At 71.5% G+C, this 57,015-nt stretch carries 52 protein-coding genes and 2 tRNA genes (2 of these 54 running past the window's edge); 24 read left to right on the forward strand and 30 right to left on the reverse strand.

The window, feature by feature from the left end:
- Positions 1-927, reverse strand: the 5' portion of a protein-coding gene (locus JD276_RS11080) for a substrate-binding domain-containing protein (RefSeq protein ID WP_200115720.1). 63 nt of this gene lie to the left of the window's left edge; only the first 927 of its 990 coding nucleotides appear in the window; it begins with the start codon at positions 925-927; the stop codon falls past the left edge of the window.
- Between the two features lie 129 nt (positions 928-1,056).
- Positions 1,057-1,857, reverse strand: a complete 801-nt coding sequence (locus tag JD276_RS11085) for a nitrilase-related carbon-nitrogen hydrolase (protein ID WP_200115721.1) — start codon at positions 1,855-1,857, stop codon at positions 1,057-1,059.
- A 44-nt stretch (positions 1,858-1,901) separates the two neighbouring features.
- On the opposite strand from JD276_RS11085, the gene JD276_RS11090 reads away from it, so the two are divergent.
- Complete coding sequence (locus tag JD276_RS11090) at positions 1,902-2,555, forward strand: GntR family transcriptional regulator (protein ID WP_200115722.1); 654 nt, start codon at positions 1,902-1,904, stop codon at positions 2,553-2,555.
- A 34-nt stretch (positions 2,556-2,589) separates the two neighbouring features.
- On the opposite strand, the gene JD276_RS11095 is transcribed toward JD276_RS11090, so the two are convergent.
- Positions 2,590-3,963, reverse strand: coding sequence for an MFS transporter (locus tag JD276_RS11095; RefSeq protein WP_200115723.1), 1,374 nt, complete (start codon positions 3,961-3,963; stop codon positions 2,590-2,592).
- A gap of 110 nt (positions 3,964-4,073) precedes the next feature.
- Here JD276_RS11095 and JD276_RS11100 point away from each other — a divergent pair, with 110 nt between their 5' ends.
- Both JD276_RS11100 and JD276_RS11105 read left to right on the forward strand, forming a co-directional pair.
- Complete coding sequence (locus JD276_RS11100; RefSeq protein ID WP_200115724.1) at positions 4,074-4,769, forward strand: DUF2848 domain-containing protein; 696 nt, start codon at positions 4,074-4,076, stop codon at positions 4,767-4,769.
- A gap of 64 nt (positions 4,770-4,833) precedes the next feature.
- The gene (locus JD276_RS11105; protein WP_200115725.1) at positions 4,834-5,571 is read left to right on the forward strand and encodes a GntR family transcriptional regulator; all 738 of its coding nucleotides are present in this window, start codon (positions 4,834-4,836) and stop codon (positions 5,569-5,571) included.
- On the opposite strand, the gene JD276_RS11110 is transcribed toward JD276_RS11105, so the two are convergent.
- Together JD276_RS11110 and JD276_RS11115 are read right to left on the reverse strand one after the other, a co-directional pair.
- A complete protein-coding gene (locus tag JD276_RS11110; RefSeq protein ID WP_200115726.1) occupies positions 5,556-7,184 on the reverse strand; it encodes an amidohydrolase in 1,629 nt (542 codons plus the stop codon). The genes JD276_RS11105 and JD276_RS11110 overlap by 16 nt on opposite strands.
- Positions 7,185-7,275: 91 nt before the next feature.
- Positions 7,276-7,974, reverse strand: coding sequence for a FadR/GntR family transcriptional regulator (locus JD276_RS11115; RefSeq protein ID WP_443673897.1), 699 nt, complete (start codon positions 7,972-7,974; stop codon positions 7,276-7,278).
- A 156-nt stretch (positions 7,975-8,130) separates the two neighbouring features.
- Between JD276_RS11115 and JD276_RS11120 the strand changes: the two genes are divergently transcribed.
- From JD276_RS11120 to JD276_RS16175, 4 genes are all read left to right on the forward strand, one after another.
- The gene (locus JD276_RS11120) at positions 8,131-9,981 is read left to right on the forward strand and encodes a 2-isopropylmalate synthase (RefSeq protein ID WP_200115727.1); all 1,851 of its coding nucleotides are present in this window, start codon (positions 8,131-8,133) and stop codon (positions 9,979-9,981) included.
- 144 nt (positions 9,982-10,125) lie between these two features.
- Complete coding sequence (locus JD276_RS11125) at positions 10,126-10,539, forward strand: DUF4383 domain-containing protein (RefSeq protein WP_200115728.1); 414 nt, start codon at positions 10,126-10,128, stop codon at positions 10,537-10,539.
- Positions 10,539-11,012, forward strand: a complete 474-nt coding sequence (locus JD276_RS11130) for a hypothetical protein (protein ID WP_200115729.1) — start codon at positions 10,539-10,541, stop codon at positions 11,010-11,012. The genes JD276_RS11125 and JD276_RS11130 overlap by 1 nt, the downstream gene beginning before the upstream one ends.
- 273 nt (positions 11,013-11,285) lie before the next feature.
- Positions 11,286-11,411: a hypothetical protein gene (locus tag JD276_RS16175; protein ID WP_267906420.1), complete on the forward strand. Its 126-nt coding sequence runs from the start codon at positions 11,286-11,288 to the stop codon at positions 11,409-11,411.
- A 302-nt stretch (positions 11,412-11,713) separates the two neighbouring features.
- On the opposite strand, the gene JD276_RS11135 is transcribed toward JD276_RS16175, so the two are convergent.
- Together JD276_RS11135 and JD276_RS11140 are read right to left on the reverse strand one after the other, a co-directional pair.
- Entirely contained in the window at positions 11,714-12,001 is a 288-nt protein-coding gene (locus tag JD276_RS11135) for a hypothetical protein (protein WP_200115730.1), read from the reverse strand.
- Positions 12,002-12,357: 356 nt separating this feature from the next.
- Positions 12,358-12,434: transfer RNA gene (locus tag JD276_RS11140), tRNA-Pro, on the reverse strand.
- Between the two features lie 163 nt (positions 12,435-12,597).
- Between JD276_RS11140 and JD276_RS11145 the strand changes: the two genes are divergently transcribed.
- Positions 12,598-13,359, forward strand: coding sequence for an HAD-IIB family hydrolase (locus JD276_RS11145; protein ID WP_200115731.1), 762 nt, complete (start codon positions 12,598-12,600; stop codon positions 13,357-13,359).
- Between the two features lie 72 nt (positions 13,360-13,431).
- On the opposite strand, the gene JD276_RS11150 is transcribed toward JD276_RS11145, so the two are convergent.
- A complete protein-coding gene (locus JD276_RS11150; RefSeq protein ID WP_200115794.1) occupies positions 13,432-14,997 on the reverse strand; it encodes a malate:quinone oxidoreductase in 1,566 nt (521 codons plus the stop codon).
- On the reverse strand, positions 14,994-16,340 hold the full coding sequence (radA, locus tag JD276_RS11155; RefSeq protein WP_200115732.1) for a DNA repair protein RadA: 1,347 nt from the start codon (positions 16,338-16,340) through the stop codon (positions 14,994-14,996). Before radA ends, JD276_RS11150 begins: the two co-directional genes overlap by 4 nt.
- 231 nt (positions 16,341-16,571) lie before the next feature.
- Here radA and JD276_RS11160 point away from each other — a divergent pair.
- The 3 genes from JD276_RS11160 (at position 16,572) to JD276_RS11170 (ending at position 18,659) form a co-directional block, all read left to right on the forward strand.
- A tRNA-Ser gene (locus JD276_RS11160) sits at positions 16,572-16,662 on the forward strand.
- Between the two features lie 401 nt (positions 16,663-17,063).
- Entirely contained in the window at positions 17,064-17,981 is a 918-nt protein-coding gene (locus tag JD276_RS11165; protein ID WP_200115733.1) for a DUF808 domain-containing protein, read from the forward strand.
- Between the two features lie 42 nt (positions 17,982-18,023).
- Complete coding sequence (locus tag JD276_RS11170) at positions 18,024-18,659, forward strand: hypothetical protein (RefSeq protein WP_200115734.1); 636 nt, start codon at positions 18,024-18,026, stop codon at positions 18,657-18,659.
- Between the two features lie 35 nt (positions 18,660-18,694).
- Here JD276_RS11170 and JD276_RS11175 read toward each other — a convergent pair whose 3' ends face one another.
- A complete protein-coding gene (locus JD276_RS11175) occupies positions 18,695-20,467 on the reverse strand; it encodes a bifunctional 3'-5' exonuclease/DNA polymerase (RefSeq protein WP_200115735.1) in 1,773 nt (590 codons plus the stop codon).
- Positions 20,468-20,602: 135 nt separating this feature from the next.
- On the opposite strand from JD276_RS11175, the gene JD276_RS11180 reads away from it, so the two are divergent.
- Positions 20,603-25,426, forward strand: coding sequence for an NAD-glutamate dehydrogenase (locus JD276_RS11180; protein ID WP_200115736.1), 4,824 nt, complete (start codon positions 20,603-20,605; stop codon positions 25,424-25,426).
- A gap of 88 nt (positions 25,427-25,514) precedes the next feature.
- The gene (locus JD276_RS11185; protein ID WP_200115737.1) at positions 25,515-26,459 is read left to right on the forward strand and encodes a carbon-nitrogen hydrolase family protein; all 945 of its coding nucleotides are present in this window, start codon (positions 25,515-25,517) and stop codon (positions 26,457-26,459) included.
- 42 nt (positions 26,460-26,501) lie between these two features.
- Here the strand turns inward: JD276_RS11185 and JD276_RS11190 are convergent, their stop codons facing one another.
- Both JD276_RS11190 and ykgO read right to left on the reverse strand, forming a co-directional pair.
- Positions 26,502-26,777 carry a DUF2277 domain-containing protein gene (locus JD276_RS11190; RefSeq protein WP_200115738.1) on the reverse strand — a complete coding sequence of 92 codons (276 nt, stop codon included), beginning with the start codon at positions 26,775-26,777 and terminating at the stop codon, positions 26,502-26,504.
- Between the two features lie 47 nt (positions 26,778-26,824).
- Complete coding sequence (gene ykgO, locus JD276_RS11195) at positions 26,825-26,947, reverse strand: type B 50S ribosomal protein L36 (protein ID WP_200115739.1); 123 nt, start codon at positions 26,945-26,947, stop codon at positions 26,825-26,827.
- Between the two features lie 126 nt (positions 26,948-27,073).
- Between ykgO and JD276_RS11200 the strand changes: the two genes are divergently transcribed.
- Positions 27,074-28,105, forward strand: coding sequence for a GTP-binding protein (locus JD276_RS11200; RefSeq protein ID WP_200115740.1), 1,032 nt, complete (start codon positions 27,074-27,076; stop codon positions 28,103-28,105).
- A gap of 30 nt (positions 28,106-28,135) precedes the next feature.
- On the opposite strand, the gene JD276_RS11205 is transcribed toward JD276_RS11200, so the two are convergent.
- The 5 genes from JD276_RS11205 to JD276_RS11225 are packed head-to-tail and all read right to left on the reverse strand — an operon-like array spanning position 28,136 to position 33,068.
- Positions 28,136-29,143 carry a siderophore-interacting protein gene (locus JD276_RS11205; protein ID WP_200115741.1) on the reverse strand — a complete coding sequence of 336 codons (1,008 nt, stop codon included), beginning with the start codon at positions 29,141-29,143 and terminating at the stop codon, positions 28,136-28,138.
- Positions 29,133-29,933 carry an ABC transporter ATP-binding protein gene (locus JD276_RS11210; protein WP_200115742.1) on the reverse strand — a complete coding sequence of 267 codons (801 nt, stop codon included), beginning with the start codon at positions 29,931-29,933 and terminating at the stop codon, positions 29,133-29,135. Before JD276_RS11210 ends, JD276_RS11205 begins: the two co-directional genes overlap by 11 nt.
- Positions 29,930-30,976, reverse strand: coding sequence for a FecCD family ABC transporter permease (locus tag JD276_RS11215; protein WP_200115743.1), 1,047 nt, complete (start codon positions 30,974-30,976; stop codon positions 29,930-29,932). Before JD276_RS11215 ends, JD276_RS11210 begins: the two co-directional genes overlap by 4 nt.
- Positions 30,973-32,019, reverse strand: a complete 1,047-nt coding sequence (locus JD276_RS11220) for a FecCD family ABC transporter permease (RefSeq protein ID WP_200115744.1) — start codon at positions 32,017-32,019, stop codon at positions 30,973-30,975. Before JD276_RS11220 ends, JD276_RS11215 begins: the two co-directional genes overlap by 4 nt.
- Positions 32,019-33,068, reverse strand: a complete 1,050-nt coding sequence (locus JD276_RS11225; RefSeq protein WP_200115745.1) for an iron-siderophore ABC transporter substrate-binding protein — start codon at positions 33,066-33,068, stop codon at positions 32,019-32,021. The genes JD276_RS11220 and JD276_RS11225 overlap by 1 nt, the downstream gene beginning before the upstream one ends.
- A 201-nt stretch (positions 33,069-33,269) precedes the next feature.
- Here JD276_RS11225 and JD276_RS16345 point away from each other — a divergent pair, with 201 nt between their 5' ends.
- Positions 33,270-34,223: a TIGR00730 family Rossman fold protein gene (locus JD276_RS16345; protein WP_307866545.1), complete on the forward strand. Its 954-nt coding sequence runs from the start codon at positions 33,270-33,272 to the stop codon at positions 34,221-34,223.
- Positions 34,224-34,254: 31 nt separating this feature from the next.
- Here the strand turns inward: JD276_RS16345 and JD276_RS11240 are convergent, their stop codons facing one another.
- Positions 34,255-35,274 (reverse strand): LacI family DNA-binding transcriptional regulator, encoded by a 1,020-nt coding sequence (locus tag JD276_RS11240; RefSeq protein WP_200115746.1) that lies wholly within the window; start codon positions 35,272-35,274, stop codon positions 34,255-34,257.
- A gap of 194 nt (positions 35,275-35,468) precedes the next feature.
- On the opposite strand from JD276_RS11240, the gene JD276_RS11245 reads away from it, so the two are divergent.
- The 9 genes from JD276_RS11245 to JD276_RS11275 all read left to right on the forward strand — a co-directional run bounded on the left by JD276_RS11245 (position 35,469) and on the right by JD276_RS11275 (position 43,184).
- Positions 35,469-36,302: a nitrilase-related carbon-nitrogen hydrolase gene (locus tag JD276_RS11245; RefSeq protein ID WP_200115747.1), complete on the forward strand. Its 834-nt coding sequence runs from the start codon at positions 35,469-35,471 to the stop codon at positions 36,300-36,302.
- 33 nt (positions 36,303-36,335) lie between these two features.
- The gene (locus JD276_RS16180; RefSeq protein WP_267906421.1) at positions 36,336-36,470 is read left to right on the forward strand and encodes a hypothetical protein; all 135 of its coding nucleotides are present in this window, start codon (positions 36,336-36,338) and stop codon (positions 36,468-36,470) included.
- Positions 36,470-37,966 (forward strand): sodium:solute symporter family transporter, encoded by a 1,497-nt coding sequence (locus JD276_RS11250; RefSeq protein ID WP_200115748.1) that lies wholly within the window; start codon positions 36,470-36,472, stop codon positions 37,964-37,966. Before JD276_RS16180 ends, JD276_RS11250 begins: the two co-directional genes overlap by 1 nt.
- 2 nt (positions 37,967-37,968) lie before the next feature.
- Positions 37,969-38,091 carry a hypothetical protein gene (locus tag JD276_RS16185; protein ID WP_267906422.1) on the forward strand — a complete coding sequence of 41 codons (123 nt, stop codon included), beginning with the start codon at positions 37,969-37,971 and terminating at the stop codon, positions 38,089-38,091.
- 79 nt (positions 38,092-38,170) lie between these two features.
- Positions 38,171-39,418, forward strand: a complete 1,248-nt coding sequence (locus tag JD276_RS11255; RefSeq protein ID WP_200115749.1) for a M20 family metallo-hydrolase — start codon at positions 38,171-38,173, stop codon at positions 39,416-39,418.
- 73 nt (positions 39,419-39,491) lie between these two features.
- On the forward strand, positions 39,492-40,706 hold the full coding sequence (locus tag JD276_RS11260; RefSeq protein WP_200115750.1) for a PrpF domain-containing protein: 1,215 nt from the start codon (positions 39,492-39,494) through the stop codon (positions 40,704-40,706).
- 53 nt (positions 40,707-40,759) lie between these two features.
- A complete protein-coding gene (locus JD276_RS11265) occupies positions 40,760-41,131 on the forward strand; it encodes a DUF488 domain-containing protein (protein ID WP_200115751.1) in 372 nt (123 codons plus the stop codon).
- 68 nt (positions 41,132-41,199) lie between these two features.
- Complete coding sequence (locus JD276_RS11270; protein ID WP_200115752.1) at positions 41,200-42,387, forward strand: Dyp-type peroxidase; 1,188 nt, start codon at positions 41,200-41,202, stop codon at positions 42,385-42,387.
- The gene (locus JD276_RS11275; protein ID WP_200115753.1) at positions 42,384-43,184 is read left to right on the forward strand and encodes a family 1 encapsulin nanocompartment shell protein; all 801 of its coding nucleotides are present in this window, start codon (positions 42,384-42,386) and stop codon (positions 43,182-43,184) included. The genes JD276_RS11270 and JD276_RS11275 overlap by 4 nt, the downstream gene beginning before the upstream one ends.
- On the opposite strand, the gene JD276_RS11280 is transcribed toward JD276_RS11275, so the two are convergent.
- From JD276_RS11280 to JD276_RS11335, 12 genes are all read right to left on the reverse strand, one after another.
- Positions 43,153-43,749 carry a dihydrofolate reductase family protein gene (locus JD276_RS11280; RefSeq protein WP_200115754.1) on the reverse strand — a complete coding sequence of 199 codons (597 nt, stop codon included), beginning with the start codon at positions 43,747-43,749 and terminating at the stop codon, positions 43,153-43,155. The genes JD276_RS11275 and JD276_RS11280 overlap by 32 nt on opposite strands.
- Positions 43,750-43,798: 49 nt before the next feature.
- Entirely contained in the window at positions 43,799-46,039 is a 2,241-nt protein-coding gene (locus JD276_RS11285) for an acyltransferase family protein (protein ID WP_200115755.1), read from the reverse strand.
- Between the two features lie 145 nt (positions 46,040-46,184).
- A complete protein-coding gene (locus JD276_RS11290) occupies positions 46,185-46,850 on the reverse strand; it encodes a DUF6320 domain-containing protein (RefSeq protein ID WP_200115756.1) in 666 nt (221 codons plus the stop codon).
- Complete coding sequence (locus JD276_RS11295) at positions 46,847-48,310, reverse strand: alcohol acetyltransferase (RefSeq protein ID WP_200115757.1); 1,464 nt, start codon at positions 48,308-48,310, stop codon at positions 46,847-46,849. The genes JD276_RS11290 and JD276_RS11295 overlap by 4 nt, the downstream gene beginning before the upstream one ends.
- Positions 48,307-49,272, reverse strand: a complete 966-nt coding sequence (locus JD276_RS11300) for an alpha/beta hydrolase (protein WP_200115758.1) — start codon at positions 49,270-49,272, stop codon at positions 48,307-48,309. The genes JD276_RS11295 and JD276_RS11300 overlap by 4 nt, the downstream gene beginning before the upstream one ends.
- 58 nt (positions 49,273-49,330) lie before the next feature.
- Entirely contained in the window at positions 49,331-50,815 is a 1,485-nt protein-coding gene (locus JD276_RS11305; protein ID WP_200115796.1) for a protein adenylyltransferase SelO, read from the reverse strand.
- Between the two features lie 131 nt (positions 50,816-50,946).
- Positions 50,947-51,471: a VOC family protein gene (locus JD276_RS11310; protein WP_200115759.1), complete on the reverse strand. Its 525-nt coding sequence runs from the start codon at positions 51,469-51,471 to the stop codon at positions 50,947-50,949.
- A gap of 102 nt (positions 51,472-51,573) precedes the next feature.
- A complete protein-coding gene (locus JD276_RS11315) occupies positions 51,574-52,770 on the reverse strand; it encodes an acyl-CoA dehydrogenase family protein (protein WP_200115760.1) in 1,197 nt (398 codons plus the stop codon).
- 195 nt (positions 52,771-52,965) lie between these two features.
- Positions 52,966-54,246, reverse strand: a complete 1,281-nt coding sequence (locus tag JD276_RS11320; protein ID WP_307866546.1) for a beta-ketoacyl-[acyl-carrier-protein] synthase family protein — start codon at positions 54,244-54,246, stop codon at positions 52,966-52,968.
- Positions 54,243-55,784 (reverse strand): class I adenylate-forming enzyme family protein, encoded by a 1,542-nt coding sequence (locus JD276_RS11325; protein ID WP_200115761.1) that lies wholly within the window; start codon positions 55,782-55,784, stop codon positions 54,243-54,245. Before JD276_RS11325 ends, JD276_RS11320 begins: the two co-directional genes overlap by 4 nt.
- A 65-nt stretch (positions 55,785-55,849) precedes the next feature.
- Positions 55,850-56,059 carry a DUF6458 family protein gene (locus JD276_RS11330; protein WP_200115762.1) on the reverse strand — a complete coding sequence of 70 codons (210 nt, stop codon included), beginning with the start codon at positions 56,057-56,059 and terminating at the stop codon, positions 55,850-55,852.
- 113 nt (positions 56,060-56,172) lie between these two features.
- A protein-coding gene (locus JD276_RS11335) for an RNA polymerase sigma factor (protein ID WP_200115763.1) crosses the window boundary here: on the reverse strand, positions 56,173-57,015 show its 3' portion. 483 nt of this gene lie beyond the right edge of the window; 843 of the gene's 1,326 nt are visible here — the last part of the coding sequence; its start codon lies off the right edge, out of view — the gene reads right to left on this strand; the stop codon is at positions 56,173-56,175.

Consider the following 57,015-nt stretch of genomic DNA (forward strand, 5'->3'; position numbering starts at 1 on the left):
CGGGCCGGTGAGCACCGGCATGCCGCCGCCGACGGTGTTGAGGTTGTCGTGGTAGAGCACCAGGAACGCGACCCCGAGATAGCCCTGCAGGTACTGCTGCTGATCGACCGTGAACAGCACCCGGCCCTCGGCGATGGCGTCGAGCACGTCCGAGTTGATGTCGAATGAGGCGAGGGCGGCGTCGCTGCCCGCCTCGTCCATGCCCGCGAGGGTCGCCGTCGTGACCGCGGGGTCGAGCGAGAGGACGGCGTCGAATCCCGGATCCGCCAGCAGCTTCGACTTCACGGAGGCCTGGATTCCCTGCGGGTTCGCCACATCGACCTGCAGGTTCTCGACCTCGCCTCCGAAGGCGTCGGCCGCACCGTCGCAGCGCTGCTCGAGGCCGATGTTGCCCGCCTCGTGGATGATGCAGAGCATCTTCGTCGCGCCCGACTCCGCGAGCCGGCGCCCCGCGCCCTCGCCCGCCACCGCCTCGCTCTGCCCCAGGTGGCCGATGGCGCCGAGCGCCGCGGAGTCCTCGGCGCCCGAGTTGATCGTCACGAACGGCACGTCGGCCTCGCCGGCCGCCGCGAGCGCGGAGCGAAGGGCGTCGGGGTTCGCCGCCGAGACGACGAGCCCGTCGGGCTGCTTCGCGAGCTCCGCCTCGATGAGCGTCGCCTGCTTCGCGCCCTCCCCGTCGCCGACCACGTGCACGTCCACGCCGTACTGCTCCCCGGCGTCGAGCGCTCCCTGCTTGACGACGCGCCAGAACGCGTTGTCGGGCTGCGCGTGCACCACGACCGAGACGCTGAGATCCCGCTTCGCCCCGGCCGAGGCCCCGCCGCCGTCGCCCGACCCGGGGCCGGGGTTGCCGCCCGTGCCGCAGGCGCTGAGTGCGAACGCGGCGGCGACCGCCCCTGAGACCATCAGCAGTCGGAGGCTCTTCATCGAGTGTCTTCTTCCCATGTCGGCGAAGCGCCCGCCGCCCCCGCGCTCCACGCGGTTCTGGCGGACACCGCGGTGAAACCTACCGTTCAGGATAGCGAGGGCGGCACCGCATTCCCAGCGGCGCGGGGCTCAGTACCCGAGCTTCGCGTTCTGCAGCACCGGCAGCGCCTCCTTCGCCCGTTCGACGACCGCGAGGTCGAGATCCACGATCTCCAGCCCCTCCTCGCGTCCGAGCTCGGCGACGACCGCGCCGAAGGGGTCGGCCACGAGGCTGCCCCCCACGCCCGTCGGCGCCCCGGGCACGGCGTCGACTCCTGCGGCCTCGGGATCGGCCTGGTCGACGGCGACGACGTAGGCGTTGCTGTCGAGCGCCCGCGCCCGCGCGAGGATGCGCCACTGCTCGGCCTTCCCCTCCCCCGCTCCCCACGAGGCGGAGACGATCATGACCTCGGCGCCGGCCCGCGAGTGCTCGGCGAACAGCTTCGGGAAGCGCACGTCGTAGCAGATCGCGAGGCCCACCGGGCGGCCGCCGATCTCGATCACCAGGGGCTCGGCGCCGGGCTCGACGCCCGTGGACTCGCGGAAGCCGAACGCGTCGTAGAGGTGGATCTTCGCGTACTCGCGGCGCTCGCCGTCGGCGGTGTAGACGGCGAGCAGGTTGCGGACCTTCCCGCCCTCGGTCGCCTCGAACTCCCCGGCGAGGATCGCGATCCCGGAGCGGCGCGCCAGATCGCGCAGCTCGGCCTGCCACCGCTCCAGGTGCTCGGCCGCGGCCGCGGCCAGGTCGTTGCCGAAGGCGACCATCGTCGCCTCGGGGAACACGACCGCCTCGGCGCCGAGCGCCGCCGCCTCCGCGGTGCGCTCCCGGACCTTCGCGAGGTTCCCGTCGACGTCGCCGGTCGTGCAGATCTGTGCCAGTGCGAGCTTCATCTTCTCAAATCCTTTCGTCAATTCATTATGGATACAGTTGAATCATGCATTCGCCCCGCCGGGTGAGCAGCCACCAGCTCGCCTACGACTACCTGCGCTCGGAGGTCCTCGTCGACCCCTCCGTGCAGGGGACCTTCCTCAGCGAGCAGGAGATCGCCGAGGGGGCCGGCGTGTCCCGCACCCCCGTGCGCGAGGCGTTCCGCGTGCTCGCCTCCGAGGGGCTCGTCGAGCTGATCCCGCACCGCGGGGCGTTCGTCCCGCGCGTGACGACGAAGCAGGTCGGCGATCTCTTCGAGTTCCGCCGCGTGCTCGAGTGCTACGCCGCCGAGGTGATCCTCGCGAAGGGGATCGACCCGACGCCCGACATGGTGAGCGCCCTGGAGCGGCAGCAGGAGCTCGTCGGCTCCTCGGACGGCGACGCGACGATCCGCTTCATCGCCCTGGACCGGGAGTTCCACTTCCACCTCATGAAGGCCGCCGACAACGCCGAGATCGAGCAGACCTACGAGCGCATCTCCACCCGCCAGCGCGTGATCGGAGCCCGCGCCCTCAACCACCCCTCCCGGCGCAGCGACGTGTGCGCCGAGCACCGGGCGATCGTCGACGCGATCCGCAGCGGCGATCTCCAGGCGGCGCGCGAGGCGATCAGCGCCCACCTCGCGATCACGGAGAGCGTGCTGCGGAGCGGGCCGAGGTAGCGCCCGGCTCGCTCCGGCGGCCCGCTTCAGCGGCTCACTCCGCGCGATCCGCCGCGTGCTCCTGGGCGAAGCCCTCGAGGTACTCCATGTCCTCCGCCGGAGCCGAGTCGCGCCCGAGCAGCAGCCCGCCGAGGGTCACCGCGCAGGCGACCGTCACGTAGATCGAGACGGGCACCCAGTTGGCCTCCTCGCCGGAGAGCAGCGTGAACATCAGCGGCGCGATGGCGCCGCCGAAGACCCCGGCGATCGTGTAGGCGAGCGAGGCGCCGGTGTACCGCAGCCGGGGCTGGAACTGCTCGATCACGAAGGCGGCCTGCGGGCCGTACATGAAGGAGTGGCAGGTGCCCGCGACGACCATGGCGAGGATGATCGTGCCGAAGTCGGAGGGCTGCAGGATCGCGAACATCACGTAGGACCAGACGGCCGCGGCGGCGGCCGCGCCCCCGTAGAGCACCCGCCGGTTCACGAAGTCGGAGAGCCATCCCGCGAGCGGGATCGTGACGAGCTGCGTGGCGGAGCCGATGAGCACCCCGGCGAGGATCGTGCTGCGCTCCATGTCGAGGTTGTAGACGCCGTAGGTCAGGATGAACACGGTGAACAGGGCGTAGAAGACGTCGGGGCCGATGCGCGACATCGTCGCGGCGAGCAGCTGCCTGCGCTGGGTCCGGAAGACCTCGGTCACCGGCTTCTCGGCGCGGTCGCCGCGCTCCTGCAGCATCTGGAAGATCGGGGTGTCCTCGAGCTTCAGGCGGATCCAGAGGCCGAAGGCCACGAGCACGATCGAGAGCAGGAAGGCGACGCGCCAGCCCCAGTCGAGGAAGGACTGCTCCGTCATCGCGAAGGTCAGGAGCGCGAGGGTGCCGTTGGCGAGCAGGTTGCCGGCGGGAGGCCCGACCTGGGCCGCGGAGGCCCAGAACCCGCGCCGGTGGGGATCGCCGAACTCGCTCGAGAGCAGCACTGCGCCGCCCCACTCGCCGCCCACCGCGACGCCCTGGGCGAACCGCAGCAGCACCAGCAGGATCGGGGCCGTGATCCCGATCGTCTGGTAGGTCGGCAGCAGGCCGATCACGAAGGTCGCGATGCCGATCATCAGCAGCGTGATGACGAGCACCTTCTTACGGCCGATGATGTCGCCCAGGCGCCCGAACACGATGCCGCCGATCGGGCGCGAGACGTAGCCCACCGCGTAGGTCGAGAATGCCGCGATGGTCGCGGTGTGGGGGTTCTCGGCGGGGAAGAAGAGCTCTCCGAGCACGAGCGCCGAGGCCGCCGAGTAGACGGCGAAGTCGTACCACTCGAGCGACGTGCCCGAGAGCGACGCCGCGAACGCCTTGTACAGGTCCTTCTTCTTCACACCCTCGGGTGCGTGCATGCCCGATCGGTGATGTTCTGCGTGCGAATCGTCCATAGCGACCTCCTTGTCAAGCGAGCAGTTCCCCCATACTATATGTATACAACTCGCATACAAAGAGGTTTCTCGCGAGTTGCCGCTAGCGGGACGCCCGAGGAGGAGCAACCTTGTCACACCACCACAGCAATCCGACGCTGACCTTCGAACTCCCCGACGGGAGCGTGTCCACCGTCACCGTCGAGCGGCTGCTCAACGCGGGCTACGCAGGCAAGAACCAGGAGGAGGTGCGCGCGCACATCGACGAGCTCGCCGAACTCGGCGTCCCCGCCCCCGCCACCACCCCGACGCTGTACCCCGTCTCCCCCTACCTCGCGCAGCAGACCGACCGCGTCTCCGTGCAGCACGGCAGAACCTCGGGCGAGGCCGAGTGGGCGCTCGTCATCGACGACGAGGGCCGCGAGCTGCTCACGGCCGCCTGCGATCACACCGATCGGCAGCTCGAGACCCACGGCGTCGCGTGGTCGAAGAACGCCTCCCCCGACGTGCTCGCGAGGAAGGCCTGGCTGTACTCGGACGTCGCGGACCGCATGGACCGCGTGATCCTCAGCGGCTGGGTCGGCGCCGAGCGCACCCCGATCCAGAGCGCCCCGGCCGCGGCGCTGCTGGAGCCCTCCTACTGGCTCGACGTGCTCGAGCAGCGGGGCGAGCGCAGGCCCGGCACGGTGCTCATCTCGGGCACCATCACGATGGACGGCTCCGTCGACCAGTTCGCCGACCGGTGGGGCGTCGCTCTCGAGGATCCCGAGCTCGGGCGCATCGAGCTCGAGTACGACGTCGTGCGGATGGCCGACCCCATCCACTGACGCTGCCGCTCCGAACCCGCGCAAGTAGCGGGCGGTGGCCCGGTCATGCCATGCTGGCAAGGCTATGTGCCCCGAACCCGAGAAGCCCCGCGACAAGACGCGGCGCGTCTACGACTTCGTCATGGAGCGCATCGTCGAGGGCGAGTACCGGGCGGGCGACTCCCTGAACATCGGCAGCATCGCCGAGGCCACCGGGGTCAGCCTGATCCCGACCCGCGAGGCCCTGCGACGCCTCGAGTCGGAGGGCCTCGTCGAGTTCCTCTACCACCGCGGCGTCAGGGTCGCGCAGCTCGAGATCGCGGACTACCGCGACATCATGCAGACGCAGGCGGTGCTCGAGGCGCTCGCCGTCTCGATGTCGGCGCCGCTGCTCACGGCCGAGGAGCTCGACGCCGCCCGCGAGTTCAACCGGCGCATGGACGAGGCGCACCTCGCGGGCGACTTCCACGGCTACAACGAGAACAGCCTCGCCTTCCACGGCGTCCTCAGCTCCCGCTGCCCCAACCGATACCTGCGGGACACGCTCGAGCGCGGACAGCTGCGCGTCGCCGCCGTGCGCGCGGCCGTCGTGGGGTACCGCGGGGAGATCGCTCCCCGGCTCTCGGGAGAGCACGTGGAACTCGTCGACCGGATCGCCGCCGGCGCGCCGGCGTCCGAGATCGAGCGGCTCATGCGGGCCCACCGCGAGGGCACTCTCGCGCAGGACACCGAGGGGCTGCAACGCGAGCGGGGCCGAGCGCCTCGGCGGGAGGGAGCGGTCCCCGGCGAGGGCGCCGACCCGGAGCGCTACCGCGCCTCGTAGGCCGACTCGCCCGCCACGAAGGTCTGCTGCACCCGGGCGGTCAGCAGTCGATCCGCCTCGGCCTCGAGCGGGTTGACGTCGAGCAGTGCGAAGTCGGCGCGGAGGCCCGCCGCGATCCTGCCGTTGACCCCGTCCGTCTCGCCCGCGTAGGCCGCGCCGGCCGTGAGCGCCGAGAGCGCCTCGGCCGGCCGGAACACCCGCTCCGGGTGGTAGGGCGGCAGCGAGGGGTCGATCGCCGAGCCGCCCGTGAGCGCGATGTAGAGGTTCGGCAGCGCCTCGTACGGGGCCGTGGGCGCGTCGGTGCCCAGCGCGAGCCGCACCCCGGCCGACCGGAACTTCTGCCACGGGAACCCCGTCTCGGCCCGCTCGTCGCCGAGCACGCTCTTCCAGTTGTCGAGCACCGCGGGATCGCAGTGCACGGGCTGCATCGACGCGGTCACGCCGAGCCGCGCCATGCGCTCGATCGTGGTGTCGGCGACCGACTCCAGGTGCTCGATGCGGTGCCGGCGCTCGCGCTCGCCGTTCACGGCGATGCAGTGCTCGATCGCATCGAGCGCGATCTCGCTCGTGCGGTCGCCGATCGCGTGCATCGCGATCTGCAGGCCCGCCGCGTCGGCGGCCGCGGCGACCGGGAACACCCGCTCCTCGTTCCAGATCGGGTCGCAGTTGCTGCCGTTCGCGTAGGGTGCGCGCATGGTGGCGGTGCAGGCGTCGATCACACCGTCCATGATGAACTTCACCCCGACGATCCGGAACCACTCCGCCCCGGGCGCGGCCGCCACCTCGTCCCGCAGGCCCACCACGCGCTCGACCGCCGCGAGGTCCTCCGCCGTGTCGCCCGAGGGCTGCAGCAGCCAGTGGCCGGTGATCGCGAAGGGCAGACGGCCGTCGCGAGCCAGGATGCGCCGAATCGCCGCGACGTCGGCCGCGTTCAGCGACATGTCGGTGGCGCCGGTCACGCCCGCGGCGAGGTAGGCGGCGAAGGCGCTGTCGAGGAACTCGACGCGCTTCTCGTCGGTGACCGTCGAGTCGAGGAAGTCCCAGACGTAGCTCATCGCGGCGGTCTCGTAGAGCAGGCCGGTCGCCTCTCCGTGCTCGTCGCGGGCGATCTCGCCGCCCACGGGGTCGGGTGTCTCGCGCGTGATGCCCAGCTCCGCGAGCGCGGCGGAGTTGACCCACGCCGAGTGCAGATCGTTGGCATCGAGGTAGACGGGGACGTCGGGCAGCACCTCGTCGATCATGGCGGCGGTCGGGTGCACGTCCCCCACGGCCTCGAAGAGCCAGCTCACGCCGAGGATCCTCGGCGCTTCGGGATTCGCCTCGCGCGCCTCGATCAGGCGCTGCTGGATCTCGCCGAGCGACTTGCAGTCGCGCAGCTGCACCTTGCCGAGCGACTCCCCGAACATGGCGAGGTGCGCGTGCGCCTCGATCACGCCGGGCGACACGAAGCCGCCGCCGAGGTCGACCTCGGCGGCATCGGGCCCGGCGGCCTCGCGCACCTCGGCCTCGGAGCCGACCGCCTGGAACCGGCCGCCCTCGACGGAGAACGCCTCCTGCAGCGCCTCGTCGGCCGAGCCGGTGAACACGGCGGCATTGCGGTAGATCGTCGTCATCGGTGCTGTCTCCTCGGGTTCCGATCGCGGCAGCGGCGCCGCGGCACGCTTCGACCCTACCCGACCGCGCAACCTCGGTGAACAGCATTCATTAATGTCCCGAGCGCGGGATCCGAAGCGCATCCTTCAGCGCGTCGAGGTGCGTGCGGCTCAGCCGGCGCGCCTCCTCAGCATCGCGGGCCGCGATCGCCTCGACCAGCTCGGCGTGCGCCGAGCCGTCCGCCGCCTCGTCGAGGTGCCTGCCGAGCCGGAGCATGTCGATCATGGCCCGCCGCAGCCGGGGCACGAAGGCGTCGAAGAGCTCGAGCAGCACCGGGTTCCCCGACGCCGCGATGACGGCGCGGTGGAAACGCATGTCGGCGTCCACGTGCCCCTCGGTGCTCTCGCGATGGCGGAGACGCTCGGCCAGCTCGCGGCGGATCGCCCGCAGCGCCTGCGGCGGGCGGCGCTCGGCTGCGAGCGCCGCCGCCTCCGATTCGATCGCGATGCGCGCTTCGATGACGGCCGCGATCCCGGCCCGTCGCAGCACGGCGTCCCAGTCGTCGACGACCTCCAGCGCCGTGACGAAGACGCCCGCACCCTGCCGCGACTCGAGCACTCCCCTGCCCGAGAGCTGCCTGATCGCCTCCCGAACGGTCGACCTGCCGACCCCGAGCTGGGGGCCGAGGGTGGTCTCGCCCGGCAGTCGAGCCCCGAGGGGCCACTCTCCGGATCGGATGCGCTCGAGCAGGGCGTCCGCCGCCCGATCCGCGAGCGATGCGCGCTGCACCTCGACCATCTCGTCTCCCACCTGTCTACTTGTCTGCGGAGTTGTGATAGATTCTATCCGTGTTCATCGCGCATCTCCTTCTTCTTCGCAGCCACGGCGGGGCCTAGCACGATCGGCTCCCCGCCGTGGAGCCCATCGCTGTGCCGGTCGTCTCATCGCTGCACCCGAAGGAACGTCATGACCGACACGGTTTTCCCCACGCTCTCCACTCCCGCGGGATCGATACCCGCCCGCGCTCCCCGCTGGAACCGGCAGCGGCGCTCGCAGATGCCCTCCCACCGGTATCTCGACGCGCACACCCGCGTCGAGATCCCCCTCGTCGAGCGCGACTGGCCGACGAAGCGGCTGTCGGAGGCGCCTCTCTGGGTGCCCGTCGACCTGCGCGACGGCAACCAGGCGCTGGCGGAGCCGATGGATCCGGCCCGCAAGCGCCGCTTCTTCGAGCTGATGGTCGCGATGGGGTACAAGGAGATCGAGGTCGGCTACCCCTCGGCCTCCCGGACCGACTACGACTTCGTGCGCCTCATCGCCGACTCCGATCTCGCGCCCGAGGACGTCACGATCGTCGTGTTCACGCCCGCGCGCCGCGACCTCATCGAACGCACCGTCGCGTCGATCGACGGGATCGCGAACCCCGTGGTCGTCCACATGTACACCGCGACCGCGCCGACCTGGCGGGAGACCGTGCTCGGGCGCGGACGCGCCGACCTGAAGGAGCTGATCCTCGCCGGGGGCCGGGACGTGCTGGATCTCGCGGGCGGTCTGCCGAACGTGCGATTCGAGTTCAGCCCCGAGGTGTTCAACCTCACCGAGCCCGACTACGCGCTCGAGGTCTGCGACGCGATGACGGAGCTCTGGGACGCGCGCCCCGAGCGCCCCGTGATCCTGAACCTGCCCGCGACGGTCGAGATCGCCACCCCGAACGTCTACGCCGACCAGATCGAGTACATGCACAAGCACCTCGCCAGGCGGGACGGCGTGATCCTCTCGGTGCACCCCCACAACGACCGCGGCACCGGCATCGCGTGCGCCGAGCTCGCCGTGCTGGCGGGAGCTCAGCGCGTCGAGGGCTGCATCTTCGGCAACGGGGAGCGCACCGGCAACGTCGACATCGCGACGCTGGCCCTCAACCTGCATGCCCAGGGCATCGATCCGATGATCGACTTCTCCGACATCGACGAGATCCGCCGAACGGTCGAGCACTGCAACCGCGCCGAGGTGCACAGCCGCCACCCCTACGTCGGCGACCTCGTGCACACCGCGTTCAGCGGCACCCACCAGGATGCGATCAAGAAGGGATTCGCCGAGCACCGGGCCCGCGCGGCGCGCCTCGGCCTGCCCGAGCAGGAGACGGAGTGGCGGGTGCCGTACCTGCCGATCGATCCGGCCGACATCGGCCGCAGCTACGACGCCGTGATCAGGGTCAACTCGCAGTCGGGAAAGGGCGGCATCGCCTACCTGCTCCAGACGGAGTACGGGATCGAACTCCCGCGCCGGGTGCAGATCGACCTCGCCCGCCACGTGCAGACGCACACCGACGCCCACGGGCGCGAGGTCACCGCCGCTGAGCTGTGGGAGATCTTCCAGCATGCCTACCTCGCGCCGGACGCCGAAGCCGAGGTGCGGCTGACCGACTATGAGGCCGCCGGCGCCGCCGCGGGCGCCGGAGAGCGCAGCGGCACCCGGATCGCGCTGAACGTGCGGGGCGAGGAGCACGTCACCACCCACGAGGACGTCGGCCCCGTGGACGCGCTCGCTCGCGCCCTCGTCGAGCACGGGATCGGGATCGAGATCCTCGGCCTGCACCAGACAGGCATCGCCTCCGGCAGCGGCAGCCGGGCACTCGCCCTCGTCGAGTACCGCCGCACCGACGACGGCGGCATCGCCTGGGCAGCGGGCCTCGCGGACTCCGCCATCACGGCAAGCCTGGACGCGGTCATCGGCGCAGCGAACCGCGTCGGCGCGGCGCACCGGATCGGCCTCGGGAACCGGATCACCGAGAGAACGGCGCCCATCTCCTGCGCCTGAAACGAGGGTCCGCATAGCGCACCGGTGCCCGCGCGCGCAAGCACCTATCCGGCCGTGTTCCCGCCCCCGAGACTGGGCGGGAACAAGGACCACCCAGCGCGAGCGGAGCACTTCGGCCGTTCACGACCTCGAAGGAGCAGTATCGTGAAAAACTCACCCAACCGACTCGTCGGCGTCATCTTCGGAGCGGTCTACCTCTTGGTGGGCGTGCTCGGCTTCACCGTCACGAGCGGAGTCGACTTCATCGCGACCGAGGGCGGCCTGCTCCTCGGCGTCTTCGAGGTGAACCCCCTCCACAACGTCGCGCACCTCCTCATCGGAGCCGCGCTGCTGATCGGCGGCCTCGTCGGCGTGAGCGCGGCGAAGGGCGTGAACGGCGTCGTCGGAGCCGCGTACCTGCTCCTCGGCATCCTCGGCTTCTTCATCGCCGATACCGCGGCGAACATCCTCGCCCTCAACACCGCCGACCACATCCTCCACCTCGGGAGCGCGCTCATCCTGCTCGGCGTGGCCCTGGGCGCGGACAAGACGCGAGCGACCGCCCGGCCCGTCGTGTGATGATCGGTCAGCTCTGGTCCGCCCTCGCGGCCATCGGCTCGGGTCTCATCCTGATGGCGGTGGCTGCGGGGGCGGATCCGCGCGTGGCGATCCCGCTCATCATCGCGGCGGCGGCGGAGCTCGCGTGGGGCGTGCTCACGATGCGCGCGGGGCGGGTGATCGCCCCGCGCACCGCGCTGATCGCCTGCGGGATCGTGCTCGCCGCCGCCACCGCGCTGCTCTTCACGCGTACTATCGGGCTCGTGCCCTTCGTCGCCCTGCTGACGCTGCACTGGATCACGGCCGTGTTCGCGGCCCTGCGGCTGCGCCGCGGCTCTCGGCGAAGCAGTCCGGCGCCCCGGTCGGGCGCCTTCGTGCTGACGCTCACGGTGCAGGCCATGCTCGTCGCCGCCATCACCACTCCGGCGCTGGCCCAGACCGAGCCCGGCGCGTCGGCCGTTCCTCACGGCACTCTGCACGACGGCCACCACTAGCCGCACGAGCCACTGCGGGCCGCCCTCACCGGCGCTCGACGAGGACGATCTGGCAGTGGATCGTCGGCATCTGCATCGGGCTCCCGGGCCTCGGATTCCTGCTGTTCGGCGCGCTCAACTTCTTCACGCACATCGGCCCCATCATCAACACCATGGGCTGAGCACGCGGATCGGCGAGGCGGTCGCTCGAGCGTCGTCCTCGTCTCGTGACTTCTCCGCACTTGTGGGCTATGGTCGGAATCTGGCCCCAGCTTTCGCATGAAGGGAGTTGAGATGTCAGGCAAGGAACGCGGCTACAAGTCCGCGAAGAAGCCCGCGAAAATGTCGCTGAAGGAGAAGCGCGCGGCGAAGCGGGAGAAGGCAGAAGCCGAGAGCACGCTGCTGAACAGGCGCTCCTAGCCGCCGAGCGGGTGCGGTTCTCCATGCTCGCGCTGCTGCGACGCTCGTGACTCGGGCGAAGCGCGAGACGCCCGACGGGAGAACGAGTGAGGCCCCGGTCAGAACCCGCTTCTGATCGGGGCCTCTCGCCAGAAGGGCAGAACGTGGGCGACGTCGGTCTCTCGAGTCCCTGGCCCCGTCGCCACCCCCAGGTGCTCGTGCTCGAAGCATTTGGCAAGCCCTGAGCGAGGCGAGCGAGGCATCTCCTGCCCGAGCGCATGACACCGCGCTGCCGCGAATGACGGGCGGCCCAGAGTAAGGGTTCACCAGGGGTGTCTGAACGCGAAGCGCCCGTCGATGAATACGTCGATATACGAGGCGCCCCCGTCGACGAGCTGCTGAGCGATGAATCTCACCGACACCATGTGCTTCTCATTCACGCCGACCTCGAAGTCGAACACGTTCGGCATCACGATTCCCATGTTGCCGCCGCTGTCGATCATCAGCGCACCGTTGGCCTCGATGGTCACCCGGTTGCGAAAGCCAGCTATGCGCACCGTGATCTCATAGCGCTCCAGCTCGCCGACATGGAACGCGAATGCTGCAGGCATAGCCATTACTCAACCACATCTCTTTCGAGATCCCCCACCTCCCGCGCCCGGCGGGGATGCGGCAGCCGGCCTCCAACCGAGTAGAAAACAGTCGCATCGGCATTGGGACGCCTCTGAGACGCTGTACACGTACTCGGAGTCGTGGGCCGACAGGGCTGATGAGGTCGCCGCGAAGACGGAGAAGCGCCGAAGGAGGCGGTGAGAAGGTCGGCCGAAGCAGGGGCAGAAGGAAGCCCTCGCAGCAACTGCGTGATTTCTCACGTGCTCTGCATGCGCCCCGCGGCCGATCTCGGGTCGATCCGGAACAACAGAGCCCCGGAACTTCCGCATGATTCTGCGGTAGTTCCGGGGCTTTCTGGTCGGGATGACAGGATTTGAACCTGCGACCCCGTCGTCCCGAACGACGTGCGCTACCAAGCTGCGCCACATCCCGATTGCGCCTGAGCGCAAGGAATACTCTAGCGGGTTCTCGGCGAAACGCGAAAACGAGGCGCCGGGTCCGCAGAAGCGGTCGATCTCAGCGGAAACGGTCGATCTTCCCAGCGGCGTCGTTCCGGGCGGGGAGAAGCGCACGGCACCTGTGGAAGAATCGACGGGTGGCCCAGATCCCTCACCTCATCGCGTTCGATCTCGACGACACGCTCGCTCCCTCGAAATCCCCGCTCGACCCCCGCATGGCGTCGGTCTTCGCCCGCCTGCTCGACACCACGACGGTCGCGGTGATCTCGGGCGGCAACTTCGAGCAGTTCGAGACCCAGCTGATCCGCGGCCTGCAGGGCGTCGCGGAGGATCGGCTGGAGCACCTCCACCTGCTGCCCACCTGCGGCACCCGCTACGAGCGCCGGCGCGACGGCGCCTGGCAGACGGTCTACCGCGAGAACCTCACCGAGGCCGAGCGCGAGGCGGCGTTCACGGCCCTGCGGGAGGAGGCGACGCGGCTCGGTCTCTGGGAGTCCGAGCCGTGGGGCGAGATCCTGGAGGATCGCGGGTCGCAGGTGACCTTCTCGGCGCTCGGGCAGCGTGCGCCGGTCTCCGCGAAGCACGCATGGGATCCCGATGGCGCGAAGAAGAACGCGCTGCGGGCAGCCGTCGCGTCGCGGCTGCCGCACCTCGAGGTGCGCAGCGGAGGCTCGACGTCGGTCGACATCACCCGCACCGGGATCGACAAGGCGTACGGCATGCGAAAGCTCGCGGAGCACACGGGCATCGCACTCGACGACATGCTGTTCGTCGGAGATCGCCTCGACCCCGACGGCAACGACTACCCCGTGAAGGCGATCGGCGTGCCCTGTCGCGCCGTCACCGGCTGGGAAGACACGGCCGACTTCCTCGAGGCACTGCTCGCGGGCCGCGCGTAAGGGCGGTCACGGCGCGGATCCGGTGGCGCGTTCGCGTATGTCGGGATCGCCTCGCAGCCCCGACCAGGCGGGTTACGCCTCGACGGCGACCGGTTTGAGAGCCGACGTCAGCCCGAGCACCTCGCCGGTCTCGGCGAGCGTCGCCGCCGCCGCGACCGGGTCGTGGTTCACGCCTGCGGTTCCGAGCGCGGGCACCTGAGCCGCGAACTCGCCCTTCCACCGGGATTCGAACTGCTCCGGGAAGCAGCGCTGCAGCACGCCGAGCATGGCGTGCACGGCCGTCGACGCCCCGGGAGAGGCCCCGAGCAGGCCGGCGATCGATCCCTCGGCTCCCGTGATGACCTCCGTGCCGAACTGCAGCACGCCGCCCTTCTTCGGATCCTTCTTCATGACCTGCACGCGCTGGCCCGCGGTGATCATCTTCCAGTCGGCGGTGCGCGCGGTCGGCATGTACTCGCGCAGTGCCCCCATCTGCTTCTCGCGACTCGCCAGCACCTCTCCCAGCAGGTATTTCTCGAGCGAGAACTCGGTGAGGCCGACCTTGAGCATCGGCCCGAGGTTGTGGGGGCGGATCGAGCCCGGCAGATCCCACCAGGAGCCCTTCTTGAGGAAGTTGGGGCTGAACCCGGCGTACGGGCCGAAGAGCAGGCTCTCCTTGCCGTTCACGATGCGGGTGTCGAGGTGCGGCACCGACATGGGCGGCGCCCCGACGGCCGCTTTGCCGTACACCTTGGCGCGGTGCAGTTTGACGATCTCGGGGTTGTCGCACTTCAGGAACTTGCCGCTGATGGGGAATCCGCCGAAGCCCCGGATCTCGGGGATGCCGGAGGACTGCAGCAGCGAGAGCGCTCCGCCGCCCGCGCCGACGAAGACGAACCGGGCGTTGACCATGCCGGTTCCATAGCCCGAGCGGTTGCGCGCGTAGACGTCCCAGGTGCCGTCCTCGCGACGGCGCAGCTTCTTCACTTGGGTGCCGAGGCGCAGTCGCGCGCCGTTCTCGACGAGGTGCCCGATGAGCCGCCTCGTGATCGCGCCGAAGTCGACGTCGGTGCCGCTGAGCGAGCGGGTGGCCGCGAAGACCTCGTCCTTGCTGCGGCGGTCGACGAGCAGCGGCGTCCACTCGGCGATCTGCGCGGGATCGTCGCTGAACTCCATGTCGGAGAAGAGCGGCTGCTGCTTGAGGATCTCGTAGCGGCGGCGCAGGTAGTCGACGTTCGCCTCGCCCCGCACGAAGGTCATGTGGGGAGTCGCGTTGATGAAGCCTGACGGCTCGCCCAGGACCCCCTGCTTCACGAGCGAGGACCACCACTGCCGGGAGAGCTGGAACTGCTCGTTGATGGAGATCGCCTTGTCGGCGGAGAGGCTGCCGTCGGCCCCCTCCGGCATGTAGTTGAGCTCGCAGAGGGCCGCGTGGCCGGTGCCCGCGTTGTTCCACGCGTTGCTGCTCTCGGTCGCGACCGCGGAGCGCGACTCGAATATCTCGATCGACCAGTCGGGCTGCACCTGCTTGATCAGGGTGCCGAGGGTGGCGCTCATCACGCCGCCACCGATGAGGACGACGTCTACCGTGTTGTTACTCACGGTCTCCGAGTCTACCCCCGCGGCGAACCTCGGGGGACCGCCTGCTCGGAGGCTCAGGAGCGGCGCTGTCGCGAGAGCGTGCCGAGGGCGATCTCGCGGGCCCGCTCGAGGGTGCCGGCGCCGGCGTCGACGAGCTGGGCGTATCCGAGACGCCGGGCCTCGGCAGCTCGCTGCTCGCCGCCCACGACCGGCCTCACCTCGCCCGCGAGACTGATCTCTCCGATGGCCGCGAGGTCGTGCGGCAGAGGCAGATCCCGAACGGCGGAGAGCACCGCCAGCGCGATCGCGAGGTCGGCGGCCGGCTCCGAGAGCCGCACGCCACCGACGGTCGAGACGTAGACGTCCTGATCGTGGAGGCGGGCGCCGGCTCGCCGCTCGAGCACCGCGAGGATCATCGACACCCGCGCCGAGTCGACCCCGCTCGTGACGCGGCGCGGGTTCGGCGTCGCGCTCTTGGCGACGAGGGCCTGCACTTCGACGGGCAGGGCGCGGCGCCCCTCCATCGCGATCGTCGCGCAGGTGCCGCTCACGGGCTCGGCGCTGCGGCTGAGGAAGAGGCCGCTCGGATCCGGCACCTCGCTGATGCCGGCGGACGACATCTCGAAGCAGCCGATCTCGTCGGTCGGCCCGAACCGGTTCTTCAGCGTGCGCAGGAACCTCAGCGCCGTGCGCCGGTCGCCCTCGAAGTGGCAGACCACGTCGACGAGGTGTTCGAGGAGGCGCGGGCCCGCGACCGAGCCGTCCTTCGTCACGTGGCCGACGAGCACGACGGGGATCCCGCGCTCCTTCGCGACGCGGATCAGCGCGGCGGCGACCTCGCGCACCTGGGCGGGGCCCCCGGCGCCCCCGTCGACCCGGTCGCTCGCGAGCGTCTGCACCGAGTCGACGACGATCAGGTCGGGCTTCACGTCGTCGATGTGCCCGAGCACCGTCGCGAGGTCGGTCTCGCTCGCGAGGAACAGCGTGTCGTGCAGCGCCCCCGTGCGCTCGGCGCGCATGCGGATCTGCCCGGTCGATTCCTCGCCGCTGGCGTAGAGCACCCGGCCGCCGGCCGCCGCGGCCCTGGCCGCGGCGTCGAGCAGGAGCGTCGACTTGCCCACGCCCGGTTCGCCCGAGAACAGGATCGCCGCCCCCGGCACGATGCCGCCGCCGAGCACCCGATCCAACTCGCCGATACCGGTGGGCCGGTGCGCCACGGCGTCGGCCCCGAGCTCGGTGATCGGCCGGGCCTCGCGCCCGGCCCGGGGAGCCGCCGAACGCGTGGTCCTCGCGAGCGAGGCTCCCGCGCGCGCCACCTCCTCGACGGTGCCCCACTGCTGGCACTCGCCGCAGCGCCCGACCCACTTGGGCGCCTGCCACCCGCACTCGGTGCACGCGTACCCACCACTCGATCTCGCCATGCCGCGAGCCTAGCGGCGACCTGCGACATCGACCCGGTCGTCGGTTCGCGGTCCTTGCAGTCGCCGGTTCGAGGTCCTCCCATCGCCCGCGCAGCGGATCTCTGCGGTTGCCTATGCAGCGGGACCCGCCCTGAGCGCGACACGCCGCCGCACCCGCGGGTTTCCGCGGCCCCGACCCCGATCCCGCGACTCGATTCGCACTCGCGATCCGAATCCCGTATTCTTTTTCGCGGTGACGTGTCCGAGCGGCCGAAGGTGCGACTCTCGAAAAGTCGTGTAGGGTAACCCCCTACCGTGGGTTCAAATCCCACCGTCACCGCCAGGAATGACCCCCGAACTCCGCTGAAATCATGCGAGAGTTCGGGGGTCGTTTGTTGTGAAACGGGCCCGGTGGTGTCGCCTCCGTGCGCCGAGCAGCGCCGGGAGCAGGAGCGGGGCGCGCGGCGGCGGCGCGGGCGAGACCTCGCCCCGACGGGTCCCCCTCCCCCTCGCCCTCCCCACCGTCTGCGCTCGGCAGCAGATGCTCCAAATTCGAGGAACCAGAACATCTACTGTCGAGCGCAGACGGTGGACGGCCCGCCCGCGGGCCGGACGAGCGGCGGCGCCGAATCCGGATAAGCTCTCGCTTGTTGCAACGGCCCGGACGTCGCGCGCCGGCCGGCCGGCAACACATCGGCCGCCCGACGACACACCGGCCGACCGGCCGCTCAGAGGAGGAGCCCCATGTCCGTTGGATTACTCGCCGTCGTCGACGACATCCTGAGCGCCGCGCTGAAGGCCTCCTCGAAGTCGGCCGGAGTCGTCATCGACGACGCCGCGGTGACGCCCCAGTACGTGCAGGGGATCTCACCGGCGCGCGAGCTGCCGGTCGTCGGCAAGATCGCGCTCGGCTCGATCGCGAACAAGTTCGTCATCATCATCCCGCTGGCCCTGCTGCTGACGGCGTTCGCACCGTGGGTGCTGCCGTACCTCCTCATTCTGGGCGGCGCCTACCTCTGTTTCGAGGGCGCCGAGAAGGTGCTCGAGTGGTTCGGGATCGAGCACGGCCACGGCGAGGAGGGCGCGCGCGACGAGCGGCGCCTCGTGCTCGGCGCGATCCGCACCGACCTCATCCTCTCCACCGAGATCATGCTCATCTCGCTGTCGAACCTCGACTCGGGGATGGGCATCTGGACCACCCTCGCGGTGCTCGCGGTCATCGCCCTCCTCATGACCGTCATCGTCTACGGCGCCGTCGCGCTGCTCGTGAAGATCGACGACATCGGGCTGCGGATGGCGAAGAACCCCGACCGGCAGGTGCGCCATACGGGCACCAGGATCGTGCGCTCGATGCCCGCCGTGTTCCGCACCATCAGCATCGTCGGAACCGTCGCGATGCTCTGGGTCGGCGGCCACCTCATCCTGGTGAATCTCGGCGAGGTGGGGGTGCCGTTCACCGCGGATCTCCTCCACGGCGTCGAGCACGCCCTCGCTCCGCTCGGCGGCGCCGTCGTCTGGTTCGGCGATACGCTGATCTCCGCGATCGCGGGATTGGCGACCGGCCTGCTCATCGTCGGGGCGATCCTGTTGGTCGGCAGGATCGTCGGCAAGCGCCCGAGCTTCTCGGAGGGCGGCGAGTCGCCGCAGCTGCAGCGCGGCTGATCCCGCCCCTGAGCGCGCGGCGGGATTTGCTACGCTGCGGGCATGAACCGCGCCGTTCGCAGAGGAGCGCCCGGGGCCGTCGCGGCGGTCTTGCTGGTGGCGCTCTCCGCCTGCGCCCCGGAGCCGACGAGCGAGTCGCAGGAGTCCCCGGCCGAGACCGAGACCCCGACCAGCTCTCCGGCCGAGACGACGGGACCGCCGCCGGAGACCGGGAGTCCGATCGTGATCCCGGAGTGCGAGCGGCTGATCCCGCTGAACCGGATCGTCGGCCGGTTCTCTCCCGAGTGGGCCCCCGTCCCCGAGGATCAGCAGCTGGTCGAGATCTTCGAGGGCGCCATCGGCCCTGTGGCCAGGGAATCGCTGGATCGAGCCTCGCAACGACGCTTCTGTGCGTGGGGGATCCCGAACTCGGACGGCCTGATCCACATCAACGTCGCCGAGCTCCCGCAAGACGTACGGGATCGCCTCGTGGCCGCGCTGCGGGAGTCCGACTACATCGAATCCGAGGAGGCGGGCGCGGAAGTGTTCATCTCTGAGATCGAGGGGCCCTTCGTCGGCGCGCACGACATCTGGTACGGCTTCGCCGGGAACGTATGGGTGACCTCGCTCGGTTCCGGCCTGGGCGATCTGGCCATCGAGGGCATGCGGGCCGCGAACCCGGGGCTCCGCGCCGAGTAGAGCCACGTTCCGCCCCGGCCCCACCCGACTCGATGTCACTCCTTGAGGGCGCGCTCCCCGATCCGCAGCTCGAGCGGGAAGTCGACCGGGGCGCTCCCGAAGAGCAGCCGTCCCGCCGCCTCGGCCGATTCGCGGACCGCCGCCGCGACCGCCGCGGCCTGTCCCTCGGGCGCGTGCACCATGACCTCGTCGTGCAAGAAGAAGACGAGGTGGGGCTGCCGTTCGAACGCCGGGCCCGAGGCCCGTGCGGGCGCGATCGATTCGGCGGAGGTCGGGGACGGGAGCCGCGCCAGCCGCAGCCTGAGCTCCGCGAGCCACGCCAGCGCCCACTCGGCCGCGGTGCCCTGCACCACGAAGTTGCGGGTGAAGCGTCCGAATTCGCGTGCGGCGCGGCGGGCCCGACTCTCGTCGCGGGACGTAGCCCCGGGCAGACTCGCGCGCGCCTGGAGCTCCTCCCACTCGTCGCCGGGTCGGGGCGACGAGCGACCGAGCCAGGTGGAGACTACCCCGCCCTGCTCGCCCGCCGCGGCAGCCGTGTCGACGAGGCGCATCGCCGCCGGGAAGCTGCGGCGCAGCCGAGGCACGAGCCTGCCGCTGTCCCCCGTCGTCGAGCCGTACATGGCGCCGAGCACCGCGATCTTGGCTTCCTGACGAGTCCCGACGATCCCCTGCTCCACGAGCCCCGAATAGAGGTCGCGGCCGGATCCCGCGGCGGCCATCGCCCCGTCCGCCGCCATCGCGGCGAGCACGCGCGGCTCGAGCTGGGCGACGTCGGCCGAGACGAGCACCCACCCGGGATCCGCGCGCAGCGCGGGACGGAGCTGACGCGGCAGCTGCAGGGCCCCGCCCCCGCTCGACGCCCACCGACCCGTCACCACTCCGCCGGGCACGTACACGGGGTGGTACCTGCCGTCGCGCACCCACTCGTCGATCCAGGCCCACCCTTTGGCGGTGAGGAGCCTCGACAGTTTCTTGTAGCGCAGCAGCGGCCGGATCGCCGGGTGCTCGTGCTCCGCGAGCTCCCAGCGGGAGGTCGACTCGACGTCGATGCCCGCGCTGCGCAGAGCCCGGAGCAGCTTCGGCGGCGAGTCCAGGCTCGCGCGAGGGTCTCCGAGCGCCGCGCGCACCTCCTCCGCGAGTTCGAGGAGGCGCACCGGCTTCGCGCCCCGGGCCGGGCGCGGGCCGAGCGCCGCGCTCAGCAGCCGATCGTGCTCGGCCGCATCCCACGGCACTCCGGCCGCGGCCATCTCGGCGGCGACGAGCGCGCCCGCCGACTCCGCCGCGACGAGCAGGCCGAGCCTGCCCGGGTCGACGCACGCGGCGAGCGCCGCGCGCTGCCGATCGAACTCCTCGAGCGCCGCATCGAGGTCGTGCGGAACGGCGCCCGGGGCGTCCTCCGGCGTCTCGATCTCGAAGAGGGCGGACTCCGCAGGCTCCCCCTCCCCCGCACCGGGCCCCGCCTCCCACCGCGCTGCCGCGAGGAGCGGGCCGCGATCCGGAACCGCCTCGGACCGGCTCAGGATCGCGTGGCAGAGGCGGAGGTCGTGGCAGCGCTCGATCCGTACGCCGGCCTCCAGCAGCCGCGGATACCACGACGGCGTATCGCTCCAGACCCAGCGCGGGGCGCTCCGCTCCCGAGCCGCGACGAACGCGGGCAGCTCCGCCGTCGCGATCGGGATCGGGGCCGACCGTTCGCCGGCGGCATCGACCTCCACCGCGGCGACGCGGCCGCGCGCGACGCCGCCTCCCGGGACACGCCCGAGCACGCACCAGCGCGGTGCGTCGGAGGGGCCTGATCGGGAGGGCACGGCTCAACGCTACTGCCCACCGCCGACAGGGGCGGCGCCCGGATCGGGCCGACCCCGTGGAGGCGCGGCACGCGAGGTCGATCCGGGCTAGGATCGCATCATCCCCATTGCCCTCCCACAGGAACGAAGAGGTTCATGGCCGCCGACGCTGTCCCCGTTCAACTCCCCTCTCAGATCCTCGAAGCCGCGAACGGCCTCGATCCGGAGCTCCGCGAACGGGTGAAGCACCTGCTCTCCCAGAGCGCCGTGCAGCCGCTCACCGAGCGCGAGCCCGAGAACGTCGTCGGGGCGCTGTCCTCGATGTGCGGGCTCGCGGACCGCCGCGCGCCCGGGCAGACCCTCGTCTCCGTGTTCACGCCGACCCAGCGCGAGAACGGCTGGAGCTCGCGGCGCACCATCGTCGAGATCTGCACCGACGACTCCCCCTTCCTCGTCGACTCCGTGACCGCGGCCATCTCGCGGCTCGGGCACACCGTGCACCTCCTCGTGCACCCGCTGGTCTCGGTGCGGCGCGACGGTCAGGGCTCGCTGATCGAGGTCGGCGCGCACGGCGGCCAGCTGGAGTCGTGGATCCACCTCGAGATCGACCGCGTGCCGACCGAGGAGGAGCGGGACCGGCTGACCGACCGCCTGCAGGAGGTGCTCGCCGACGTGCGGGCCGCGGTCGAGGATTGGCGGCCCATGCGCCGGGCCTGCCTCGACATCGTGACCGACCTGCGCACCCAGGCGCCGCCGACGGTCGATCCGGCCACCATCACCCCGACGGTCGAGTTCCTCAACTGGCTCGCCGACGACCACTTCACCTTCCTCGGCTACCGGGAGTACGCGCTCGAGAACCTCGACGGCGAGGACGTGCTGCGCCCGCTCCCCCACACGGGGCTCGGGATCCTGCGCAAGGGCTCGACCGGCGTCGTGCACCTGCGCCCCGAGGCGCAGCGCACCGCCAGGGAACCGCGGCTGCTCACGATCACGAAGGCGAACTCGCGCGCCACCGTGCACCGCGACGTCTTCCTCGACTACATCGGGGTGCGCACCTTCGACGACGCGGGCAACGTGACCGGCGAGCGCCGGATCCTCGGCATGTTCACCTCCGCCGCCTACGCCTCCTCGGTGCTCACGCTCCCCATCGCGGGGGCGAAGGTGCGCGCCGTCATCGAGGCCTCCGGCTATTCGCCGACCTCGCACTCGGGCAAGGATCTGCAGCAGATCCTCGAGTCGTACCCGCGCGACGAGCTCTTCCAGGATTCCGCCGAGCACCTGCTCGAGGTCGCCACCGAGGTGAGCCGGCTGCGCGAGCGCCGCCGTGCGCGGATCTTCCTGCGCCCCGACGAGTTCGGACGCCTCGTCTCGGCGATCGTGTTCCTGCCGCGCGACCAGTACAACACCACCGTGCGGTTGCGGATCGACGCGCTGCTGCGGGAGACCTTCGGCGCGGAACGCACCGATCACGCCACCCGGGTGGGCGACTCGCCCCTCGCGCAGCTGCACTTCATGGTGCGCATGCCGAAGGGGGCGGCGATTCCGGAGGTCGACGAGGCGCTGCTGCAGGAGCGCCTCGAGGATGCGATCCGCACCTGGGAGACCGGCCTCGTCGACGCGCTGCACCAGGCGCACGGCGAGGACGAGGCCGCTGAACTGCTGCGGCGCTACGGCTCCGCCTTCCCCGCCTCGTACAAGGAGACGATCACCTCGACGGAGGCGGTCGGCGACATCGCCCTCCTCGAGAGCATCGAGGGCGGTGACGACTCGGAGTTCGCGGTGCGCCTGTACGAGCCCGAGGAGGACGACGCCTCGAAGCGGATCCTGACCGTGGTCTCCCGGCGCCAGTACCCCCTGACGCGGGTGCTGCCGATCCTCACGAACCTCGGCGTCGACGTGGTCGACGAGCATCCTTACACGATCGCGCTCCCCGACGGCGGCACCCGCCACATCTTCGACTTCGGCATCACCGCGCCCGACTCCGAGCTGTGGAGCGACGCCGACTGGGGCGCCGAGTTCGAGGAGGCGTTCCGCGCCGCGTGGTCGGGCGCCGCCGAGAGCGACGGGCTGAACACGCTCGTGCTGCGCGGCGGCCTCGGCTGGCGCGACATCGTCGTGCTGCGCACCATCGGACACTACCTGCGCCAGATCGGCTCGACGTTCTCGACGGAGTACATCGACGCCGCGCTCACGGCGAACCCGGGGATCGCGGCGAAGCTCGTCGAGCTGTTCGAGACGAGTTTCGACCCCGAGGCCTTCCCCCCGTCGGCCGCCGACGATCGCGCGGGCCGGGAGGCCGTGCTCGCCGACGCGATCCTCGAGGATCTCGACAGCGTCTCGAGCCTCGACCACGACCGGATCCTGCGCTCCTTCCTCGGCGTCATCCAGGCCACGCTGCGCACGAACTTCTACACCCGCGGGGCCGACGGCTCGCCGAAGCCGTGGGTGTCGCTGAAGCTCGACTGCGGGCGCGTGCCGGGGCTGCCGAAGCCGCACCCGATGGCCGAGATCTGGGTGTACTCGCCGCAGGTCGAGGGCGTGCACCTGCGCTTCGGCAAGGTCGCTCGCGGCGGCCTCCGCTGGAGCGATCGGCGCGAGGACTTCCGCACCGAGGTGCTGGGGCTCGTGAAGGCGCAGATGGTGAAGAACGCCGTCATCGTGCCGACGGGCTCCAAGGGCGGCTTCGTCGCCAAGCAGCTGCCCGATCCGAGCGACCGCGCGGCCTGGCTGGCCGAGGGCAAGGCCGCCTACCGCACCTTCATCCGCGGGCTGCTCGACATCACCGACAACCGCGACGGCGCCGAGATCCTGCCTCCGGATCGCGTCGTGCGCCGCGACGACGACGACCCGTATCTGGTGGTCGCCGCCGACAAGGGCACGGCCTCCTTCTCCGACCTCGCGAACGGCATCTCGGAGGAGTACGGCTTCTGGCTCGACGACGCCTTCGCATCGGGTGGCTCGGCCGGCTATGACCACAAGGGCATGGGCATCACCGCCCGCGGCGCCTGGGAGTCGGTGAAGCGCCACTTCCGCGAGCTCGGCCACGACACCCAGACCGAGGACTTCACGGTGGTCGGCATCGGCGACATGTCCGGCGACGTGTTCGGCAACGGCATGCTGCGCTCGGAGCACATCAGGCTCGTCGCGGCCTTCGATCACCGGCACGTCTTCGTCGACCCCTCCCCCGACGCCGCGGCCTCCTTCGCGGAGCGCAAGCGGCTGTTCGAGCTGCCGGGATCCTCCTGGGCCGACTACGACCCCTCGCTGATCTCCGCCGGCGGCGGCGTGTTCCCGCTCTCCGCGAAGTCCGTGACCGTCTCGGCCGAGATGCGCGAGGCGCTCGGCCTCCCCGGCTCGGTGACGAAGCTCACACCCGCCGAGCTCAAGAAGGCGGTGCTGCTCGCGCCGGTCGACCTGCTCTGGAACGGCGCCATCGGCACCTACGTCAAGGCCGCCTCCGAGACCCACGCCGAGATCGGCGACCGCGGCAACGACGCGGTGCGCGTCGACGGCGGCCAGCTGCGGGTGCGGGTCGTCGGCGAGGGCGGGAATCTCGGCGTCAGCCAGCGCGGCCGCATCGAGGCCGCTCAGCACGGCGTGCAGATCAACACCGACGCGATCGACAACTCAGCGGGCGTGGGCACCTCCGACAAGGAGGTGAACATCAAGATCCTGCTGAACGCGATGGTGCGCGACGGGCGGATGACGCTCGACGAGCGCAACGAGCTGCTGAGCTCGATGACCGACGAGGTCGCGGTCCAGGTGCTGCGCGACAACTACGAGCAGAACGTGCTGCTCGGCAACTCCCGCGCCAACGCCGCGATCATGCTGCCGATGCACGAGCGGCTGATCGAGTGGCTGGAGAGCCGGGACGAGCTGGACCGGGAGCTGGAGTACCTGCCCGACGCGACTGAGATCGCGGCGCGCTCCGAACGCGGGATCGGCCTCACCCGACCGGAGTTCGCCGTACTGGTCGCCTACGCCAAGCTCGCGCTGAAGACGGATCTCGCCTCGAGCGACCTCGCCGAGGATCCCTGGTTCGTCCGGACGCTCACCGAGTACTTCCCCGAGCCGATCCGGGAGGCGTACGCCGAGGAGCTCGGCTCCCACCCGCTGCGGCGCGAGATCATCGTCAACTCGGTCGTCAACTCGATGGTCAACCGCGGCGGGATCACCTTCGCCTACCGGGCGGCCGACGAGACGGGCGCGTCGAGCGAGCAGATCGCGAGGGCGTACGTCATCGCCCGCGAGATCTTCGACCTGCGCGGCTTCGTGGTCGAGGTCGAGGCCACCGACAACGTCGTGGCCGCGGGCGTGCAGACGGGGCTGTACCTCGGCTTCCGACGCCTCCTGGACCGCTCGGCGCGCTGGTTCGTGCAGCACCGCCCCGACCGCCTCGACGTGGGTCGCGAGATCGAGAGCTTCCAGGAGCAGGTCGCCGCCTACGCCGGGCGCATGGACGAGCTGGTGCGCGGCGACGAGCTGCGGCGCTTCGAGGAGGAGGTCTCCGAGCTCGAGGCAGCGGGGATGGATCCCGCGCTCGCGCGCCGGGGCGCCGGGCTGCTCGCCTCGCTGCAGCTGCTCGACATCATCGAGCTCGCCCACGTGCGCGACTGGGACATCGACGAGGTGGCGCACTGCTACTTCGCGCTCTCGGCGCTGATCCGCTTCGACGACCTGCTGACGAGCGTCACGAAGCTGCCGCAGGACGACCGCTGGGACTCGATGGCGCGCGCCGCGCTCCGCGACGACCTCTACGCGGTGATGGTCGAGCTCACGGCCGCCGTCATCGAGCGCACGGACGACGGCTCCGACGACGGCTCCGCGGACCAGGACGCCAGGATCGCCGCGTGGGTCGAGCAGGGCGGGGCGAAGTCGCAGCGGGCGCTCGACGCGCTGGCGTCGGTGCACGATCTGGACGAGCCCGGCATCGCGGCCCTGTCGGTGGCGCTGCGTCAGCTGCGCTCGCTCATCCGATAGCCGCGGCGGGGGACGGGCCGCGCGGAGGAGCGCCGCCCGCCCCCTTCCGCTTCCCCTAGGCTGCGAGTCATCCGACTTCGCGGATCGGATGCGCGTCTTCGCGGATCGGTACCCGCAGGTGCGCATGTGGGTGTTCCCTGAGCTGCACCTGGACTCGGCCGAGCCGTGGCGCAACCCCGACGAATTCGCGACGCCCCTCGACGACGAGCGCCTCGCCGCCCTCGGCGACCTGGCGCGCGAACTGGGCGTCTGGCTCGTGCCGGGCAGCGTGTACGAGCGCGGAGACGACGGCAGCATCTACAACACCTCGCTCGTCTACTCCCCGGAGGGCGAGCGGGTGTCGACCTACCGCAAGATCTTCCCCTGGCGGCCGGCCGAGGTGAGCACGCCGGGCAGCAGCTTCGAGGTGTTCGACATGCCCGGCTACGGCCGCGTGGGCATGTCGATCTGCTACGACGTCTGGTACCCCGAGCACACGAGGCACCTCGCGTGGATGGGCGCCGAGCTGGTGCTGAACCTCGTGCAGACCGGCACGAGCGACCGCGAGCAAGAACTCACGATCGTGCGCGGCAACGCGATCATGAACCAGGTCTGGATCGCCTCCATTAACTCGGCCGCCCCGACCGGTCGCGGACGCTCCCTCCTCGTGGATCCGCAGGGCGTCGTGCGGGCGGCGTGCCCCGAGTCGGGCCCGGAGGTGCTCACCGTGCTCGTCAACTTCGAGGACGCGACCGCCGCCAGGCAGTACGGCACGGGGGCCATCTCCCGGCCGTGGTCGCAGTTCAGGCAGGAGGATGCGCCGATCCCGCTGCCGCTCTACGGCGGGCGCATCGATCCCGCCGTCTGGAACTCCGAAGCTCCCGCAGCGATCCCCTCCCCCGCGGAGGAGCCGCCGCTGCCGCAGGCGCCCCTCGCCACCGTGACCTCGGCGATCCCGGTCGTCGATGCGGCTGCCGAGGCACCCTCCGGCGGAGCGCTCGCGCTCACGCCTCACCTCGACACCTCGGCAATCCCGGTCATCCCACGCAACTGAGGGGTTGGGAAGACAGCGGCACCGAGTCTGTTCTCGCCCTTGTCAGCGGTCGTATCGGCCGGAGGCCACCGCGCGTGCGCGCTTCTTCTCGGCCTCGACCTCGCGGTTCTTGGGCGGCGTCGTGGCGACGAGTGCGGAGAGCAGACGCTGGGTGACGACGGCGATCTCCTCGACGGCACGGTCGAAGGCGTCGGTATTCGCCTGGGAAGGCCTCGTGGTTCCCGCGATCTTCCGCACGTACTGCAGAGCGGCGGCGTGGACCTCGTCGGTCGTCGCCGCGGGTTCGAAATTGTGAAGGGTGTGGATGCTGCGGCACATGCCGTCACGTTACGCCCGAGTTCGGGATTCCACCAGGGCGCGACCCGCTACCCCTGACGCCCCTTGAAACGGGGGTTGCGCTTGTTGATCACGTAGACCCTGCCCCGGCGACGCACCACCTGTGCTCCCGGCTGATTCTTGAGCGACTTGAGCGACGAACGAACCTTCACGATCCATCCTCCTTGTTGATAATCGTTATCATTTATGGGTAGCCTATCGGAGCGACGCCCCAAACCGCGACCGCCCGACGGCGGCTCGCGACCGGCGGCCGTTCATGACCAGCAGGGAGCAGCTCAGTGGATCTCATCGACGTCACCGCCGTCATCGGCTCGTGCTCGCCCGAGCGCCTGGGCGCCGCGCGCCGGCTGGCGCAGCAGACGGGCTCGATGGTGATCCCCGCCTCGCGGCTCGCGATCTCACCGGCGCCGCTCGACGAGGCCGCGTCTCTCGTGCCGTGGGCCTACACGGAGGGCCGAGCGGTCGTGGAGTTCCCCGCCGGGGTGCCCGTGACGCACATCATCGGCATGCTCGCCGATGCCGAGGAGGGAACGCGCCTCGTCGACGTCACCTGCGTCGTCGACGCCTGCCACCTGCTCGACGATCTGCAGCGCGAGGACTACCTCGTGCGGCGCGGACCGCTCGGCGTGGAGGGCCGCTCTCGCGCCCTGATCACGGCGGAGCAGATCGAGTTCGCCTCGACGGTGCTGCTCGTGAACTGGGAACCGCTGTCGACCCCCGAGCTCTCGACGACGATGTCGCTGATCAATCACCTCGGCCCGAGCGCCCGGCTTCGGCTTCACCGGAGCGGCCCCGAGTCGCCGCCCTCGAGGACGATCTACTCCGCAGGCCAGGAGCGGCCCGGCTGGATCGGGATCCTGAACGAGGACTTCTCGCCGCACATGACGGACCCGAGAGTCGGTGCATTCCGCTACGAGAATCTCCGCCCCATGCATCCCGAGCGGTTGTCGAGACTGCTCGACGATCGGGTGGCGCGAGGCGCCTTCGGCACGGTGGTGCGCTCGGCCGGCTTCTGCAGGCTGGCGACGCGGCCGGGCATCACCGGTCAGTGGGAGCACGTCGGCCAGATGTTCTCGCTGCACCCGCTCGCCAACGACGCCGACGCCTGGGCCGGCGACGAGGACGACGAGGTGCTCGCCGTGGGCCAGGACATCGCGTTCATCGGCCTCGACCTCGACCGCCCCGCTCTCGTGACTGCCCTGGACGAGGCTACGCTCACGGACGAGGAGTTCGCGGCCGGTCCATCCGCCTGGGCCTCGTACCCGGACCCCTTTCCCGTCTCGCAGACCGCGATCGACCGGGCGGAGTAGACGACCCGGCGGTGACGAGCGAGATCGTCGCTATCCCCGCATCGCGACGCCGCGCCGCCAGTAGCCCATGAACGCGACCCGGGAGCGGGCGATGCCGAGATCCTTCACGAGGCGGCGGCGCAGCGTCGTGACCACCCCGCTCTCCCCCGCGATCCAGAAGTAGCAGTCCGAGTGAGCCTCCCCCTCGGGAGCGGGGGCGATGTCCTCGCCGAGCCCCGAGTACTGCGGGGTCTCCCACAGCGGGTCCTCGCTCTCGACGTCGGAGATGCTCAGCGTCGCCGCGGCGGCGGCCCGCTCGCCGAGATGCTCCAGCACCGCGGGAATCAGGGCCGTGCCGTGATCCGCCCCGGCGCGGTCCAGCCACCGCACCTCGAAGCCCGGGGGCGCGGAGATCGCCGGCCGGTCGCCGCGATGGGGAACCTCGATGAAGGCGACACCCCGCGACGACGGATCGATGTCCTCGAGGATCCGGGCGATGGCGGGGGCGGCCGTCTCGTCGCCGGCCAGCAGGATCGTGCCCGCGTCGCCCGGCCCGTACTCGATGCCGCCGCCGTCGAGGCGACCCCGGCGGGGTCCGATGACGAGCAGCTCGTCCCCCGGCGCCGCCGCGCTCGCCCACCTCGACGCGGGGCCGGTCGCGCCCGGTTCGAGATGCAGCACGAAGTCGATCACCAGGCGGGTCGTGCCGGCGTCGTCGACGGCGAGATCGCGGATCGAGTACGTGCGCATCGACCCGCGCTCCTCGGCGGGGATCCCGAGCCACGTCTGATACCAGTCGGAGTCCTCGTCCGAGAGATCCGGCAGACGACCCGATCGTCCGGGGAACACGAGCTTCACGCGCTGGTCGAACGTGCGCCCGGGGTTGCCGAGGCCGTCGACGTCGGGACCGACGAAGACGACGCGCACGAAGCTCGGGGAGAGGAGCTCGACCGACTCGACGCGCGCCCGCGCCACGGCGAACGGCGGGAGGCCTGCGGCACCGGCCTCGGGTACGGCGCCCTCGTCGAGGGCTTCCTGGACGGCTGTTTCAGCGGACATGATGTCTCCCCTGCGGTAGGACCAGCGGTGTACCGGATACGGGATCCGGGATGACCCGGCTCGCGAGCCCGAAGACGTCGCTCACGAGTTCGGAGTCCAGGATCGACGAGGGCTCGCCCGCCGCCCGGATGCGCCCGTCGCGCATGGCGACGAGCACGTCCGAGTAGCGGGCGGCCAGGTTGAGGTCGTGCAGCACCATCACGATGGTCGTGCCCCGCTCACGGTTGAGGTCGGTGAGCAGGTCGAGCACCTCGATCTGGTGCGCGACGTCGAGAAAGGTGGTCGGCTCGTCGAGCAGCAGGATGTCGGTCTCCTGCGCGAGCGCCATGGCGATCCAGACCCGCTGCCGCTGGCCTCCGGAGAGCTCGTCGACGGGCCGGTCGGCCAGGTCGGCGATCCCCGTCGCCTCGAGCGCCGAGGCGATCACCTCGTAGTCCCGGGCGCTCCAGCGGCTCATCGCGCGCTGATGCGGGTGGCGGCCCCGGCCGACGAGGTCGGATACGACGATGCCCTCGGGCGCCACCGGGTTCTGCGGCAGCAGCCCGAGCACGCGCGCGATCTCCTTCGAGTGCCGATCCTGCAGCGGGGTGTCGTCGAGCAGGATCCTGCCGTCGCGGGGCTTCATGAGCCGGGCGAGGGAGCGCAGGAGCGTCGACTTGCCGCAGCCGTTCGCGCCGACGATCGACGTGATCCGGCCCGGAGCGATGCCGAGGTCGAGCTGCTCGACGATGGTGCGGTCCCCGTAGCCGAGGGTGACCTCTGCGGCGACGAGTCGGTGCGATGCGGTCATAGGGCGCTTCCGGTGCGGTTCAGGCGGACGAGGAGGAGGATCAGGTAGGGCGCGCCGAGCACGCCGGTGACGACGCCGACGGGGTAGCGCTCGTCGAGGAGGAACTGCCCGGCCAGGTCGGAGGCGAGCACGATGAGGGCTCCGGTCAGCCCGGCGGGGAGCACGAGACCGGCGCCGGGGCCGACGAGGCGGGCGGCGATCGGCCCCGACATGAACGCGACGAAGGCGATCGGCCCGCTGCCCGCGGTGGCGAAGGCCAGGAGCGCCACCGCAGACAGGATCAGCGCGGCCCGGGTGAGGCCGACGCGCAGCCCCAGGGCCGTGGCGGCGTCGTCTCCGAGCCGCAGCACCCCGAGCCCGCGCCCGGTCAGCAGCAGGATCGGCGCGAGCACGGCGCAGGCGGCGGCCAGCGGCGCGACGCGCTCCCAGGTGGCGGCGTTCAGACTGCCGGTGAGCCACTGCATGGCGGTCTGGATGTCCCAGTTGGCCGCACGCGACAGCACGTAGGAGATGACGCTGTGCAGCATCGCCGCGACGCCGATGCCGATGAGGATGAAGCGGGCGCCGGCGAACCCTCCGCGGTTCGCGAGCAGGGCGATCGCGGCCGCCGTCGCCAGCGCGCCGCCGAGCGCGAGGAGCGAGACCGCGGTCTCGCTCAGCGACAGCACCACGATGCCGACGACCGCGGCGGCGCCGGCGCCGGCGCTGATGCCGATCACGTCGGGCGACGCCAGCGGGTTGCGCAGCATCGTCTGGAACGTGACGCCGGCCGCGCCGAACGCGAAGCCCGCGAGCAGGCCGAGCGTCGCCCTCGGCAGGCGCAGCTCTCCGACGGTGAAGGAGGCGCCCGGCACCGTCTCGCCCAGCAGCACCCGCGCCACCTCGCCCGGCCCGTAGAAGGTCTGACCGACCATGAGGGAGACCGCGAAGAGGATCGCGACACCGGCCGCGATCAGCGCGGTGACGGTCGCGCGGCGGCGGAGCCGGCCCGACCGACCGGCGGCGACGCGCGCCGCGGCTGCGCTCAGCGACGCGGCGCTCACAGCTCGCGCACCTTCTGCCTCCGCACGATCCAGATGAAGAAGGGGGCGCCGATGACGGCGGTGACGATGCCGACCTCGATCTCCGCGGGTCTCGCGACGACGCGGCCGAGCACGTCGGCGCCGAGCAGCAGGCCCGCCCCCGTGACGGCCGAGAAGGGCAGCAGCCAGCGGTGGTCGGGACCGGCGAGCATGCGGCAGACGTGCGGGATCACGAGCCCGACGAAGCCGATCGGCCCCGCGACCGCGGTGGCCGCGCCGCACAGGACCACGGCGCCGCAGGCCGCGATGATCCGGGATCGGAGCACGTGCTCGCCGAGACCCGCGGCGAGGTCGTCGCCCAGCGCGAGGGAGTTCATGCCGCGCGCGCTCGCGAGGCAGATCAGCGCGCCGATCCCGAGCACGGGCAGCACGGCGGCGATGCCGCCCCAGCTCGCTCCCCCGACCCCGCCGACCTGCCAGAACTGGAAGGTGCGCATGAGGTCGACGTGGGGCAGCATGATCGCGCTCGTCAGCGACACGAAGGCCGCCGAGCTGGCGGCGCCCGCGAGCGCGAGCTTCAGGGGCGTCGCCCCGCCGCGGCCGAGGGAGCCGACGACGTAGACGAAGACCGCGGACGCCGCGGCGCCGAGGATCGCGATCGCCATGAAGCTGAAGGGACGCGCCAGCCCGAAGAACACGATGCCGACGACCACCGCGAGCGAGGCCCCGCTCGAGATGCCGAGGATACCGGGTTCGGCCAGCGGGTTGCGGGTGACGGCCTGCATCGCGGCGCCCGAGATCGCGAGCGCCGCGCCGACGAGCAGCGCGAGCACCGTCCGGGGCAGCCGCTTCGCGACGGCCGCCTCCGAGATCGTGCTCGTGTCGCCCGCGAGCGCGGAGAAGACGTCGTCGGGCGTCACCTCGCGCACGCCGAGCACCGCCGATGCGACGCACAGCAGCGCCAGAACCGCCAGGGCGGCGATGAGCAGCGCGCTCCGACGGGCCGTCCGGCGCCGCATGCCCGCGACGCCGGACGTTCGCGCGACGGCGAGGGTCAGGGCCATTACTCCGCGGCGGCGGCGCTCGCCGGGGCGTTCGCGGCGCTCTCGAGCACCTCGAAGTAGTCGCCGATGCCCCAGCCGATCGACAGCGGCGACGGATTCGCCGAAGCGGCGAGCGGGGTCGCATCCTCGAGGATCGCGATCCGGCCCTCGGCGACGGCGGGGATCTTCGACAGCAGCGGATCGGCCTGCAGCTGCTCGACGAGGCCGCCGTCGGGATCGCCGTAGGTGACGAAGATGTCGATGTCGCCGAAGCGATCGGCGGCCTCTGAGCTGATCTCGAGGTAGAACTCGTCGGTCTTCGCCGATTCCTCCTCGACGAGGGCGGGCTGCGGAAGCCCGATGCTCGCGAGGAAGCCGGGGCGGGTGTCGTGCACCGTGTAGTAGCCGATCTTCGAGAGGTCGGTCGGGTCCATGAAGGCGAAGAGCGCCTTCTTGCCCTCGAGCCCCGGATGCTCGGCCAGCGCGGTGTCGACCTCGGCGTGCAGATCCTCGATGAGCTGCCCGCCCTCGTCCGGGAGCCCGATCGCCGCGGCGTTCATTGTGATCATGTCGTCCAGGGTCGTGCCCCAGGGGGTGTCGGGGTAGGCGACCACGGGCGCGATCTTCGAGAGCGTGTCGTACTCGTCCTCGGTCAGGCCCGAGTAGGCGGCGAGGATCACGTCGGGCTGCGTATCGGCCACGGCCTCGAAGTCGATGCCGTCGGCCTCGTCGAACAGCACCGGGGTCTCCGCTCCGAGCTCCGCGAGCTGATCCTCGACCCAGGGCAGCACTCCGTCGCCGTCGTCGTCGCCCCAGGCGGCTTCGCTCATGCCGACGGGCACCACGCCGAGGGCCAGCGGCACCTCGTGATTGGACCAGGCGACCGTCGCGACGCGCTCGGGCTTCTCGGGGATGGTCGTCGTGCCGTAGGCATGCTCGATCTCGACGGGGAACCCCTCCGACGAGCCTCCGCCCTCCGGCGCGTTCTCCGCGGCGGCGGGCGCGCAGGCCGCGAGGCCGGCGGCGAGCGAGATGGCGGCGGTGAGGCCAAGGATGCGTGAGGCGCGCACGGGCGCTCCCTTCGTGTGGACTGCGCGGCAGTCGGGCTGACGGCGATCATTGTGAATGCCACGTCACATGATGGTTAGGCTTACCTAATTTTGTCAAATACCGTGCGTTTCCTGTGCGGGCCGCGGAGGACCGCGGGACAGACGGCAGGGCCGGGCGGACTACGCTGTGAGGCGGATCATCGGCCGAGCGGAGGAGCAGGGGTGACGACCATCAGGGTGAGCGCGATCGTGATGCGGGACGGCGAGGGCCGCATGCTGACGGTGCGCAAGCGCGGCACCGAGATGCTGATGTTCCCCGGCGGCAAGCCGGAGCCCGGGGAGGATCCCCGGGACACCGCCATCCGGGAGTTCGCCGAGGAGCTGGGGGTGCGACTCGACGGACTGCTGCTGCGCACGGTCGGCGAGTTCTCGGCTCCGGCCGCGAACGAGCCGGGGCACGAGGTCGTGGCCCACGTCTTCGAGCACCCGTTCGTGGAGGTGGGCGAGCCGCTCGCCGAGATCGACCGCGTCGAGTGGATCGACCCCGGCGAGGCGCGCCACGACATCGCTCCGCTGAGCACGATGCTGTTCCCGATCTTGCGCGAATCGGGCCGGGCGCCCGGCCGCATCGCGGTGTTCACGGGCTCCGCAGCGGGAGCCTCCCCCGCGTTCGCCGAGGCCGCGATCGAGCTCGCGTCCGCGTGCGCCCGATCGGGCGTCGGGATCGTCACCGGCGGCGGGCGCGTGGGACTCATGGGCGTGATCGCCGACGCGGCGCTGCGGGCCGGCGGAGAGGTCTTCGGCGTGATCCCGCAGCCGCTCGTCGAGGGCGAGATCGCGCACGAGAGTCTCACCCGTCTCGAGGTCGTCTCCGACATGCACGCGCGCAAGCACCGGATGAGCGTGCTCTCCGACGCCTTCGTCGCCCTGCCGGGCGGGGCCGGCACCCTCGAGGAGCTGTTCGAGGCCTGGACGTGGCAGCAGCTCGGCATGCTGGCGAAGCCAGTCGCGCTCTACGACGTCGAGGGCTACTGGCAGCCGCTGCTCGGCATGCTCGATCGGATGGTCGACGAGGGGTTCCTGAGCGCGCCCCTCCGGGAGTCGCTGATCGTCGCGCGCACGCCGGACGAGCTGTTCTCGGCGCTCGCGACGTGGGTGCCCCCGCGCCGGAAATAGACGGGACCACCCGGTAGAAAACGCCGCGCGCTCAGGTTCCCGGACGGAACGCCGTGGATCGCCGAACCACGAGCTCCGGCGAGAGCGCGATGGAGGCGGGGCGCTCCCCGCCCGGGCCCCGCTCGATCATCCCGGTGAGCATCTCGGCGGCCTTGCTTCCCATGCCGCCGAGCTCATGCCGCACCGAGGTGAGCGGCACCGGGAGATTCGCGGCGATGTTGGAGTCGTTCACCGCTATCACCCCGATCTCCTCCCCGATCCGCAGGCCCCGCTCAGCCAGCACCGATACCGCTGCGAACGCGAACATGTCGATGGTCGCGAAAACGGCGGTGGGCGGCCTCGGAGACCGCTCGAGATACTCGGCGAGAGCCCGCTTCGCGTCGGCGAGGTCGAAGCCCGAACCGACGAGCGTGCACGACTCCAGGAGCCCCTCCGCCGCGTCCGCGAAGCCGCGGCTCCGCGCGACCACGTTTCCCGCGTGGCTCGGACCTGCCAGCACCACCACGTCCGTGTGCCCCTGCTCGGCGAGGTGGCGAGCCGCGAGCCTACCGCTCTCAGCATCGTCGCAGGTCACGGAGATCTCCCCCGGGAGCGGGCGACTCATCAGCAGATAGGGGAAATCATCCGCTGCAAGCTCCGAAAAGTAGTGCTCGCCGAGGTGGGCGTCGGCGAAGACGATGCCGTCGACGCCGTGCGCGCGGAACGTCTCGACACGACTCGCGCGCACCCGGGGGTCGTCCGTGGAGTTGGCCACGCAGGTCTGATAGCCCAGTTCCGCGGCACGCGCCTCGAAGCCCCCGTACATCTGACTCACCGCCACGTCGGTGAGATCCGGGACGATCACGCCGAGCAGCCTGCTGCTCCGCGTACGGAGCGCCGATGCGACGGTGTTCAAACGGTACCCGAGGCGATCCGCAGCCTCCACCGCCCGCTTCGCCCCATCCGAACGCAGCGGAACGCCGGAGCGCCTGCGGGCGAGTGCGCGCGAGACGGTCGCAGCGCTCACCCCGGCTTCGAGGGCGACGTCGGACAGGGTGGGCGATCGTCGCATCCGCACCTCCGCTTCCTCTCTGCTGCGAGGATACCGCCCGCCCACGACCGCGGCGGCTCCGGTCGGCCGCAAATGCGCGCCGTGATCTCGAGTTTCAACATCACCTGACGTTTATCCTGCCGGGGGCTTGACCGGCGACCCGTTCGTCTGCACAATCGATGCCACGAGATGCAATCGATTGCAAAGGAGCGAGGATGCCGACGCAGGTGACCGTTGCAGCCGTCCAGACCATTCCCGTGATCGGCGACACGGCCCACAACCTTGCCGACATGCTTGCTCGGGCGGACGAGGCCGCGAGGCGGGGAGCTCGCCTCATCGTGTTCCCTGAGCTCGCCACTTCCGGATACGTCTTCTCCGACGCGGACGAGGCGCGAGACTGCGCCGGAGCCCTCGTCTCCCTCGACGCCGCCGGAAGATTCCGCGAGCTCTGCGCACGGCACGGTGCGGTGGCCGTCTTCGGCTACCCCGAGATCGACGACGACCGGCTCTACAACTCCGCCATGGTCGTCGGACCCGAGGGAGTTGTCGGCAACTACCGCAAGAATCATCTCTGGAACCTGGAGAACGAGATCTTCACCCCCGGCGACACCGGCTACCCCGTCTTCGACACGCTGGTCGGCAGAGTCGGGATCCTCATCTGCTACGACATCTGGTTCCCCGAGGCGGTGCGGTCCCTCGTGCTCGGCGAGGCGGACGTGATCTGTCTCCCGACCAACTGGGTGCCCATCGAGGGCGCCCCGCACGGTCGCCTGACCATGGCCAACCTGCTCTGCCAGACGAACAGCCACATCAACGGAATCACGATCGTCGGGGCCGACCGCGCCGGCGTGGAGCGCGGCCAGGAGTTCCTCGGGAAGAGCGTCATCTCCTCACCCTCTGGCGAACTCGCAGCCGGGCCCGCGAGCGACACCGAGGCCGAGACACTCTACGCAGCCTTCGACGGCGCCGAAGGGCGCCGGGCACGGCACTGGAACGACTACAACGACCCGGTCGAGAACCGCCGGCCCGAGACCTACCGCCTGCAATAGACCATCCGAGAACGGCACGCAAAGGAGCTGCACGTGACACCCGAATACCTCTGGGCCCTCGCGGGCGTCGTCTGCATCGTGGGCATGCTCGTCACGATCCGCATCGGCACCCGCAAGGCCGACCCGTCAGACGTCGAAAGCGCTCCTGAACAGGGAGGCGAGCGCTGATGTCGTTCCAGACCCTCGGCATCCTCGTCATCGCGGTGCTCGGCGCCATCTGGATCTTCGCCGGCCTGAAGGTCAGCAAGAAGGTCAAGGGCACCGACGACTACCTCGTCGGCGGCCGGAACGTGGGCGTCGCCCTCGGCAGCGCGACGATCCTCGCCACGTGGGTGACCGGCAACACCATCCTCGCCGCCCCGGAGAGCGGGTACACCTACGGTGTTCTCGGCGTGCTCGGCTACGCCGTCGGCGGCGGCCTCGCCGTGATCGCCTTCGCCCCGCTTGCGGCGCGCCTCAAGGAGATCCTCCCCGGAGGCCGCACTGTCGGCGACTTCTTCCGCCTCCGCTTCGACGGGAAGAACTACTGGCTGTTCCTGGTCATGCTGCTGATCTGGGATCTCGGCTGGCTCCTCACCCAGGCCATGGCGGCGGGAATCATCCTCGAGTCCATCTTCGGGATCCCCTTCCAGGTAGGGGTGATCGCGACGGTGCTCATCGTGCTCGCCTACGTCACGATCGGCGGCATGATCTCGGTACTCAGCACCGACTTCATGCAGACGCTCCTCATCATGATTCTCGTCTTCGTCTTCCCGGCGCTCGTCTACTGGATGGCGGGGCCCCGCGTGGTCTACGACGGCATGCTCACCCGCATGCCCGAGACGCTGCAGCTCGACAATCCCGCCGGGCTCCTGTTCCTCTGCGTGATCCCGCTCGTCTACATCGGCGAGGTCTTCATGGACAACACGTTCTGGCAGCGGGCGTTCGCGCTGCGGAAGTCGGTCATGAAGAAGACCTTCACCTACGCGGGCATCGGTTGGATCTTCGTGCCGATCGCGACCGGCACGCTCGCCTTCGTCGCCGTCGGGACGGGCCTCGAGTTGCCCGGCGGACCGAGCTCGGTCGCCCCCGAGGTGGTCGCCGAGCACGCCGGCACGCTCGGCTCGGTGCTCTTCCTCGCCCTGTTGTGGGCCGCCCTCGCATCGACGATGGCCGCTCTCCTCAACGGCGTGGCGGGCATCTTCATGAACGACATCTACAACAACGTCATCAACAAGCGGGCGACGGACAAGCAGGTGCTCTGGTCGGGGCGAGTCGCCACCGTGGTACTCGCGGCGATCACCATCGCCACGGCCCTTGCGAGGCCCACGACGCTGCTGTCGCTGCTCATCTGGCTCGGCGTCATCAACGCGGCGTACATCATCCCGATAGTGAGCGGCGCGTTCTTCAAGCGCACCAACCCCACCGGCGTCTTCGTCAGCGTGATCACCGGCGTCCTCGCGGGCCTCACGTTCTACGGGGGCGGCGCCTTGGATCTCCTGTTCTTCAAGATTCCGCTCTTCGATTTCCCCGAATGGGCGTCGGGAGATCTGCAGGGCGCGGTCGTCTCGTTCACGATCTCGGCGCTCGGGGTGCTCATATCGACCAAGCTCTTCCCCAGACCCTACGACTTCCGGAAGATGCGCGATTGGAAACCCGCGTCGGCGATCAAGACAGGAGCGTGATCATGACACTTCCCTACGCACTCTGGCTCATGCTCATCGGGGTGGGCGTCGTCGGGAGCATCTCGACCTTCGTCGGCATCCTCGTGGCGTTCTTCAAGGAGCGCAGGAGCGATCAGTTGTGGTGACTGCGGCGACGCACATGACCCGCTCATCCGCGAACGCCCCCGCCACCCGGACGACCCCTGCTACGCGACTGGAGACCACATGCCGCACCTCACCTCCGCCGACCGCCTCTTCCTCGACGACTTCCGCGGTCTCGAGCGGATCGGTGCCACCCCGGCGGGTGGTGTCCACCGGCTCTCCGGAACGGCTGAGGACGGGGCGCTCAGGGAATGGTTCCGGTCCCACGCCGAGGCTCAGGGCTTCGATGTCAGAGTCGACGGGATCGGCAACATGTTCGCCTGCCGGGAGCTCGTGCCGGGCGCGCCATACGTGCTGGTCGGCTCGCACCTCGATTCGCAGCCCCTCGCGGGCCGGTTCGACGGTGCGTACGGCGTCCTCGCGGCACTCTACGCCGCGAGCCGGGCCCTCGATCGCCTCGCGGCAGACGGGTGTGCGCCGGCTCGCAACCTCGCTGTCGTCAACTGGTTCAACGAGGAAGGCGCTCGCTTCGCCCCCTCACTCATGGGGAGCAGCGTCTACGCCGGCCTCTACTCGATCGAGGACATGCTCGAGGTCCGGGATCTCGACGGCGTGAGCGTCCGCGAGGCTCTCGACGCGATCGGTTGGAGGGGGTCGGACGCACCGCCGGACGCGGCATGCTACGCCGAGATCCACATCGAGCAGGGGCGCATCCTCGAGCGCGAGGGGCTCGATGTGGGGGTGGTCGAGGCGAGCTGGTACACCCAGAAGCTCGACATCACCGTGCTGGGAGAGCAGTCGCACACGGGCGCGACCGCGATGGCGGACCGGCGTGACGCGTTGGTCGCCGCCGCTGAAGCGGTGCTCGCCGTGCACGACGTGACCCTCGACTTCCCCGAGGAGATGCTCGTCTCGTCGGTCGGGCAGCACGTGGTCGAGCCCAACTCGCCGATCGTCGTACCGCGGCGCGTCCACATGATCGCGGACGTGAGGTCGGGGGATCCCGAGATCGTGCGCGCTGCCCGGGCGGCACTGCTCGATCAGTTCGAGAGGATCGGCGATAGGCGACGGGTCGACTTCATCGTCGAGGACTTCGACGTGCGAGAGGTGTGCCGCTTCCCCGAGGCGGGGATCGCGCTGGCCGAGGAGGCGATGCGAGCGGAGGGACTCGCGTCGCGTCGACTCTCGACCATGGCGGGTCACGATGCGGTGGCGCTGAACTCGGTCGTGCCTACCGTGCTGCTGTTCACCCCCAGCGTCGACGGTGTCTCGCACTGCGAACGGGAGCTGACGAGTGACGAGGACATGCTCACGGGCGTGCGCGCGCTCACCGGCGTGGTGCGGGCGCTGCTGGAGCGCACGCTGCCCTGATCACGCCCCGACGAGGCGCGCCAGGCCGCCGGGGCAGTCCGGCGAGGCCGTCCGGCACGGTAGTGTCTCTGGCATGAGCGCCCAGTCGGCGACCGCCGCGACACGATGGATCGACGCCGCCTTCGTGCGCGGGGGCACGAGCAAGGGGCTCTTCTTCGCCGAGCGCGCGCTCCCGCCGCCCGGGGAGCAGCGCGACGCCCTGTTCGCCGGCGCGCTCGGATCACCGGATCCGTTCGGCCGCCAGCTCGACGGCATGGGCGGCGGGATCTCGTCGCTCTCGAAGGTGATGGTCGTGGGCGAGGCCGGCGCCGCGCACGCCCCCGCGGATCTCGTCTACACCTTCGGCCAGGTCGCGGTCGGCGTCGCGGCGGTCGACTACTCCGGCAACTGCGGCAATCTCTCGGCGGGCGTGGTGCCGTTCGCGCTGCACACGGGCCTGCTGAGCCTGCCGGACGGCCCGCGGACCGTGCGTCTGCTGAACACCAACACCGGCAAGCGGGTCGTCGTGAACCTGGTGGTCGAGGACGGCGAGGCCGCCGTCGCCGGCGACTTCGTCGTGCCCGGCGTCGCGGGAGCGGGATCGCCGATCGAGCTCGTCTACCCCGATCCCGCCGGCAGTCGCACGGCCGGCCAGCTGCCCACCGGCCGCCCGATCGACGTGCTGCGATCGACGGGGCGCGAGATCGAGGCGTCGCTCGTCGACGTGGCACTGCCGCTCGTCGTGGTGAGGGCCGCCGATCTCGGCCTCTCCGGCGCGGAGTCGCCCGACGAGATCGATGCGGCGAGCGGCCGCGCCGTCGAGCTCGAGGCGCTGCGACGCGAGGCGGCCGTGCTGATGGGCCTCGCGCGCTCGCCCGAGGAGACCCCGCAGGCGGTGCCCAAGGTCGTGTGCGTCGCCGAGCCCCGGGACTCGCGGCTGCTCGACGGATCCCTCGTCGCCGCCGACGACGCCGACGTGCTCGCGCGCACGATGTCGATGGGGCTCGCGCACCGCGCGGTTCCCGGGACGGCGGCGATGTGCCTCGCCGCGGCGGCCGCCATCCCGGGCACCCTCGTCGAGGCGATCGTGCGCGACCGGCGCCCCTCGGAGCGCGCCCTGAGGATCGGCACGCCCTCCGGCGTCGTGACCGCCGGCGCGGTCGCGGAGCGGCAGGCGGCTGAGACGGGGAACGGCGAGGTTCGCGACGGCGTGCCGGTGGTGACCGGGGCCTCGCTGTTCCGAACCGCGCGTGTGCTCATGAGCGGCCGGGTCTCCGTGCCGAAGCGCCCGGCGGACGACCGCCCCTGAGCGTCCCCGCGCCGATCCGCCCGCACCGCGGGGGGAGGGTGGAGAATGAGAGCATGGCGCAGGGAAGCGGGGTGCAGGTGCGACGGATCTACGAGGATCCGGAGGCGGGCGACGGCACGCGGGTGCTCGTCGATCGTCTCTGGCCGCGCGGCGTCAGCAAGGAGCGCGCCCACCTCGACCTGTGGGTGAAGGAGGTGGCGCCCTCACCGGAGCTGCGCAGGTGGTACGGCCACGATCCGGAGAAGTTCGACGAGTTCCGCCGCCGCTACCGCGCCGAGCTCGAGGACGACGCCCACGCCGAACCGCTCGCCGAGCTGCGGCGCCTCTCGCACCGCGGGCCGCTGACGCTCCTCACCGCTTCGAAGCGCGACGACATCAGCGAGGCCGCCGTCCTGCAGCAGATCCTCACCGGCTCCGCCGACTGAACGCCGCGGCCGGTCCCGCCCGAGCCGGTCCCGCCCGAGCCGATGCCGCCCGGTGCTAGCGTGGGGTCATGACGGACACGGGCTACGGCACGCAGATGGTCGAGGGGCCGCTCACCAAGTCGGCGATCTTCCTCGTGCTGAACGTCGCGGCGACGGGCGCGAGCGGCGAGGGCGGATCGGCCACCCCGGTGGAGTCCGTGCGGAGCGTCCTCGCGGATCTCGAGGATCTCGTCAAGACCGTCGGCTTCCGCGACCCCCGCACCGCGGTCTCCTGCACCGTCGGCATCGGCGACCGCGTCTGGGGCTCCCTCGTCGGGCCGGCGAAGCCCGCCGAGCTGCACCCCTTCCGCGAGTTCGCCGGCGACCGCCACACGGCGATCGCGACGCCCGGGGATCTGCTGTTCCACATCCGCTCCGACCGGGAGGACCTCTGCTTCGAGCTGGAGCGGCTGCTGCTCGACGCGCTCGGCGCCGCCGTCACCGTCGCCGACGAGGTGTCGGGGTTCCGCTACTTCGACACGCGCGACCTGCTCGGCTTCGTCGACGGCACGGCCAACCCGATCGGCCCCGACCTTCCGGAGTCGGCGCTCGTCGGCGATGAGGATCCGAGCTTCTCGGGCGGCAGCTACGCGGTCGTGCAGAAGTACCTCCATCCGCTCGCGGACTGGCAGCGGCTCACGACGAGCGAGCAGGAAGCCATCATGGGCCGCACGAAGGCCGACAACGTCGAGCTCGACGACGCGGAGTCAGGCCAGAAATCGCACAAGACCCTCGCCACGATCGAGGACGAGGCCGGCGAGCACGACATCGTGCGCGACAACATGCCGTTCGCGAGGCCCGGCAGCGGCGAGTTCGGCACCTACTTCATCGGCTACTCCCGGCACCTGTGGGTCATCGAGCGCATGCTGGAGCGCATGTTCATCGGAGATCCTCCCGGCCTCCACGACCGGCTGCTCGACTTCTCCACGGCGATGACGGGCACCACCTTCTTCGTGCCGTCGGCCGAGCTGCTCGGGTCGCTCGACGACGAGCCCGCGGACGAACCCGCGCGGGGCGGCGACCCGGCGCCGGGCGGGGATCCCGGGGTCTCTCCCACCCCCGAGCCGGTCCCGGCCCAAGAGCCGACAGCGGATCCCGGCGCCGCCCCCGCGGATGCGTCTCTCGGCATCGGTTCGCTCAGGAACCCGCCGCATTCCCCGATCTCGGTCGGCCGGCAGACCGCCGACCGGTCGCTCGCTGAAAGGACAGGGCAATGAACCACCTGCTGCGCGGTCACGCGCCGATCACCTCCGACGTCTGGGCGATGATCGACGACGAAGCCAAGACCCGCCTCACCGCGGCGCTCGGAGCGCGGCGCCTCGTCGACTTCTCCGGGCCGCACGGCTGGGAGCACTCGGCCACGTCCACCGGACGCGTCGGCCCCGTCGTCTCCGCCCCCTCGGAGGGCGTGATCGCGAGGGCGCGCCGCGTGCTGCCGCTCGCCGAGGTGCGCGCGGACTTCGTGCTCTCCCGCGACGAGCTGGAGAGCGGCACGCGAGGCGCCCCCGACGTGGACTTCGGCCCCCTCGACGACGCCGCGAAGCGCATCGCGAGCGTCGAGAACGCGGCCATCGTCGACGGCTGGGGCGAACTCGGCATGACCGGCATCGCGCAGGCCTCCCCGCATGAGCCCATCCCGGTCGGCGACGACGCGAGGCGCCTCGCGGTCCGCGTCGCGGCGGCGGTCGCAGCGCTCAAGGGCGCCGGCGTCGACGGCCCCTACGGCCTCGCGCTGGGCTACGAGCTGTGGGTGGACGCCATGGGCGGCAACGATGCCGGCGGTGCGCCCCTGCTGACGCACCTCACCCGGATCCTCGACGGGCCCGTGCAGTGGACGCCCGGCATCACGGGGGCCGTCGTGCTGAGCCTGCGCGGCGGCGACTTCCTGTTCGAGAGCGGCGAGGATCTGTCCGTCGGCTACGCGGGGCACACCGCGGAGTCGGTCAGCCTCTACCTGCAGGAGACCTTCAGCTTCCGCGTCGCTACCCCCGAGGCCGCGATCGCCCTGAGCTGAGGGCCTCGCACCCGCCCCTGACGTCGAAGACCACGCGGGCGAACTGGCCGACCGCGTGCGCCGAGACCAGGCGCAGCCGGTCGGACTCGATGCGCCTGGGCAGCAGCGGCGCGCCGGCGGCGAGCGCGACCGGGGCGATCGACAGCGCGATCCGGTCGAGCGCACCGGCATCCAGGAACTGGCCCGCGAGCTCGCCGCCACCGATCACCCAGATGTCGCCTCCGCCCGCGGCCTCCCGGATCGCGGGGAGGGCGGCGGCGACACCGCCCGATACGAGGCGCACGTCGGCGCCCTCCGGGATCGGCAGCTCGCGCGTGGTGAAGACGAACGTCGGCTTCTCGCCGAACAGCTGCGACCAGCGCTCGGGGTGCTCGAGCAGCCCCTCGTGGCGCAGCACCCACTCGTAGGTGGTGGAGCCCTCCACCAGCACGGCGGCGTCGGGAGGCAGCAGCCTCTCCTCCGGGCGCTCGCCGCCCTCGACTGCGAAGAGCCAGTCGAGGGAGTTCTGCTCGTCGGCGATCCAGCCGTTGAGCGTGGTCGCGGTGTCGAAGATGATGTGTCCCATGCGGCCGACTGTAGCCGCTGCCGCCGACATCGACCGGGCAGCTCCCCGCTCAGGGCTCCCGTGCCGGCTCAGGTGCCGGCTCCGGCTCGAGCACCCCCGTGATCTCCTCACCCAGGGGCTCGGCGAGCACCTCGGAGTAGGCCCAGCTGAGGTGGTGGGAGTCGCGGAACGCCAGCACGCCGCCGATCACGGGGGACGCCTCGTCGTCGACGACGAAGTAGTCGCTCAGGTCGACGAGCGAGACCCTCGCCGGCTGGGACACCTCGGCCGCCTCTGCCAGCGGGTCCTCGTGGAACGCCTCCTGCTCGGGCACTGCGCAGGCCCGGCTCGCCTCGGCGCCGTTCTCGGTCACGCAGCGCAGCACGTTCCCCGGCATCTGCGGAGTGTCCCGGATCGCGACCACGTGACGCACCGACTCGGGCAGTGCGGCCCAGCGCTCCGCGTAGGCCTCCCGCGCCGACTCGCGCCAGCTCTTCCCCGACACCGCGACGATCCGGTTCGTCGACTTCGCCGAGGTGATCACGGTGTCGATCTGCGGGGTGTCCTCGAGCTTCTCCACGGCCCGCTCGTTCCAGTCGGCGCAGTCCTGCTGCAGCGCGCGCTTGCCCGCCTCGGTCGCCGCATCGAAGTCCCGATCCCCGGCGATGAAGGGGCACGACGCCTTGGCCATCACCAGGAGGCTCCAGTTCTCCCGATCCGCCACGCGCTCGAGCGCCCCGAGCCACTGCTCGGCGTGCGAGTCGCCCACGAGCGCGATCGCCCGGTCGGCCGTCTCGAGCTTCGCGCCGTACTCGCAGACCCGCAGCTCGCTGCCCTGGATCGGGCTCAGGCACCGCTCGGGGGCCTTGTCGGCGAGGGAGGGATCCGGGATCGGCGGCTCGGCGGGCTCGGGGTCGCACCCGGAATCCGGGTCGAGCGCCGGCAACCCCACGCACGTATCGGGATCCTGCAGCGCCGCCGACACCTCGTCCCTCGCGGTGTCGATCCGCTTCTCCGCCGTGTCGACGCCCACGAGCGACAGGGCGAGCATGATCCCCATCGCGCCCGTCGTGATCGCGAGAGTGCGCCCGTTGGTCCAGGACCGCGCGGCGCCGGTGCGGAACGGATCCTCGACGAGGATCTTGGAGAGCCAGGCCAGCAGCAGCGTCGCCGCGACGATCGCGCCCCAGTCGAGCACGCCCATCGGCCGCCCCAGCACGAACGGCACGAGCACGATGATCGGGAAGTGCCAGAGGTAGGCGCCGTACGACACGTCTCCGAGCCACTGCATCGGCCGGGCGGCCAGCAGCGCGGTCGGAGCCCAGCGCGTGCGCGGCTCCCCCGCCGCCACGACGAGCGCGGTCGCGACGACCGGCAGGAGGGCCACCCATCCGGGGAACGGGGTGCCGCCGGTGAACAGTGCCGCGCTGACGCCGATGCCGGCGAGGCCGGCCCAGGCCATCGCCGAGCGGACCGCCGGGGAGAGACGCGCGAGCGGGTCGGCGGCGGACGTCGCGAGCAGCGCGAGCAGACCGCCGGCGGCGAACTCCCACGCGCGCGTCGTGGTGACGAAGTAGGCCTGCGCGGGATCGAACGCGGTCACGGCGATCGAGGTCGCGAAGGAGGCCAGCGCGACGGCGCCGATGAGGATCCCGAAGCACAGGCGCGCGCTCGGGGCCGGACGGCCGGAGCCGCCGGGACGGCCGGGTCGAGCACCGCCGCCGGGCCGCTCGCGCCGTCGCGCCGCCCACGCGGCGAGCAGCACGGCCGCCAGCGCGACCACCGGCCAGACGATGTAGAACTGCTCCTCGACCGACAGCGACCAGTAGTGCTGCACGGGCGAGACCTGGGCTTCGTCGGCCATGTAGTCGACCGACTCCGCTGCGAGCACCCAGTTCTGCACGTACGCGGCGGACGCGGCGAGCTGCAGGAGGAAGGAGGGCACGAACCCCGACGGGGCCATGATCCACACCGCGAGGAGGGTGGCCCCGAGCACCAGGAGCGCCGCCGGGAGCAGGCGGCGCGCGCGCCTCGCCCAGAACCGCGGCAGGTTCACCGAGCCGCCGGCCTCCATCTCGCGGAGCAGCTGGCCCGTGATGAGGAATCCGGAGATCACGAAGAACACGTCGACGCCGACGTATCCTCCGGGGAGCGCGGGCGGGACGAGGTGGAAGACCAGCACCAGCGCGACGGCGATGGCGCGGAGCCCCTGGATGTCGGTCCGGACTCCCCCGGCCGCACCCGCACGGCGGATCTGCGGCGCCTCTCCCCGAGCCGCCCCACGTGCCTCGTGCGTCAGTGTCCGTTCCATGAGAGTGGTCGCATCCGTCCGGATCATCTCACTCTATACAACGATTCGGTAACAGCGCACGGCGCTGGTGCGCGACATCGGGGAGGCGTACAATTCCTCCCGCACGCGGCCTCCGTCCGACCCGCCGCAGCGCCTGCCGGAGCGGCTACAGATGCAGCCGCTTGGCGAGCTCGTGCCGCATCTCCGGGCCCTGATCGAGCTGCAGCAGCAGGAGGACGAGCAGCCCGAGGGCGCCGCAGATGATCGAGGGCAGCGGGTGCGACACCCAGCCGAGCATGAGGAACACGATGGGTGCCAGCCCCAGCAGCACGGTGAGGCCGCTGTAGAGGATGTGGTCGCCCACCTCGATGCGCATCAACCGCACCGTGATCAGGAGGGCGACGATGGAGCTCGCGCAGACGATCGGCACCGCGTAGCTGAGGGACCAGCCGCGCCAGCCCGTGAGGTAGTCCCAGTACACGCAGACGAGGCCGACCACGATCACCAGGTACACGGTGCCCTTCGCGACGTTCCGCCGCTTGCGCACCGCCATCAGCACCACGAGCCACATGGCGCAGACCCCCAGCCACACCGAGCGGAGCACCCCGATGCCGTCGAGCTCGCGCCGGAACAGCAGCTGAGCGAGGAACGAGGACAGGATGATCGCGATCGAGGTGAGGAACAGGACTCTGAGCACGCGCCGACGCGAGAAGGCGAGCGGCACGGCCGGGAGCGGGCTCGGCGCCGCCTCGCCCGCAACGGCGGCTCCGCACAGCGGGCAGTGGCTCCAGCCGCCCTCGATGCGGACGGAGCAGTCCGCGCAGCGCCTCACGACTCCTCCTCGGCGATCTCGCGCTCCGTCACCCGCGCCGCCGCCACCGTCACGTCCACTCCGCGCGCTGTGAGCAGCCTGGCGAACTCCCGGACGTGTCCGGTCTCGACGAACGGCGAGGTGAAGCTCACGGTGAGCTGCCCCGCGTGCGACATCGCGCAGAACTGGGGTCGGACGGCTGAGACGTGGAACAGCATCCGCCCGACGCGCGACTCGGCGGGCTCGGGCAGGGCCACCCGGCCGAGGTTCGACACAGCGACGGTCAGGCCGCGGTTGTTGCCCCAGTTGATCAGCCTCAGGATCCCGTCCTTGAGCGGACGCGGCACGACCCTCAGCGCGGGCGTCCGCTCGAACCTGATGAACCTGCGCAGCCTCCGCTCGAGCGCGTCCGGAGTCGCCTTCGGCCGGAACTGATGCTCGAGCCGCCGGGAGATCGATCCGAGGTCGTCCGCGCCCTCGCCGTAGGTGTGCTCCACCCGGACGGTCGCGAAGAAGTTGCGCGCCGACGTCGAGGGGAAGAACTGACGCAGGTTCACCGGCACCGAGGCCGCGAGGGTGCGATCCCTGCCGAGGCCGCCCGACGACAGGCGGATGGACTCGAAGAACAGCGCGGTCAGGTACATCGTGAGCGCGACGCCCTCGGAGCGCGCGAGGGCGAGCACCTCCTTCGCCGGCATGGTGAGCTCGACGACGCGGGTGCGGTTGTCCGGCGTCCGCGTGCCTGCCACCCGGTGCACCCGCCTCCGCGGCGGGCGGGCAGCCCGCCCGTGCCCCTCGGGCTCGGCGGAGGGCGACCGCGCACCGTCGTCGACCGTGAGCACCGCCGGCGCGGCCGCGCGGCTGAAGGCCGCCGCGGCGGAGCGGGTCTCACCCCGACGACGACGGAAGTAGTGCCCGAAGCTGTCGGCGGTGAGCTCGTGCGCCGGCTCGTCCGCGTCGCCGCCGTCGTCGCGCTCGTCGGCGCTCCGGTGCGGGCCGATATCCGGGCCGGTATGCGGGCCGCCGACGAGGCCGACGCCGGGCGGCGCGGGATCCTCCTCGGGGTAGCGCAGCCGGACGTAGGCGGTCGCCAGGTCGGAGAGGAACCACAGCGCACCGGTCCCGTCCGACAGGGCGTGGAAGATCTCGAGGATGATCCGCCGCCGGTGGTGCATCACCCGGAACAGGAGGTTGCGCCGATCCGCCTGATAGATGGGAGCGCAGGTGTGCTGCTCCTCGGGGGTGACGACGGGGCGCAGGTCGCTGTCCTGCAGGTAGTACCAGAACACTCCGCTGCGCAGCACGGCGTGATAGAGCCGGTAGCGCTCGTACGTCGCGTCCAGGGCCCGCTGCAGCAGCACGGGATCCACGTCGGCGTCGACCTCCGCGCTGATGCGGAACACCTTGGGGTCGGCCTCGCTCCGCGCGGCGAGGAAGATGTTGGATGCGTTGTCGAGCCTCACCCACGCGCGTCGGTTCACGTCGCCTCCTCGCCGGTGGGCGGCGGATCGTCCGCGAGCGCGCCGTCGAGGAACGCGTCGATCACCCCGTACGCCTCCCGCAGCGAGCGGGAGAACCTCGGCAGCGCGATGAAGCCGTGGAGGGCCCCGGGCACCCGGTGGAGTCGCACCGCATTGCCGGCTTCCTCCAGGGCGCGGGCGTAGGCCTCCCCCTCGTCGCGCAGCAGGTCCAGCTCGGCCGTGATGAGGAGCGTCGCCGGCTGGTCGGAGAGGTCCTCCGCCATCAGCGGGGCGACGAGCGGATCGCGACGGCGATCCGGATCCGGGACGTAGAGGTCGAGGTAGTCCTGCACCTCGGTGTTCGTGAGCCGGTAGTCGTCGCCGTGATTGCGCACCGAGGCGAATGGAGACGTCAGCGGGTCGTGGTCCCAGTGCGTCACGGGATAGAGCAGGATCTGCCGGCTCGCGCCCCGGTGCCCGCGCTCCCGCAGCAGGAGCGAGACCGCCGCGGCCAGGTTGCCGCCGGCCGAGTCGCCCATCAGCACGATCCGGTCGGCGTCCCGGATCCCCGCTCGCCGCGGGTCCTCGAGCAGCAGCCGAGCGACCCGGGCGCAGTCCTCCAGGCCTGCGGGGAAGGGATGCTCAGGCGCCAGCCGGTAGTCGACGGACGCCACGACGCAGCCCGTGAGGTCGGCCATCGTCGCGCACGCCGGAGTGTAGCTCTCGATGTCCCCGGTGACCCAGCCCCCGCCGTGGAAGAAGAGGATGACGTCGTCGCGTCGCTGCACCCTCGGTGCGAACACGCGAACCGGAATCCGGTGGCTCCCGTCGCCGGAGACGATCTGGCGGTCGAGCGCCCGGTACCGCGGCACCGGCCGAGCCGCGAGGCGCCTCTGGAAGCGCCGCACCCGCTCGTAGTCCTCGCGCATGTTGACCCGGGGCGCCGCGAAGAGCCTGAGCGCCGCCCTGAGCAGCCGGTTCACGCGCGGCCGGAGATGTCGGGGGCTGGCTGGTCCATGCCCCCAGCATAGGGATCCCGCATCAGGTGCCGCAGTACGTGCGGTGCGGGCCGGATCCCTCGGGGGCCGGCAGCGCGTAGCGGTCGAAGCCCGGCCGATGCTCGAACGGACTCGTGAGCAGCCCGAGCAGGGTCTCGAACGGCGCGGGATCGCCGATGGTCGCGGCGTCCAGCGCCTCGTCGACGAGGTGGTTCCGCGGGATGTAGACGGGGTTCACCCGGTCCATCGCGTCGCCGTCCGGTCCGAGCGCCAGCCAGGCGTCGAACCACTCGCCGGGACCCGCCCCGACCGCGAACAGGGATCGCACCCCGTCCTCCCGACCGCGCGCCGCCTCCGCGAGGGCCCGGAAGAAGCCGGTGTAGTCGATGCTCCGCGCCTGCAGATCCTCGAGCGCGCCCACCGCGATCCGCGCGATCTCCTCCTCCGCCTCGGCCGCCTGCTCCGCATCGGGATCCGGTGCGCCCGGGCGGCCCGCGATCCCGAGCTTGGCCCGCATGCCCGCGATCCACGCATCGCCGTAGGCGTCGCCGAAGCCCACGAGCGTCTGCTCCGCGAGCTCGACGGCGGCCTCGGGGGTCTCGGCGAGCAGGGGCAGCAGCGTCTCGGCGAAGCGGGTCAGGTTCCACAGCGCGATGCGGGGCTGGTTGCCGTAGGCGTAGCGCCCGCCGTGGTCGATCGAGCTGAACACGGCCGCGGGGTCGTACGCGTCGATGAAGGCGCAGGGGCCGTAGTCGATCGTCTCGCCCGAGATGGTCGTGTTGTCGGTGTTCATGACGCCGTGCACGAAGCCGACGAGCATCCACGAGGCGAGCAGCCGGGCCTGCGCCGCGATCACGGCCTCGAGCAGTCCCAGGTACGGCGCCTCGGTCTCCGCCAGGTGCGGGAAGTGGCGCGCGATCGCGTGATCGGCGAGCCGGCGCAGCAGATCGGCGTCGCCGGTGGAGCGCGCGTACTGGAACGAGCCGACCCTGAGGTGACTGCTGGCGACGCGCACGAGCACGGCGCCGGGCAGGAGGCCGGTGTCGCGCGGCACCAGCCTCCCCGTGCCCACGACCGCGAGGGCCCGGGTGGTCGGGATCCCGAGCGCGTGCATCGCCTCGCCCATCGCGTACTCGCGCAGCATCGGGCCAACCGCCGCGAAGCCGTCGGCGCGGGCGAGCGGCGTTCTGCCCGACCCCTTCAGGTGGAGGTCGCGCAGCCGGCCCGCCGTGTCCTCGGCCTCGCCGAGCAGCAGGGCGCGCCCGTCCCCGAGTCTCGGCACATACCCGCCGAACTGGTGGCCTGCGTACACCTGCGCGACCGGGCGGCTGCCCTCGGCGAGCGCGTTGCCGAGGAGGAAGCGCACGCCGGTCTCGCTGCGGAGCGCATCGGCGTCGAGGCCGAGCTCGCCCGCGAGCTCCTCGTTGAGCATCAGCAGCGACGGCTCTTCCGGCTCCATGGCGCGCCACGGGATCGCCATCTCGGGCAGATCCCGGGCGAAGGCGTCGCCGAGCGAGACGCCCGGCATCTCGGGCAGTTCGTCTCGTGCCGCATCTCGGGTCGGCGGGCGCGCCGGGTCGGGGCCCGGGGGCGGGTTCGGGGGCGGTGTTGCGTTTCGGGCTGGTTCGGCGGACATGCCCCGAGGATACGCGCGCACCCTCACCGCGCACCCAGGCTCGGGCCGCCGGTGCCGAGGAGGAGTACGGAGAGGGCGGGAGCGCGCGCGGCGCACGCCACGGTCGGTCGTCGGCGCCTCCGCAGATCCTCGGCGAGCATCACGAGGATACCGCTGGGGCCGCGCAGGTAGGTGAGTTTGTAGACGTCGCCATAGGTCGCGACACCGCGAAGCGGGTGGCAGCCGTGCCTCGCGGCGACGGCGAGCGCCTCGTCGATGTCGTCGACGGAGAAGGCGACCCGGTGCATCCCGATCTCGTTGGGGAGCGCAGGCTCGGTCTCGATGGCCTCGGGGTGGATGTACTCGAAGAATTCGAGGCGGCCGTGGCCGTCCGGGGTCTGCAGCACCGCGATCTTGGCGTGGTTGTCGTCGAGCCCAACCGCGGTGTCCGCCCACTCGCCGCTCACCGTGTCGCGGCCCACGACGGTGAGGCCGAGATCCGTGAAGAACGCGACCGCGGCCTCGATGTCGCGAACCGCGATGCCGACGTTGTCGAGTCTGATGGCCATGCGTCGCATCGTAGCAACTGGGACCCGGTCCCGAACCCGATCCCGAGCCCCCGCTCCACGCCCCGTCCCCCGCTCGGGGAAGCATCCCGAGCGCCGGGCGCCTCACCCCTCGTCGAGGAGCGCCGCCGCGTACATGGGGCGTGCGGCGTCGGCGCTCGGCGGGTGGAACAGGCCGGCCGTCGCGTCGCGGTACAGCCGGCTGAGCTCGTGCCCGTTGCCGAAGCCGGCGCCGCCCGCGCATACGAGCGCGACCTCGGCGGCCCGCCGGGCGGCGTCCGACGCGTTGATGCGCGCGCTCACGAGTCGCAGCGGCCAGCCGGATCCGTGGTCGACGAGCTCGTCGAAGTCGCGCGCGTAGGCGTCGAGCTGGGCGGGGATCGCCATGAACTCCATGTGCGCGTCGGCGAGCCGGGTGCGGGCCTCGGGCACCTCGGCGTAGGTCGTGCCGCTCTTCGCCGACCTGCGGCGGCGCAGCCCCTCCGCGGCGAGGTCGAGCGCGCGCCGGGCGACCCCGGCGTAGACCGAGGCGATGAGCAGCTGGAAGTTGCTCGTGATCGCGAAGGTCAGCAGGTCGGGGTGACGCCCGGTCGGGATCCGCCTCGCCACGCGCTCGGGGCGCATCCGCGCGCCGTCCAGGATCGTGGCGCGGCTCTGCGAGGCCCGCATGCCGAGCACGTCCCAGTCGTCGGACACGCGGATCCCCTCGCCGCCGCCGGCCTCCGCCTCGGCCGCCGTGCGCTCCAGGAACCCGTACACGAGTCGCGGCTCCTCCCCCGAGGCGTCGAGGCCGTGCACGATGAGGCGCGTCCACACCGGCGAGAGCGAGGTGAAGATCTTCACGCCCGAGAGCAGGTATGCGCCGTCGGGCTGCACCTCGGCGCTCGTGTTGGAGCCCTGCAGCACCCAGTCGTTCGACGGCTCGCTGATCCCGAACGCGAAGATCTCGCCCGTCATCGCCTCCTCGAGCACGTAGTCGAGCGAGCGGTCGCCGCGCTCGCGCATCGCGCGCACGACGCCCGTGCACATGAGGTGCATGTTGATCGCCAGCGCCGTCGCGGGTGCCGCCGTCGCGAGCCGCTGCTGCAGGCGCGAGACCTCGTGCAGGCCGAGGCCGGGGCCGCCGAACTCCTCGGGCACGAACAGCGCCGGGTAGCCGCGCTCGCGCAGCTCGGCGAGATCCTCGCCGAAGAACCGGTTCTCCCGGTCGTAGATCGCCGCCCGCTCGCGGAACCGCGCCAGCAGCTCCTCGGGAAGGTACTCCTCGGCCAGCTGCGCGTGCCTCGTCTCCCGATCGATCATCGCCTCTCCTCTGCGTCGTCGTGCTTCATCCATGGTCGCGCATCGTCGGAGGTCTCCGATACGTCGGAGGAATGGACCGGGGTCCCTCCGACATACGCGGGTTCTCCGGCGCACGGGACGGCGGCCGGCCGGCGGTACGACCGACCGCGGCACGGGCGGCAGTGCGATACGCCGCCCCGACGGCCCACGCCTCCCTCATCCCCTCAGCAGCAGCGCCGCGTTGTGGCCGCCGAAGCCGAACGAGGTCGACAGCGCCGAGCGGATCCCCCGTTCCCGAGCGCCGACGACGAAGTCCCAGCCGTCGAACTCGGGGTCGTCGAGGTTCAGGGTGGGCGGCAGGATCCCGGTTCTCAGCGCCATCACCGAGATGATGGCCTCGACCGCCCCGCCCGCGCCGAGCAGGTGCCCGGTGCTCGACTTCGTGGCGCTGATCGGGATCCCCCGAGCGGCGTCGCCGAGGGCGGCCTCGAGCGCGGCGAGCTCGGCCGCGTCGCCCGCCGGGGTGCCGGTGCCGTGGGCGTTGACGTGGTCGACCTCTCCCGGCTCGGCCCCCGCGTCGGCGAGGCAGTCGCGCACGGCACGCGCCGCGCCGCGGCCCTGCGGGTGCGGCGCGGTCGGGTGGTGAGCGTCGCTCGACGCCCCGAAGCCCGCGAGCTCGGCCAGCGCCTCGGCACCGCGCGCCCGCGCGCTCTCCTCGGACTCGAGCAGGATCGCGGCCGCCCCCTGCGACATGACGAACCCGGATCTGGCCCGGTCGAAGGGGCGCGAGGCCGACGCGGGGTCGTCCTCGTACCCGGCGGCGAGCGCCCGCATGTTCGCGTTCGAGGCGAGGTTCACCGGGTTCAGGCAGTCCTCCATGCCGACGACGACGACTGCGTCGGCGTAGCCGTGCCGGATCCGGCGCAGGCCCTCGCCCAGGCCGATCGCGCCGCTCGCGCAGGTCGCCGAGACGCCCTGCGCCGGCCCGAGGGCCCCGTAGCGCTGGCTGAGCAGGGCCGCCGCCGCATCGGGAGCGCCGTAGACGGCCAGGGTGAGCGGCACCGCTCGCGCGCCCCTCCCGTCGAGCGCGCGCGTGGCGCGCTGCATGGCGTCGACGGGCCCCGATCCCGTCGCGGCGATGACCGCGACGCGCGCGCCGTCCCAGGGCAGGGCCCCGGACTCGGGGGCCGCGCTCGCCTGCGCCAGCGCCTCGTCGGCCGCGGCGAGCGCCCAGTGCTGCACGGGACTGAGTCGTCTCGCGAGCCCCGGCTCGAGCACCGTCGCGACGTCGAAGCCGCGCACCTGTCCGCCGATGCGCACCGGCAGCCCGTCGAACTCGGCGCCCTCGAGCGCGGTGATCGCGCTGCGCCCCGCGGAGACCGACTCCCAGAGCGCCCGCGCGCCGATCCCGCTCGGCGTGATCGCCCCCATCCCGGTGACGACCACCCGGCGGGGCCGACCGCCCGGCCCGGGGAGCCCGCCGTCCACGGGGCTCACAGCCGCACCGCCTCGCCGCGCTCGACGAGCTGCGCCGTCTCGCGCCGACGGATCTTGCCGCCCACGGTGCGGGGCAGCCGCTCCACGGCGTACCAGCGCCCGGGCACGAACTGCGGCGCGAGCCGCTCGCGCGCCCGCGCCAGCAGCGCGGCCTTGCCGGGCAGCGGCGCCACGTCCGGGCCGCCGCCCCGGCCGACGACGCCCTCGACCACGAGCGCCACGACACTGCCGAGCCTCGGATGGGCGAGGGCGATCGCGCATACGGACCCGAGGCCCGGCATCCCCTCGAACTCCCGCTCGACCTCGGGCAGCGCGACCTTGTGCCCGCCCGTCACCGCGATGTCGCCGACCCGCCCCACCAGCTCCAGCCGATCGCCCACGAGCCTCCCCTGATCGTGCACCGTCGCCCACCCGTCGGGGCCCCGCAGCACGGCATCCGTGGTGCCCGCCACGTAGCCGTCGGAGCAGGCGGCGGCGTGGATCCAGAGCGTGCCGAGCTCGCCCTCGGCGACCTCGGCGCCGTGCTCGTCGCGGATGCTCGCGCCGATGCCGTCGTAGACGGAGATCAGCGTGCCGTCGCCGTCGCGGCTGTCGCCGATGAAGCCGATCTCGGCGGCGCCGTAGTAGCTGATGAGCCGCACGCCGGGCAGCACGCGGGCGAGACCGTCGCGGATGTTCGCGGAGAGGTTGGCCCCGCCCGTGACGACGAGGTCGAGCGATGTGAAGCGCTCGGGATCGCGTCGCGCCGCGTCGCTCAGCGCCTGCACGAGGGCCGGGACGGCGACGACGCGGGTGATCCGCTCCTCGCGCACGCGGCGCCCCATCTCGAGCGGGTCGAAGGCGTCGGCCACGTGCGCGCTGCCGGCGGTCGCGAGGCACTCGATGACAGCGTAGAGGGTGAGGCTGTACGAGACCGGCCCGGGTGCGAGCGTCGCGACCCCCGGCAGCGGCTCGAGGTGCGCCGTCGAGACCGCCGCGTTCTCTCGGTACTGACGCCGGGTCTTCAGGAAGGCCTTGGGGTCGCTCGTCGTACCCGAGGAGAACAGCAGCAGGAACGCCTCGTCGCCGTCCCTCACGATGGGCGGCGGGGCGGGATCGACGCGTGCCTCTTCGCGCCTGAACCCGTCGAGCGAGACGACCGTGCCGCCCCAGCCGCGTGCGGAGAGCGCGGAGGCGAGATCCTCGGAGTCGCTGATCACCACCCCGATCCCGGTGGCGAGGATCACGCGCACGCGATGCTCCAGCGGCCATCGGGGGTCGATCGTCGCGGAGACGGCGCGATAGCCGGCGAGCCCGGTGACGATGCGCGCGGTGTGGAAGGCCGAGACGAGACTGACCGCGGTGATCGGGATCCCACGGGTCTCGGGGGCGGGGGCCGGAGGCTCATGCTGCCCGCGGTGGAGCGCGTCGACCACGGCGAAGGCCCGCCGGGAGTCCTCGACGAGTTCCGCGTAGCTCAGCCGCCCGTCGGAGCCGGCGATCGCGGTGCGGCCGGGGTGCTCCCTCGCCGTCCTCAGCACGGTCGACGTGATCGGCACCGCAACCTCCCCGCGATCGACTCGGACCGCTCCAGTCTATGCGGGGCGGATCCGCCGGCGAGACGTCACTCGAGGCCTCCGTCGACCGGGTCGACCGCTCCCCGCGCGCTGCGCCGCCGCGTGAAGAGGATCAGCGAGATCAGGAAGATCAGGGCGCCCGCGCCCATGAGGAGATACCCGACCATGTCGAGATCGATCCAGTCGACCTGGACGTTCAGCGCGAACGCGAGGATCGCGCCGATGACGAAGAGGGCGATGCCCGAGCCGATGCCCATGATGCTCTCCTTACCTCTGGTGCCCGGCACGGCCGGTGCGCGTGCCTCAGGCGGCGGGTGCCTCCGCGGCCCCTCGGGGACACCCGGGGCGCTTCTCGGAAGCGGGACATGCCTCAGGCTCGCGTCGGCCCGCCCGCCGGGCAAGGGGGTTGACAGGGAGCGAGCCCGGCGAGGGCGGAGGCCAGGAAGTCGTCCTCCGCCTCGTTGCCGGGCAGCTCGAGCGCGCTGCGGTAGGCTCCGGCCGCCGCAGCCGCATCACCGAGTTCCTCCAGGGTCACCGCGCGCGCGATGTGGAACGGACGGAAGCGCAGCAGGGCCGGGTCGGCCGACAGCGCGTCGAGACGGCGCAGCCCCTCGGCGGGGCCGCGCAGCCGACCGAGCGCGACCGCCCGGCCCAGACGCACGACGGGGCCGGGCTCGCGCTGTTCGAGCAGGCCGTACAGCACCGCGATCTGCGCCCAGTCCGTCGTCTCGAGGTCCGCCGCCTCGGCGTGCACGGCGGCGATCGCGGCCTGGATCGCGTACGCCCCCGCCCTCGGACCCGCCCCGGCCGCCGACTCGGCCAGGCGGAGCCCCTCCGCCACGAGCCCCCGGTCCCACAGCGCACGGTCCTGCTCGGCGAGCGGAACGGGTCGGCCCCGAGCGTCGGTGCGCGACGGGCGCCGAGCCTCGGTGAGCAGGAGCAGCGCGAGCAGGCCCGCGGTGTCCGCGGATCCCGGCATCAGCTCGTGCAGCAGCCGCGCCAGCCGGATCGCCTCCGCCGTGAGGTCCTCGCGGACGTGGACGTCTCCCGCGGAGCGGGCGAAGCCCTCCGCGTAGAGGAGGTAGACGACGCGCTGCACGCCCGCGACACGCTCCAGCAGATCCCGACGGCGCGGCGCCTCGAACGGCACGCCGAGGGTGCGGATGCGCTTCTTCGCCCGCACGATCCGCTGCTGCATCGTGGGCACGGGGAC

The sequence above is a fragment of the Leucobacter chromiisoli genome (assembly GCF_016522505.1).
In the GTDB taxonomy this organism is placed as follows: Bacteria; Actinomycetota; Actinomycetes; order Actinomycetales; family Microbacteriaceae; genus Leucobacter; species Leucobacter chromiisoli.

What these genes read in the sequence shown, in the direction of transcription:
- JD276_RS11095 (WP_200115723.1), bottom strand. Translation starts at nt 3,963, where the DNA reads ATGGACGATTCGCACGCAGAACATCACCGATCGGGCATGCACGCACCC.
- JD276_RS11210 (WP_200115742.1), bottom strand. Translation starts at nt 29,933, where the DNA reads ATGACCGCATCGCACCGACTCGTCGCCGCAGAGGTCACCCTCGGCTAC.
- JD276_RS11245 (WP_200115747.1), top strand. Translation starts at nt 35,469, where the DNA reads ATGCCGACGCAGGTGACCGTTGCAGCCGTCCAGACCATTCCCGTGATC.
- JD276_RS11310 (WP_200115759.1), bottom strand. Translation starts at nt 51,471, where the DNA reads ATGGCCATCAGACTCGACAACGTCGGCATCGCGGTTCGCGACATCGAG.
- JD276_RS11275 (WP_200115753.1), top strand. Translation starts at nt 42,384, where the DNA reads ATGAACCACCTGCTGCGCGGTCACGCGCCGATCACCTCCGACGTCTGG.
- radA (WP_200115732.1), bottom strand. Translation starts at nt 16,340, where the DNA reads ATGGCGAGATCGAGTGGTGGGTACGCGTGCACCGAGTGCGGGTGGCAG.
- JD276_RS11220 (WP_200115744.1), bottom strand. Translation starts at nt 32,019, where the DNA reads ATGGCCCTGACCCTCGCCGTCGCGCGAACGTCCGGCGTCGCGGGCATG.
- JD276_RS11165 (WP_200115733.1), top strand. Translation starts at nt 17,064, where the DNA reads ATGTCCGTTGGATTACTCGCCGTCGTCGACGACATCCTGAGCGCCGCG.
- JD276_RS11285 (WP_200115755.1), bottom strand. Translation starts at nt 46,039, where the DNA reads ATGGAACGGACACTGACGCACGAGGCACGTGGGGCGGCTCGGGGAGAG.
- JD276_RS11255 (WP_200115749.1), top strand. Translation starts at nt 38,171, where the DNA reads ATGCCGCACCTCACCTCCGCCGACCGCCTCTTCCTCGACGACTTCCGC.
- JD276_RS11110 (WP_200115726.1), bottom strand. Translation starts at nt 7,184, where the DNA reads ATGACGACGATCTACCGCAATGCCGCCGTGTTCACCGGCTCGGCCGAC.
- JD276_RS16185 (WP_267906422.1), top strand. Translation starts at nt 37,969, where the DNA reads ATGACACTTCCCTACGCACTCTGGCTCATGCTCATCGGGGTGGGCGTC.
- JD276_RS11305 (WP_200115796.1), bottom strand. Translation starts at nt 50,815, where the DNA reads ATGCCGGGCGTCTCGCTCGGCGACGCCTTCGCCCGGGATCTGCCCGAG.
- JD276_RS16175 (WP_267906420.1), top strand. Translation starts at nt 11,286, where the DNA reads ATGTCAGGCAAGGAACGCGGCTACAAGTCCGCGAAGAAGCCCGCGAAA.
- JD276_RS11120 (WP_200115727.1), top strand. Translation starts at nt 8,131, where the DNA reads ATGACCGACACGGTTTTCCCCACGCTCTCCACTCCCGCGGGATCGATA.
- JD276_RS11190 (WP_200115738.1), bottom strand. Translation starts at nt 26,777, where the DNA reads ATGTGCCGCAGCATCCACACCCTTCACAATTTCGAACCCGCGGCGACG.
- JD276_RS11260 (WP_200115750.1), top strand. Translation starts at nt 39,492, where the DNA reads ATGAGCGCCCAGTCGGCGACCGCCGCGACACGATGGATCGACGCCGCC.
- JD276_RS11330 (WP_200115762.1), bottom strand. Translation starts at nt 56,059, where the DNA reads ATGGGCATCGGCTCGGGCATCGCCCTCTTCGTCATCGGCGCGATCCTC.
- JD276_RS11315 (WP_200115760.1), bottom strand. Translation starts at nt 52,770, where the DNA reads ATGATCGATCGGGAGACGAGGCACGCGCAGCTGGCCGAGGAGTACCTT.
- JD276_RS11090 (WP_200115722.1), top strand. Translation starts at nt 1,902, where the DNA reads ATGCATTCGCCCCGCCGGGTGAGCAGCCACCAGCTCGCCTACGACTAC.
- JD276_RS11135 (WP_200115730.1), bottom strand. Translation starts at nt 12,001, where the DNA reads ATGCCTGCAGCATTCGCGTTCCATGTCGGCGAGCTGGAGCGCTATGAG.
- JD276_RS11205 (WP_200115741.1), bottom strand. Translation starts at nt 29,143, where the DNA reads ATGTCCGCTGAAACAGCCGTCCAGGAAGCCCTCGACGAGGGCGCCGTA.
- JD276_RS11280 (WP_200115754.1), bottom strand. Translation starts at nt 43,749, where the DNA reads ATGGGACACATCATCTTCGACACCGCGACCACGCTCAACGGCTGGATC.
- JD276_RS11185 (WP_200115737.1), top strand. Translation starts at nt 25,515, where the DNA reads ATGCGCGTCTTCGCGGATCGGTACCCGCAGGTGCGCATGTGGGTGTTC.
- JD276_RS11270 (WP_200115752.1), top strand. Translation starts at nt 41,200, where the DNA reads ATGACGGACACGGGCTACGGCACGCAGATGGTCGAGGGGCCGCTCACC.
- JD276_RS11265 (WP_200115751.1), top strand. Translation starts at nt 40,760, where the DNA reads ATGGCGCAGGGAAGCGGGGTGCAGGTGCGACGGATCTACGAGGATCCG.
- JD276_RS11105 (WP_200115725.1), top strand. Translation starts at nt 4,834, where the DNA reads ATGTGCCCCGAACCCGAGAAGCCCCGCGACAAGACGCGGCGCGTCTAC.
- JD276_RS11180 (WP_200115736.1), top strand. Translation starts at nt 20,603, where the DNA reads ATGGCCGCCGACGCTGTCCCCGTTCAACTCCCCTCTCAGATCCTCGAA.
- JD276_RS11240 (WP_200115746.1), bottom strand. Translation starts at nt 35,274, where the DNA reads ATGCGACGATCGCCCACCCTGTCCGACGTCGCCCTCGAAGCCGGGGTG.
- JD276_RS11250 (WP_200115748.1), top strand. Translation starts at nt 36,470, where the DNA reads ATGTCGTTCCAGACCCTCGGCATCCTCGTCATCGCGGTGCTCGGCGCC.
- JD276_RS11085 (WP_200115721.1), bottom strand. Translation starts at nt 1,857, where the DNA reads ATGAAGCTCGCACTGGCACAGATCTGCACGACCGGCGACGTCGACGGG.
- JD276_RS11130 (WP_200115729.1), top strand. Translation starts at nt 10,539, where the DNA reads ATGATCGGTCAGCTCTGGTCCGCCCTCGCGGCCATCGGCTCGGGTCTC.
- JD276_RS11170 (WP_200115734.1), top strand. Translation starts at nt 18,024, where the DNA reads ATGAACCGCGCCGTTCGCAGAGGAGCGCCCGGGGCCGTCGCGGCGGTC.